Raw genomic sequence first — 57,671 nt, 5'->3', positions numbered from 1 at the left:
GGTGGCGTTCAGTGTGCGCCGACGGCATCGGGTGTGCGTGTGCGGCGGGATTTTGGCGATTTCACCGCCGTAGTCACACCCGCGGCGCCATCGATGCACACTCGACTCGGCCCTACAGCCGCCGCGTCAGCGCCTCGGCGGCCGACAACAGATCGGCGGCCCAGCGTGCGCCGGGCCGACGGCCGATCCGGTCGACCGGTCCCGACACCGAGATGGCCGCGACGACGGCACCGCGGCTGTCGCGCACGGGAACCGAGACGCTCGCGACTCCGGGCTCACGCTCGGCCACGCTTTGCGCCCAGCCGCGTCGCCGCACCTCGGCCAGCGTGCGCTCGGTGAACTTGGCCGTCGGGAGCACCGCCTTCTGGGTCGCCGCGTCGCTGTGGGCCAGCAGCACCTTGGCGCCCGAGCCCGCCGTCATCGGCAACCGCGCCCCGACCGGGACCGTATCGCGAAGGCCCGCAGCGGGTTCCAGGGCCGCCACACACACCCGGGCGGTGCCCTCCCGGCGGTAGAGCTGCACGCTCTCCCCGGTGGTCTCGCGCAACAGGGGAAGCACCCCGGCGCTGGCGGCCAGCAGCGGATCGTTGACGTGAGCGGCGAGCTCGCTGACGGCCGGCCCGAGCCGCCACCGCCCTTCGTCGTCGCGGGCCAGCAGGCGATGGACTTCGAGTGCGGCGGCCAGCCGATACGCCGTGGCCCGGGGCAGCCCGGTGCGCTCGCACAGTTCGGCCAATCCGCAGGGGGATTGGGCGATCGTGTGCAGCAGGCCCACGGCTTTGTCGAGGACGCCGATGCCGCTATGCTGTCTCACAAGAAGATACTAGCGTCTCGCATTCTGAGATCACAGCCCATGGTCGATCGGCGAGCCGCGCGTGAGGGAATCGAGGCGAATTCGCGATGGGATCCGGCAAGCCGCGCACCCTGGCCGAAAAGGTGTGGGAGGACCACGTTGTGGACAAAGGAGAGGCTGACGCGCCAGACCTCATCTACATCGATCTGCATCTGGTGCACGAGGTCACCAGCCCGCAGGCTTTCGACGGGCTGCGCCTGGCCGGCCGGGGAGTGCGGCGCCCCGACCTGACACTGGCCACCGAGGACCACAACGTGCCGACCGTCGACATCGACAGGCCGATCGCCGACCCGGTGTCGCGGACCCAGGTCGAGACGTTGCGCCGCAACTGCGCCGAATTCGGCGTTCGCCTCTATCCGATGGGCAATATCGAGCAGGGCATCGTGCATGTCGTCGGGCCGCAGCTCGGTCTGACCCAACCGGGAATGACGGTGGTGTGTGGGGACAGTCACACCTCGACGCACGGCGCCTTCGGCGCGCTGGCGATGGGCATCGGCACCTCGGAGGTCGAGCACGTGCTGGCGACCCAGACGTTGCCGCTGCGGCCGTTCAAGACGATGGCGGTCAACGTCGACGGGGAATTGCCCGCCGGTGTGACGGCCAAGGACATCATCCTCGCGTTGATCGCCAAGATCGGCACCGGCGGCGGGCAGGGGCACGTGATCGAATACCGCGGCGGCGCCATCGAATCGCTGTCGATGGAAGGCCGGATGACGATCTGCAACATGAGCATCGAGGCCGGCGCCCGCGCGGGCATGGTGGCCCCGGACGCCACCACCTTCGAATTCCTGCGCGACAAGCCGCACGCGCCGCAGGGCGCGCAGTGGGACGCGGCGATGCGCTATTGGCGGGAGCTGCACACCGACCTCGGTGCCGTCTTCGACACCGAGGTCCATCTCGACGCGACATCGTTGAGCCCGTTCGTGACGTGGGGAACGAACCCGGGGCAGGGCGTGCCGCTGGCCGCGGCCGTGCCCGACCCGGAGCTGATGACCGGCGACGCCGAGCGGCAGGCCGCCGAGAAAGCGTTGGCTTACATGGACCTTCGACCGGGTACTCCGATGCGCGACATCGCGGTCGACACCGTGTTCGTCGGCTCTTGTACCAACGGTCGTATCGAAGATTTGCGGGTCGTCGCGGATGTGCTGCGCGGCCGCAAGCTGGCCCCGGGGGTGCGGATGCTCGTGGTGCCCGGCTCCATGCGGGTGCGCGCCCAGGCCGAAGCCGAAGGGCTGGGCGAGGTTTTCACCGCAGCGGGCGCCGAATGGCGACAGGCCGGCTGCTCGATGTGCCTCGGGATGAATCCGGATCAGCTGGCGCCGGGGGAACGGTGCGCGGCGACGTCCAACCGCAACTTCGAAGGGCGCCAGGGGAAAGGCGGCCGCACGCATTTGGTGTCTCCGGCGGTTGCCGCCGCGACAGCAGTTCGCGGCACCCTGTCCGCCCCGGCCGATTTGAACTGACCCAATCGAGTAAGAAGGCATCAGCATGGAAGCATTCACCACCCACACCGGCATCGGTGTGCCGTTGCGGCGGTCCAATATCGACACCGATCAGATCATTCCGGCGGTGTATTTGAAGCGCGTCACCCGAACCGGTTTCGAGGACGGTTTGTTCGCGAGCTGGCGCTCGGATCCCTCATTCGTGCTTAACCTCAGCCCCTTTGACCGGGGGTCGGTCCTCGTTGCCGGACCCGATTTCGGGACCGGGTCGTCGCGCGAGCACGCGGTGTGGGCGCTGATGGACTACGGCTTCCGGGTGGTCATCTCGTCTCGGTTCGGTGACATCTTCCGGGGCAACGCCGGCAAGGCGGGCCTGTTGGCCGCCGAAGTTTCCCAAGACGGCGTGGAACTACTTTGGAAGCTGATCGAGCAGAGCCCGGGACTGGAAATCACTGCCAATCTTCAAGATCGAAATATCACGGCGGGAACGACGGTGCTGCCGTTCAAGATTGACGACCACACCGCCTGGCGACTGTTGGAAGGGCTCGACGATATAGCCCTTACGCTGCGAAAACTCGACAAAATCGAGTCATACGAAGCCGCGTACCCGCAGTGGAAACCGCGCACTCTGCCCGCTCCCTGAACGGTCGAGAAGGCCGGAATTTTTTCTCGCCCACCTAACTAACCGGGCCGATTTCCAACTCCGCCACCGGTCAAGGGCGGCAACCGGATTGCGAAAACTTCGCAATGCCCGACCCTGAAATTGCGCGTGGCTCTTGGAAATTTGCTGGGTGAGGGTTTACCGTGTGCACTAGTCGGTTCAAATCGAGGACCACTAGCGTCGGAGGGATTGGATGAATAAGGCAGAGCTCATTGATGTGCTCACACAGAAATTGAACACCGACCGACGGCAGGCGACCGCTGCCGTCGAGAACGTCGTCGACACGATTGTGCGCGCGGTGCACAAGGGCGACAGCGTGACCATTACCGGGTTCGGTGTTTTCGAGCAACGGCGTCGCGCGGCCCGGGTGGCCCGCAACCCGCGTACGGGCGAGACGGTGAAGGTGAAGCCGACCTCCGTCCCGGCGTTCCGTCCCGGTGCTCAATTTAAAGCGGTTGTCTCTGGCGCACAGCGTCTCCCGTCGGAAGGACCTGCAGTGAAGCGTGGTGTAGTTTCAAGCGGCGCGGCCAAGAAGACCGCTGCCAAGAAGGCCCCCGCCAAGAAGGCCGCGGCGAAGAAGGCCCCGGCCAAGAAGGCCGCGGCGAAGAAGGCTCCCGCCAAGAAGGCTCCGGCCAAGAAGACCGTCGCCAAGAAGGCTCCGGCCAAGAAGACCGTCGCCAAGAAGGCTCCGGCCCGCAAGGCTCCGGCCAAGAAGGCCGCAACCAAGGCTCCGGCCAAGAAGACCGCCGCAAAGAAGGCTCCGGCCAAGAAGGCCGCCGCGCGTCGCGGTCGCCGCTAGGCGGCAGTAGATCAAACGCGAATACCCTTCGGGTCGCAGCGATGCACCCGAAGGGTATTCGCGTGTTATGCCCGCACGTTGGCGGCCAGCGCGCCGCCGATGTGGTCGGCCGCCACCATCTTGCCGCCCGACAGCGACAGCACCCAGGTGCTGCCCTTGTGGTTGCGTGACTTGTCCGGGCGGACACCGTCCCGTTCACACCACCACGCGATCAAGTCGGGAATCACCTTGCCCTGTGTGCAAATGACCGGTGTGCCTTGCTGCCCGGCGATGTCGAGGACCCGACGCCGGGCACGTTTGGGGCTTTTGGCGTAGGACTCCTCGGTGAGGGTCGGCTCGTTGTGCACGGTCACGCCCAACTCCTCGGCCAGCGGTTCCACCGTCTGGTGGCAGCGCAGCCGGTCGGCGGCGTACACGTCGGTGGCGCCGAAGGCCAGCAGCTGCGGAACCAGCGCCTCCGCCTGGGCGCGTCCCCGTTTGTCCAGCGGTCGCTGGGTGTCGTCGCCCTTGAAGCGGGACTTCCGGCCGGCCGTGCCGTGCCGCACCACCACCACGGAGTGCGTGTCGGCGGGATGTTTTGTGAAGTGACGCAACATCTTTCGATCGTGAGAATAGCTGAGCATTTTCAACGCGTCGGTTATCGGGACCCACACCAATTCGTCGACCTCGTTGCCGGGGGTGAACTCACCGCCGGTGCTGCGCGCAGCCCAGTAGTACACCTTTTTGACGCCCGCCTCGATCGGGTAGCTCACCATGTCGAGCCGCCTGCCCAGGATGGCGTGCTGCCCCGTCTCCTCGCACACTTCCCGCACCGCGGCGACGGGCGCTGTCTCGCCGGGGTCCACCTTTCCCTTCGGCAGCGACCAGTCGTCATAGCGGGGGCGGTGGATCACCGCGATCTCGAGGCCGGGGTTGGCCGAATCGGTCGGTCGCCACAGCACCGCTCCGGCGGCGTGCACGATCCGGCTTCCCGAACGCGAGCTCTTGGTCGGCAAATCAACTCCTGCAGGTCAATTCGGTCGGGGCCGCGCGGTGCGGCCGGAGAACAACCGTAAATCACCGCACAGGGGGTTACGGACTGCGGTGCCGCTCCATCAACGACACTTGGTGATCGCGCACGGTGTGGCCCTCCTGCGGCGACGCGATCCACTGCCCGTCGGACCCCAGCTCCCAGCAGCGGGTGGACGGATCCAGCGCGGACTCGAACAGGTCGTCCAGGTATGAGGTCAGCCGCGGATCCTTGACCTGAACCAACGCCTCGACGCGCCGGTCGAGGTTGCGGTGCATCATGTCGGCGCTGCCGATCCAGAACTCGTTGATGCGATTGAAATGCATGATGCGCGAATGCTCCAGGAAGCGACCGAGGATCGAACGGACCGCGATGTTCTCGGAGAATTCTTCGGCGCCGGGGCGCAGCGCGCAGATGCCGCGCACCACCACCTCCACCCGCACGTCCGCCATCGACGCGCGATACAGCGCGTCGATGACCTGCTCGTCGACGAGGGCGTTCATCTTCAGCCGGATCCGCCCGTTGCCGTGTTCGCGGTGGGCGGCGATCTCGCGCTCGACGCGTTCGATGATGCCGGTGCGAATTCCGTGCGGGGCCACCAGAAGATTGCGGTAGGAGACCTTGCGCGAGTAGCCCGTCAGCGAATTGAACAGGTCGGTCAGGTCCGCGCCGATCTCGGGCGACGCCGTCAAGAGCCCGACGTCCTCGTACAGTCGCGCCGTCTTGCCGTTGTAATTGCCGGTTCCGATATGGCAATAACGGCGAATCGCCGAACCCTCGCGGCGCACCACCAGGCAGGTCTTGCAGTGCGTCTTGAGCCCGACGTAGCCGTAGACGACGTGCACGCCCGCCTGCTCCAGCGTTCGCGCCCAGCGAATGTTGGCCTGCTCGTCGAAGCGCGCCTTGATCTCCACGAGCGCCACCACCTGCTTGCCCGCCTCGGCGGCGGCGATGAGCGCCCGAACGATCGGCGAATCGCCGGATGTGCGGTACAGCGTCTGCTTGATCGCCAGCACATTCGGATCGGCCGCGGCCTGCTCGATGAATCGCTGCACGCTGGTGGAGAACGATTCGTACGGATGATGAAGCAGCACATCGCCTTCGCGCAGCGTCGCGAAGATGCTCCTGGGCGTCTCGCGATCGACGAATGCGGGGCTGGTGGCGGGTACGAAAGCCGGGTCTTTGAGCGCCGGTCGGTCTACGCTGTAGACCTGCCACAACGACGACAGGTCCAGCAGGCCGGGCACCTCGATGACGTCGCCCGGATTCACGTCGAGTTCGCGCAGCAGCAATTCCAGCATGCTCTCGGTCATGTCGTCGGCGACCTCGAGTCGCACCGGGGACCCGAATCGCCTGCGCGCCAATTCCCGTTCCAGGGCTTGCAGCAGGTCTTCGTCGCGGTCCTCTTCGACCTCGTAGTCCGCGTTGCGGGTGATGCGGAAAGCGTGATGCTGAACGATCTCCATGCCCGGGAACAGCACCGGCAGGAAGGCCGCGATCAGCTCTTCCATTGGTAGGTAGCGGATTATCCCGGACCCCTCGGCCTCGTCCGTATGGCCGCGGGCGCCCAATTCGACGAAGCGATCGACGTTGTTGGGCACCTTCACCCGCGCGAAGTGCTGGCCGCCGTCCTCGGGTTGGCGCACCATCACCGCCAGGTTCAGGCTCAGGCCGCTGACGAAGGGGAAGGGGTGGGCGGGGTCGACGGCGAGGGGAGTCAGCACGGGGAAGACCTGATCGTGGAAATAGGTCGACAGTTCGTCGCGCTCACCCTGGTCCAAATCGGCCCACGTGACTATATGTATGCCTTCCTCGGCGAGCGCCGGGCGCACCGAATCGAGGAACACCCGCGCGTGCCGGGTCGCGATGCGTTGGGTCTGCTCGCCGATGAGGGCCAGTTGCTCGCGCGGCGTCAGGCCGTCGGCCGAGCGAACCGACAGCCCCATCTCGTCGCGGCGCTTGAGACCGGCGACGCGGACCATGTAGAACTCGTCGAGGTTGGAGGCGAAGATGGCCAGGAACTTGGCTCGTTCCAGCAGGGCCAACGAATTGTCGGCGGCCAGCGCCAGCACGCGGGCGTTGAAGTCCAGCCAGCTCAGTTCCCGGTTGAGGTAGCGGTCTTCCGGCAGGTCGGTGATGGCGGACGGCGTCGCGGCGGGCGGTGCCGCCACGGCCGAGTCTGGATGCCACAAATTCTCGTCGGGGCGCGCCTCGGCTTCGGTTTCAGTCACCCTGCGATCATTGCTCATCACGCGCCGATGCTGCTAGCGCTCGACTGACATCCATTCCCCGTTGGGACGACGTTCACCCCGACGACAGGTGCCGCCAGGTTCACTGCTGCACGAGCGCCCGGGCGGTCTTGGCCCCGACCCCAAGCCGGCGCGCGGCGGCGAGGTCGTCGGGGGTGTCGACGTCGCAGCGCAGGCCCGGCCACGCGCCGGTCAGTTCGATCGCACCCGAACGCCGATGCCGCGCCGCCGAATCGGCGCCGAACTGCGGATCGAGCTGGGCGCCGAAGGCGAAGAGGGCGGCGGTTCCGGTCGCCAGCCGGTCGGCGACGAAGCTGCGCCGGTGCTGCCGCGCCGCGGTGATCGCCTCGGCCAGCTCCTGCGTCTGCAGCGCGGGCAAATCGCCTTGCAGCACAACGATATTCGGGAAGAACCCGCCCACCGCCCGCTCCGCGGTGGCGATGGCGTTGTTCAGCGGGTCGCCGTGCCCCTCGGGCGTCGGGTCGGCCAGCACCTCGGCCCCCAGCTCGGTGGCCGCCGCGGCCGCGGCCTCGTCGGGTGTGACGACCGTGATGGAACCCAACGCATCAACGCGGGTGGCGGCCGTGAGGGTGTCGATCAACATGGCGAGCACCACGCTCTCCCGGGTGCGCGCCGAGAAAGCCGGGGCCAGCCTCGTCTTGGCCGCGGCCAACCGCTTGACGGCGACAATCAGGGCAACGTCTTTACCGGCGTCGTCGGCTCGTATGCCGCTCATGACATCTCATCCTGCCAGCGACGGACGCGCTGGCTCGCCTGACGTCCGCTGATCTAGGGTGTAGCGGCTGCAACACGCTGGAGAAGAAGACGGGGGTGGTCGATGACCGGCTCAAAGGGCGCCGTCGCGGTCATGGGCGCCGGCGCGTGGGGCACGGCGCTGGCCAAGGTGCTCGTCGAGGCCGCGGAACCGGACGCGGAGGTCACGCTGTGGGCCCGTCGCTCTGATGTGGCGGACCGCATCAACGCCACCCGATCCAATCCCGACTATCTGCCCGGCACGGCGCTGCCGGCCGGCATCCGCGCCACCACCGACGCGGCCGATGCGCTCGACGGCGCCTCGACCGTGCTGCTGGCGGTGCCCGCTCAGACGATGCGCGCCAACCTGGAGGGGTGGGCGCCGCTGCTGCCCGACGGCGCCACCCTGGTCAGCCTGGCCAAGGGCATCGAGCTGGGCACCCTGATGCGGATGAGTCAGGTCATCGTGTCGGTGACGGGGGTGGACCCGGCGCAGGTCGCGGTGATCTCCGGACCGAACCTGGCCAGCGAGATCGCCGAATGCCAGCCCGCCGCCACGGTCGTCGCGTGCAGCGATTCCGGCCGCGCCGTCGCGCTGCAGCGCATGCTGAACACCGGCTACTTCCGCCCCTATACCAATAGTGATGTCGTCGGCACCGAGATCGGCGGCGCCTGCAAGAACGTCATCGCGCTCGCGTGCGGCATGGCGGCAGGCGTCGGGCTCGGCGAAAACACCGCGGCCGCGATCATCACCCGGGGTCTGGCCGAGATCATCCGGTTGGGGATCGCGCTCGGCGCCAAGGGCGCCACGCTGGCCGGCCTGGCCGGGGTGGGCGACCTGGTGGCGACGTGCACGTCGCCGCAGTCGCGCAACCGGTCCTTCGGCGAACGCCTGGGCCGCGGCGGGACGATGGAGTCGGCGATGCAAGCGGGCGGTGGCCACGTCGTCGAGGGCGTGACGTCGTGTGAATCGGTGCTGGCGCTCGCGTCGAGTTACGACGTGGAGATGCCGCTCACCGACGCCGTGCACCGGGTCTGCCACAAGGGGCTGTCGGTGGACGAGGCGATGGCCCTGCTGCTGGGCCGCAGGACCAAGCCCGAGTGATCGTCGACCGAAACCCCAGCTAGCGACCCGCCACCCGGCCCGAGCGCCGCGCAACCGGTAGCCTCTTTAGGTTGTGAGTGCCAGCGGGAACCGCGTGCGCGTCGCCGTCGTCTTCGGCGGGCGCAGCAACGAGCACGCCATCTCGTGCGTGTCCGCGGGCAGCATCCTGCGCAACCTCGACCCGCAGCGGTTCGAGGTGGTCGCGGTCGGCATCACCCCGGAAGGGTCGTGGGTGCTCACCGACGGTGACCCGGACGCGCTGGCCATCACCAACCGGCAACTGCCCGAGGTCACGGCTCAGTCAGGCACGGAGCTGGCCCTGCCGGCGGACCCGGGCCGCGGCGGCCAATTGGTCTCCCTGTCGCCCGGGGCCGGTGAGGTGCTGACGTCCGTCGACGTGGTGTTCCCGGTGCTGCACGGTCCCTACGGCGAGGACGGCACGATCCAGGGTCTGCTGGAACTGGCCGGGGTGCCGTACGTCGGCGCGGGCGTGCTGGCCAGCGCTGCGGGCATGGACAAGGAGTTCACCAAGAAGCTGTTCGTCGCCGAGGGGCTGCCGGTGGGCCCGTACGCGGTGCTGCGCCCGTCGCGCTCGACCCTGCGGCCCGAGGAGTGCGAGCGGCTGGGCCTGCCGGTGTTCGTCAAGCCCGCCCGGGGCGGCTCCTCGATCGGGGTCACCCGGGTGTCGAGCTGGGACGAGCTGGCCGCCGCCGTCGCCCTGGCGCGCCGCCATGACCCGAAGGTGATCGTGGAGGCGGCGATCACCGGCCGCGAGCTGGAGTGCGGAGTGCTCGAAATGCCCGACGGCACAATCGAAGCCAGCACGTTGGGTGAGATCCGGGTGGCCGGGGTGCGGGGACGTGAGGACTCGTTCTACGACTTCGCCACCAAATATCTCGACGACGCAGCCGAATTGGACGTGCCGGCCAAAGTCGACGACGACATCGCCGACGCCATCCGGCATTTGGCGATCCGCGCTTTCAAGGCCATCGACTGTCAGGGTCTGGCCCGCGTCGACTTCTTCCTCACCGACGACGGGCCGGTGCTCAACGAGATCAACACGATGCCGGGGTTCACCACGATCTCGATGTACCCGAGGATGTGGGCGGCCAGCGGCGTGGACTATCCCACCCTGCTGGCAACCATGGTGGAAACGGCGTTGGCGCGGGGCGTGGGTTTGCGCTAGTGGCGATCGCGAGCGCGGCGTGGCCGGGCGAAGCGGGTCGCCACCATCGGCTAGTGGCGATCGCGAGCGCGGCGTGGCCGGGCGAAGCGGGTCGCCACCATCGGGCTAGTGGGCTGGCCCCGGGTTGATCGGCACCGCCGCGATGGTGTGGTCGATCAATTCGGAGAGTTGCTGGATGGGCGTCGGGCCCGACCCCGCCGGCAGCGTGAGCGCCACATACACCGGCCGGTCTACGGCATACCAGGTGGATCGGCCCGCGTCACCGGCGGATTGCTGCTCGGGACGCACCTCGAACCACTGCACCCGGTCGACGACCTGAATCGGGGACCCGACCACGAACTCGGCGGGGCGGTCGAGCCCGCAGCGCAGCACCACGGGCTGACTGTCCGGCCCGGCGCGCCACGCGGTGGCGCCCTGGGGCGCCGGCTGCGCGATGGGCGCGCGTTGATAGTCGCCGAGCCGCTGCGGCAGGGCCCCGGCCAGTGCCCGGCACGCGGGGCTGTCGGCCTGCGGCGCCGGGGCGGCCGCCAGGGCGACCGGTTGCGGCGGCGCCTGGCGGTTGGCCGCGATCACCAGGATCGCGCCGATCGCCACGACGGCCACGGCGACCGCGGCGATGATCAGCGCGGTCGGCGGTCCCTCATCGCCGGCGGGGCCGGTATCGGCGTCGGTCGTCACCGCCCGCGCACCTCCTATCTCTGGCACGACGGCGCGGGGCTCTACACTGGCGCGGGCCGCTCGCGCGGGCAGTTACTGAACTTACCGCAGGTCGGAGAGCGGATAGCGGCCCGCACGGGCCCGGACGCGCGGAGGAGGTGGCGTGCCCGACGACGCATCGAATCCCACCCTGCAGCAACTCGGTGAGTTCACGGTCATCGATCGGCTGGTGCGCGGCCGCCGACAGCCGGCCGCGGTCGCGGTCGGGCCCGGCGACGATGCGGCCGTGGTGCAGGCCAGGGACGGGCGGCTCGCGGTGTCGACCGACATGCTGGTGCAGGACCGGCACTTTCGGCTGGACTGGTCGACGCCCCACGACGTCGGCCGCAAGGCCATCGCCCAGAACGCAGCGGACATCGAGGCGATGGGCGCGCGCCCCACGGCGTTCGTGGTCGCGTTCGGCGGGCCCGGTGACACCCCGGTGGCGGAGGTGGACGCGCTGGTCGGCGGGATGTGGGACGAGGCCCAGCGCATCGGCGCGGGCATCGCCGGCGGCGATCTCGTCAGCTGCCCGCAGTGGGTGATCTCCGTGACAGTGCTGGGCGACCTGGACGGCCGCGCGCCGGTGCTGCGGTCCGGCGCCAAGGCGGGCTCGGTGATCGCGGTCGCCGGTGAATTGGGTCGCTCGGCGGCCGGGCTCTCGTTGTTCGGCAAGGGGATTGAGGGTTTCGACGCGCTGCGCCGCCGGCACCTGGTTCCCCAGCCGCCCTACGGGCAGGGGCTGGCGGCGGCGGCCGGGGGAGCCCAGGCGATGATCGACGTCTCCGACGGCCTGGTCGCCGACCTGCGCCACGTCGCCGAGGCGTCCGGGGTGGCGATGGACCTGTCGACGGCGGCGCTGGCCGCGGACCGCGACGCACTGAGCGCGGCGGCCGCCGCCGTCGGCGCCGACCCGTGGCCGTGGGTGCTGGGCGGCGGCGAAGACCACGCCCTGGTGGCCTGCTTCGCCGGGCCCGCGCCGGCCGGATGGCGGATCATCGGGCGGGTGCTCGAGGGCAAGCCCGAGGTGATTGTCGACGGGCGCGCGTGGACGGGCTACGCCGGCTGGCAGTCGTATGACCGTTAGGGTGGCGCGGTGAGTGAAAAGGGACCGCGATGACGGCGCGCCCGTTGGCTGAACTCGTCGAGCAGGGTTGGGCGGCGGCGTTGCAGCCGGTGGCCGATCAGGTCGCCGCGATGGGCCAGTTCCTGCGGGACGAGATCGCCGCCGGGCGCAGGTACCTGCCGGCGGGTCCGAACGTCTTGCGGGCGTTCACCTTTCCATTCGACGATGTCCGGGTGTTGATCGTCGGGCAAGACCCGTACCCGACGCCGGGACACGCCGTGGGACTGAGCTTTTCGGTGGCCCCCGACGTGCGCCCGCTGCCGCGCAGCCTGTCCAACATCTTCGACGAATACGTTGCCGACCTCGGTCACCCGCCGCCGTCGTGTGGCGATCTGACGCCGTGGGCCGAGCGCGGCGTGATGCTGTTGAACAGGGTGCTCACCGTGCGGCCCAGCAATCCGGCCTCGCATCGGGGCAAGGGCTGGGAGGCGGTGACCGAGTGCGCGATCCGAGCGCTGGCCGCGCGCTCGCAGCCGCTGGTGGCCATCCTGTGGGGCCGCGACGCCTCGACGCTGAAACCGATTCTCGCCGAAGGCAATTGCGTGGCGATCGAGTCGCCCCACCCCTCACCGCTGTCGGCGTCCCGGGGATTCTTCGGGTCGCGTCCGTTCAGTCGCGCCAACGAGCTCTTGACGGGCATGGGCGCCGACCCGATCGATTGGAGGCTGCCGTGACCGAGATGACCGCATTGCGGGCCCACCACCGGGGCGGCCCGGAACGACTCGTCGTGGAGCGCGCGCCCGTACCGACCCCGGCGCCGGGCGAAGTCCTGGTGGCCGTCCACGCCGCGGCCATCACGTTCGACGAGTTGACGTGGGACGAGACCTGGACCCGTGTGAGCCAGACACCGGTCATCCCGTCCCACGAGGTATCGGGCGTTGTCGGCGAGGTGGCGCCGGACGTGGCGGATTTCGCGCCCGGCGACGAGGTGTACGGGCTCATCGACTTCGACCGCGACGGCGCCGCCGCCGAATTCGTCTGTGTCCCGGCGGCGGACCTGGCCCCCAAGCCGTCGACGGCGTCGCACGCCGTCGCCGCCGCGCTGCCGATGCCCGGGCTGACCGCCTTGCAGGCACTGGTCGACCACGCCGGCGTGCAGCCCGGCGAGGCAGTGCTGGTGGTCGGCGGCGCGGGCGGGGTGGGCGCGCTGACGGTCCAGCTGGCTGCGATGCTGGGCGCGCGTGTCACCGCGACCGTGCGCAGCGACGCCGGCGACCTGGTCCGTGGATACGGGGCCACCCGGGTGATCGACGTGCGGACCGAGGCGCTCGACGACGCGACCTACGACGTCGTGATCGACACCGTCGGGGGTGACATGCTGGAGCGGTCGTTTCCCGCGCTGCGGCGCGGCGGCCGGTTGATCACCCTGTCGGCGCCGCCGCCCGCGGGCCGAGCCGACGAATACGGCGTCACGGCAACGTTTTTCATCGTCACACCCAATCGCGATCAGCTTGCCGAGCTCGCCGCGCTGGTCGACAGCGGACGGTTGCGCGTGGAAATCGCGCAGACGTTCCCCCTCGAAAGGGGGCGGGAGGCGTTCGAAAGCCGCAACCACCCGGGCCATCGCCCCGGCAAGACGGTCATTGTCGTCCGCGATTAGGGCGGTTCCGCGCAATTGCTTTGTAATCCCTTGTGCCACTTTGGTTTCACTGGTCACAGTGCGGGCTTTTTTGTCGGTGGGTGTTCCTAGAGTTGAGGCATGGGTGTCAGTAGTCGTGAGGAGATCGTCGAGGTCATCGACGCGCTCGACGACGACGCTGACCGCTTGTGTGAGTTGTCCTTTGACGTCCTCACCACCCCGGAGCGGCTGCGCGCCTTGGAGCGGGTGGAAAGCGTGGCCCGCCGGCTTCGGGCGCCTCAGCATGCGTTGATCAATCAACTTTCCGCGCAGGCCAGTGCCGAAGAGTTGGGTGGCTCGCTGCGGGTGGGGCTGGCCGACCGGTTGCGGATCACTAAGGCCGAGGCGGGCCGGCGCATCGAGGAAGCCGCCGACCTGGGCGAGCGCCGGGCGTTGACCGGTGAGCCGTTGCCGCCGAAGTTGAGCGCGACCGCGGCCGGTCAACGCGCAGGGCTGATCGGCGAGGGGCACGTCAAGGTGATCCGCGGCTTCCTGGCCCATCTGCCGGTCGAGGTCGACGCGTTGACTCGGCAGGCCGCCGAAGCCGACCTGGCCGTCAAGGCCGCCGGCTATCGCCCCGACGAATTGGCCACCTACGCAAAGCGGTTGATGGATTGGCTGCACCCCGATGGGGAATTCAGCGACGCCGAGCGGGCCCGCAAGCGCGGGATCAACCTGGGCGCGCAGGAGTGCGACGGCATGTCGCGCCTCAGCGGCCTGGTCACCCCGGAGCTGCGCGCGGCGATCGAGGCCGTGTTGGCCAAGCTGGCCGCCCCGGGCGCGTGCAACCCCGAGGACGAGATCCCGCTCGTCGACGCGGCCCCCGACCAGGATGCGGTGCGTCGCGATGTTCGCAGCCCGGCGCAGCGCAACCACGATGCCTTCCTGGGGGCGCTGCGCGGCCTGCTGGCCTCCGGTGATCTGGGTCAGCACAACGGCTTGCCGGTGTCGATCGTGGTCACCACCACGTTGCAGGATCTTGAGGCGGCCGCCGGTAAGGCGCTGACCGCGGGCGGCACCTTGGTGCCGATGGCGGATGTGATCCGCTGGGCCGGCCACGCTCACCACTACTTGGCGATCTTCGACGAAGGCAGGTCGTTGGCACTGCACCACACCAAGCGGTTGGCCTCCCCGGCGCAGCGAATCATGTTGTACGCCAGAGACCGTGGGTGTACCAGGCCGGGGTGTGATGCGCCGGCCTACCACAGCCAGGTCCACCACGTCACGGGCTGGCAAGCCACCCGCCGCACCGACATCGACGACCTGACCCTGGCCTGCGGGCCCGACAACCGACTCGCCGAAACGGGCTGGACCACCCGCACCAACGCCCGTGGCGAAACGGAATGGCTCCCGCCCGCGCACCTGGACCGTGGGCAACCCAGAACCAACAACTTCCACCACCCCGAAAGATTCCTCCGTGACACCGACGACGACGAACCCGTTTGACGTTACGACCCGTTTCGCCCGGCTTCGCCGCGCTCACGATCGGCGCGGGCTGTTGGCGGCGACCCGTTTCGCCCGGCTTCGCCGCGCTCACGATCGGCGTGGCTTGGTGGCGGCGACCCGTTTCGCCCGGCTTCGCCGCGCTCACGATCGCCGCGGGCGCCTGACACCATGAAGCTATGTACGACTTGGAAGACACCATTCAGCAGCGGCATTCGACGCGGCTGTTCCTGCCCGACCCGGTGCCGCGCCACCTGGTGCGGGAATCGCTGGAGCTGGCCATGCGTGCGCCGTCGAACTCCAACGTGCAGCCCTGGCACCTGGTTTTCGTCTCCGGCGCCGCCCGCGACCGGTTGGTGACCGCGATGCTGGAGAAGGCCCGCGCCGAACCGCCCCGGGTGCCGCAGCTGCCGGCCGAGTTCGCCCATTTCCGCAGTGACACCGGCGCACACGTGTACGGCTCGATGGGCATCGCCCGCCACGACAGCGAGGCCCGACGCATCGCCGTGCTGCGCAACTGGGAGTTCTTCCGCGCCCCGCTGGGTGCCATCGTGTGCATGCACCGCGACCTTGGCTACGCCGACAGCATGGGCGTGGGCATGTTCCTGCAGACGTTGCTGCTGGCGCTGACCGCGCGCGGATTGGGCACCTGCGTGCAGGTGGCGATCGCCGGTTATCCCGACGTGGTGCGCGAGCAGCTCAACATCCCGCCGGAGCTGAACATCCTGTGCGGCCTGTCCATCGGCTACTCCGACCCCGATTTCCCCGCCAACAAGTTGCGCATTGGGCGCGACGCGGTGGACGAGCATGCCGTGTTCCTCGACGAGTGAGGACTCCTGATGCCACCCACAGTCGTCGCTAATCCGCGAAGTTCACGTCCTTGGTGACGGACTTCCACTCTTCGATCGATGACGAGAGCGCGGCGATCTTGTCGCGCATGGCTTTGAGCACGTCGCGACCCAACAGCAGCCGCAGCGGCGGCTCGTCGAGGGTGGTCACCATCAGCACCGCTTCGGCGACCTTGCGCGGGTCGCCGGGCAGGTGATCGGCGAACTGCTTGATCAGGTCCTTGCGCGCCGCCACGTCGACGTAATCGGCTATCGGCGTGGTCGACTCCTTCATCGATCGGGTCGCCCAGTCGGTGCGGAAGGCCCCCGGCTCGATCGCGGTCACCTTGATGCCCAGCGGCCGCACCTCGGTGGCGAGGGCCTCGGTGATCGCCTCGAGCGCGAACTTGGTCGACGAGTAGTAGGCGTTGGGCGGGTTGGCCACCAGGCCGGTCATCGACGACATGTTGATGATGTGCCCCCCGCCGCGCGCACGCATGGCCGGCAGCACCGCCTTGATCATGTTGACCGCACCGAAGTAGTTGACGTCGAACAGCTTTCGGACCTCGGCGTCCTCGCCTTCCTCCACGGCGGACAGGTATCCGTGACCGGCGTTGTTGACCTGCACATCGATGCCGCCGAACGCGTCGTCGGCGGCCGACACCGCGGCCGCGATCTGCTTCGGGTCGGTGACGTCGAGCGCGACGGCCAGGGCGCGGTCCCCGAACTCGTCGGCGAAGTCCCGCACCGCGTCGGCGCGCCGGGCGGTCACCACCGTGCTGTGTCCCGCTTCCAGTGCCGCGCGGGCAATTTCACGGCCGAAGCCGGTGGAGCATCCGGTGATAAGCCAACGCGCCATCTCAGGCCGCCCCTTCGGGCAGGCGCCGCAGATACGCCGTCCGCCGGTCGGCGAGTTGAGCGGCCCGCTCCTGCGGGCTCACCCGTGGCAGCTCGGGCAGCTCGGTGTCGAGCCGGTCCAGCTTGACGACCCGCCCGCGCGCGCCGAGGTCCTCGCGGGGGCCCGACTCGCCGAATTCGGCCATCCGCAGGGTCAGGATCCCTTCCCTCAGGCCGTCGGAGTCGATCCAGTTGGCCACGCCGGGGTCGGTCGGCGCGATCACGTAGGTGTACGTGCTGCCGTCCTCGTTGGGAACCGACTGCGCCTTGTTGAGGCTGCCGGTGCGGTCGAGGATGTTGAGCGTGGTGCCCCAGATGTTGCTCAGCGGAACCGTGAAGTATTCGGCGCCACCGTCGTTGAGGTCCACCACGAACGCCTCGTCGGGGGCGAGATCGAAGCGGCCCATGACGTACACCTGGTTGCGCATCGCGCCGGCCTTGTCGGCCGACCACGCCAGGTCGAAGTGGTTGGGCGGCATCTTGTAGACGCCGTGGCTGAGCTTGCCGGTGAAGTTGGCGAAGTACTCCATCATCGCCGCGGTGGCCTCGGCCTGCTCGTCGCGCGTGCGCGCGGGCGTTAGCGGGGGGCCGCCAAGTCGTTGCACCTCAATGTGATTGGGGTCGTCGCGCCCCCAGTCCAACAACACGTCCCGGATGTAGAACTCGTGCGCCGCGGAGGTGGTCCGCACATGGTTGGGCCGCCCACCGGCGGGGTCGGCGTCCACCGTGATCGTGTAGCTGCCGTCGGAGTCGACGTGCATGGTGCGGCCGTTGAGCACGTCGACGGTGCCCATGTTGGCGTCCCAGAGCGTGAAGTAGTTCTCGGTCATGCGGTGCTCGCCCACCCGGCCGTGAATTTCGTAGCGTTCGTCGCCGGAGATCGGGATCACCCGGTAGACGCTGTCGGGATTGTCGATGCCCCAACGAGATCCGGGGATGCGGCGGCCGTCGACCGGGTGCGCCAGCCGGGTGATGCAGCTGACCTTCGGCCGCAGCTTGTCCTGGTTGGACGACCACACCGCGGCCGAGAACATCACCTCGGCGAACGCGTCGTCGAACCGCTCCCGCATCGCCTCGGACGCCTTCGCGCGGCCCAGCCACGCCTGCGCCACCGCCTGGTAGGCGGCCCTGACGGTGGGGTGTTCGATCAGCTCGAGGGCGGCCAGTTCCTGTTCGTGCTGGGAGGCCGTGGCAACGGGGTCATCGGGCATTCGCTCTTCTTTCGATGCGCTTTCCAAAAATGTTGTCCTACAACGTAATTAGCCGACCGGTTCAGAACTTCAGATGCTGACTGACGTCGCCGACCTGGTCGACGAACATCGTGCGGCTGTCGAACCGCCAGGTGCCGTCCACCCGCTGGAACGTGTCCTTGTAGTGCCCGGTCACGATCACCTGCAGCGGCAGGTCGGGGGTGGCCTGGGTGACGCAGTAGTAGGACGTGCTGCGGGCGGTCCCCGCGGCCTCGTCGATATACAGCTGCACGTTGGTCGTGTTGTGCTTGGTCTTCGGCGTGCCGTCGGAGTAGATGCGGGTGGCCATCTCATACATCTCGCGCACCCGGGTGGCGCCGGCGAACACCGTCTCCGGCGGTCCGTCCTCCACGCCGCAGATCCGGCCGTGCTCGAAGAGCCTGGCCACCCCGTCCAGGTCGCCGCCATCGAGAAGCTCGGCGTAGGTGTAGATCAGGTTGGTGATTTCCGTTGCGCTGTCACTCATGTGAAACCACCTGTCGGGCCCGTCTCCGCCGCTTCCGCGAACAATGGTGGCAGAACCGGTCCAATTTACATAGAACCGACCATTACTCTTGATCGCCGTGACCCTATCTTGGACGCCGTCCCGGCTCGGCAACCTGACCGGCAAACGAGTCGTCGTGACGGGAGCGACCAACGGCGTCGGGCTCGGGACCGCCCGCGCCCTGGCCAATGCCGGCGCGCACGTGATCATGGCGGTTCGCAACACCGAGCTGGGTGAGCAGCGCGCCGCCGACATCGGCGGATCCACCGCGGTCGCCAGGGTCGACCTCGCCGATCTGTCGTCGGTGCGCGCGTTCGCGCAGTCGGTCGGCGACGACGTCGACATCCTGATCAACAACGCCGGCGCGCTGACCGAGCGCCGCACCGAAACGGTCGACGGCTTCGAGAAGACGCTGGGCACTAACCTGCTCGGGCCGTTCGCGCTGACCAACCTGCTGCTGCCCCGGATCCGGTCGCAGATCATCAACGTGGGCTCCGACGCGCACCGATCGGCGACGCTGCGCCTGGACGACCTCCACCTGCGCCGGCACAAGTGGACCAGGCTCGGCGCCTACGGGCAGTCGAAGCTGGCGGTGATGCTGTGGGGCCTGGAGCTCGACCGCCGGCTGCGCGCCGCGCGATCGCCCATCGTCAGCCAGCTCACCCATCCGGGCTGGGTGGCCTCGAATCTGTCGCAGGTCGGCGACTCGCCGCTGATGGCGGTAAGCCACAAAGCGGTCAAGGCGGTGGCCGACCGGCTGGCCAACGACATCGACCAGGGCGCGGCGCCCACGCTGTACTGCATCAGCGAACCGATACCGCCGGGCAGCTACGTCGGCGTCAGCGGCAGGTTCGGCCTGCGCGGCGGCCCGGTGCTCGCCGGCCGCTCGCCGGTCGCCTGCGACTACGACGCGGCCGCGCGCCTGGTGGCCTTCGCCGAACAAGAGACCGGCACGACACTGGAGGTGTAGTCATGGGTGAACTCGACAACAAGGTCGCCGTGATCACCGGCGCGGCGCGCGGCCAGGGTCGCAGCCACGCGGTGGCCTTCGCCGAACAGGGCGCCGACATCATCGCGGTGGACATCTGCGCCGACATCGACGCGATTCCCTACCCCCTGGGTAGCAAATCGGATCTCGACGAAACCGCGCGGCTGGTCGAAGCGGCGGGCCGCAAGGTGGTGCCGGTCGTCGCCGACGTGCGGGACCTGCCGCAATTGCAGGCCGGGGTGCAAAGCGCAATCGACGTTCTCGGTGAGGTCGATATCGTCGTCGCCAACGCCGGGGTGGTGGCGATCGGGCTCACCGACATCGAGTCCGAGCCGGTGTTCACCACGATCGTGGACACCAACCTCAAGGGCGTGTGGCACACGATGCTGGCGACGGTGCCGTCGATCATCCACAAGGGCAGGGGCGGGTCGGTGGTGCTCATCAGCTCGTCGCAGGGGCTGACCGGCAAGGGCGGAGACGGGAGTGCGGCGATGTTCGCCTATGCCGCGTCCAAGCATGGGGTGGTGGGGTTGATGCGGTCGGCAGCGAATGCCTATGCGCCGCACAAGATTCGGGTCAATTCCGTTCACCCGGCCGGTGTCACGACGCCGATGATCCTCAACGACTTCGTCGTCAACCGGATGCTGGAGAACCCGAACCCGGCCGTCGCCCAGATGCTGCTGCCCGACGTGCCGCTGGTCGAGGCGCAAGACGTGACGGAAGCGGTGCTATGGCTGGTGGGCCCGCGCGCGCGTTACGTGACGGGCGTGTCGATACCCGTCGACGCCGGGCACGTCGTGATGTAGCTCCGGTTCAGCCCCGGACGACCTTGCCGGCCTTGATGCAGGACGTGCAGGCGTTGAGGCGCTGCTTGTTGCCGCCCGGGCGGGTGACAACGTGCACCGTCTGGACGTTGGGGTCCCACCGGCGGCTGGTGCGGCGGTGGGAGTGCGACACCGACTTGCCGAAGCCGGGGCCTTTCCCGCAGATGTCGCACACAGCGGCCATGGTTCAAGCTCCTCAAATCTCGGGGGTCCGGCTCGGCGGTCTGACACGTGGCCGGGACAGCCCGGTTGACCGGGCCCAACCAGGATAGGTGATCGGCGTGGCAACCGCCAAAACGATCGGGACCGCTGTCGCCCCGTCTGGCTAGGCTCAATGGGCCGGATCACCCCGCCGGCGGGTGGTGGTCACGGGCGGCCGCGGCCGGTGCCACCGGGCTACGCTGGCGCCCACGCTGGTTGTGGAGGAGGTGGGTAACACTGGGACCGTCGGAACGCCTGCTGGACGCGACCACCTTGCGGGATTGGGCGCACACCGCCGTCAGCGACCTCATCACCCACATCGACGAGATCAACCGGCTCAATGTCTTCCCGGTGGCCGACTCCGATACCGGCGCCAACATGCTGTTCACCATGCGATCGGCGCTGGCCGAGGCCAACGCCGGGCTGAATTCGGAGGGCGGGTCGGCGTGCGTCGCGCGGGCCGCCGCGGCGATGTCGGCCGGCGCCCTGAACGGTGCCCGCGGCAACTCCGGCGTGATTTTGTCGCAGATCCTGCGCGGCGTCGCCGACGTGACCGCGGCCGCGGCGGCCGACTCCGGCGGTGAACTGCCCCACATCGACGCCCCCACGCTCGGCGCGTCGCTGCGCCGCGGTGTCGAGCTGGTCATCGCCTCGATGGGCGGCCAGGAAATCCCCGGGACCATCGTGTCGGTGCTGCGGGCCGCCGCCGACGCCGTCGGGGAGTGCGCCCAAGCCGGGGACGGGCTCACCCCGGCGCTCATGGCCGCCGGGGATGCGGCGGTGGTCGCCCTGGAAAAGACGCCCGAGCAGCTCGACGTGCTTGCCGACGCGGGTGCCGTGGACGCGGGTGGCCGCGGCCTGCTGGTCCTGCTGGACGCCCTGCGCGCCACCGTCACCGGGCAGGCGCCCGCCCGGACCGTCTACGAGTTGTCGCCGCGCGCACCGCAACCGCAGGGCACCGCCGAACGCCCCGCGCCGCAGTTCGAGGTGATGTACCGCCTCGACGGATGCGAACCGGCCGCGGCGGACGCCCTGCGGGACCGGCTCGGGGAGCTCGGCGATTCGGTGGGCATCGCCGCCGCGCCGTCGCCGGCCCACCGCACCTACTCGGTGCATGTGCACACCGACGACGCCGGCGCCGCGGTCGAGGCGGGGCTGGCCGCCGGGCGGCTGAGCCGCATCGTGATTTCGGCGTTGAGCTCCGGCGCCACCGGGCTGCCGGCCGGCGGCTGGACGCGGGAACGCGCGGTGCTGGCCGTCGACCTCGGCGACGGCGCCGCCGAACTGTTCGGCGGCGAGGGCGCCTGTGTGCTGCAGCGGGACGCGGGCGGCGGCGACCCGGTCACCACCATCAGCGCGCACCAGTTGATGCGGGCGGTCGTCGACACCGGCGCCGCGCAGGTGATGGTGCTGCCCAACGGCTACGTGCCCGCCGAGGAGCTGGTGGCCGGGTGCACCGCTGCCATCGGCTGGGGCATCGACGTGGTGCCGATCCCGACGGGATCGATGGTGCAGGGGCTGGCCGCGCTCGCCGTGCACGAAACCGGCCGGCAGGCGGTGGACGACGGCTACACCATGGCCCGCGCCGCGGGTGCGGCCCGGCACGGCTCGGTGCGCATCGCGACCGAGAGCGCGCTGACCTGGGCGGGGCGCTGCCAGCCCGGCGACGGCCTGGGCATCGCGGGGGACGAGGTGCTGATCGTGGCCGCCGACGCCGTCGCGGCGGCCATCGGCCTGCTCGACCTGTTGCTGGCCTCGGGCGGTGACCTGGTGACCGTGCTGGTGGGCGCCGGCATCGAAACGGACGACGACGTCACGGCCGTGGCCGACGTCCTGGAAGAGCACATGCACGACCATCACCCGGGGACCGAGCTGGTCACCTACCGCACCGGGCATCGCGGGGACGCGCTGTTGATCGGGGTCGAGTAGCCGTGGCCACGCTGCGCGACCGGCTGGACTTCGTGGTGGGCGCCAAGGCCGCCGATCAGCTCGACGAGGAGCTGGGCATCCGCACCGTCGACGACCTGCTGCGCCACTATCCGCGCAGCTACACCGAGGGCGCGACCCGCTGGGACTCCGACGATCAGAAGCCCCCGGCCGGCGAGCACATCACGATCGTCGACACGATCGCCGAAACCAAGACGTTCCCCATGAAGAAGACCCCGAACCGGGTGTGCCACCGCATCACCCTCGGCGCCGGCCGCAACAAGGTGACCGCGACGTTCTTCAACGCGAACTACCTGAAGAAGGACCTGACCAAGGGCACCAAGGTGATGCTCTCCGGAGAGGTCGGCTTCTTCAACAACGTCATGCAGCTGACCCATCCGGCGTTCCTCATCCTCGACTCCCCGGACGGCAAGAACCGCGGCACGAGCTCGCTGAAGAACATCGCCATCGCCTCGCAGGCCACCACCGGGGAGGTGCAGATGGCGGCGTTCGAGCGGGCCTTCTTCCCGATCTATCCGGCGACCACCAAGCTGCAGAGCTGGGACATCTTCCGGTGCGTGCGCCAGGTGCTCGACGTCCTGGATCCGGTGGACGACCCGCTGCCCGCGGAGCTGCGCGACCATCACGGCCTGGTCTCCGAGGATCGCGCGCTGCGCGACATCCACCTGGCCGAAGAGCAGGCGGCGCGCAGGCGGGCGCGGGAGCGGCTGACCTTCGACGAGGCCGTCGGGTTGCAGTGGGCGCTGGTGGCCCGGCGGCACAGCGAACTGTCGGAGTCCGGGCCCGCGGCGCCGGCGCGGCCCGACGGCTTGGCCGCGGAACTGTTGGGGCGCTTACCGTTCGAGCTGACCGGCGGCCAGCGCGAGGTGCTCGACGTGTTCGCGACGGAGCTGGCGGCCACCCGGCCGATGAACCGCCTGCTGCAGGGCGAGGTCGGTTCGGGCAAGACCATCATCGCGGTGCTCGCGATGCTGCAACTTGTGGACGCCGGCTACCAGTGTGCGTTGCTGGCGCCCACGGAAGTCCTTGCCGCCCAACATCTCCGGTCGATCAACGACGTGCTGGGCCCGTTGGCGATGGCGGGTCAGCTCGGTGGCGCCGACAACGCGACCCGCGTCGCGCTGCTCACGGGTTCGATGACGGCGGCGCAGAAGAAGCACGTCCGCGACGAGGTGGCCAGCGGTCAGGTCGGGATCGTCGTCGGCACCCACGCGCTGCTGCAGGACGCGGTGGAATTCCACAACCTGGGCATGGTGGTGGTCGACGAGCAACACCGCTTCGGGGTCGAACAGCGAGACCAGTTGCGGGCCAAGGCCCGTCCCGGTGTCACCCCGCACCTGCTGGTGATGACGGCTACACCCATACCGCGCACGGTCGCGCTCACCGTCTACGGCGACCTGGAAACGTCGACGCTGCGCGAACTTCCGCGCGGTCGGCAGCCGATCACCAGCAACGTCATCTTCGTCAAGGACAAGCCGGCGTGGCTGGAGCGGGCCTGGCGGCGCATCAGCGAGGAGGTCACCGCCGGCCGCCAGGCCTATGTGGTCGCGCCGCGGATCGACGAAACCGACGATGCGGACAATCAGGAACAGAACACCAGGCCGTCGGAAACCGCCGAGGGTCTCTACGCCCGGCTGCGTTCGGGTGAGTTGGCGAATGTGCGCCTGGGCCTGATGCACGGCCGGTTGTCCGCCGACGAAAAGGACGCGGCGATGGCGGCGTTCCGCGCTGGTGACATCGACGTGCTGGTGTGCACCACCGTCATCGAGGTCGGTGTGGATGTGCCCAACGCCACCGTGATGCTGGTGATGGATGCCGACCGCTTCGGCATCAGCCAGCTGCATCAGCTGCGGGGCCGCATCGGCCGCGGCAGCCATCCCAGCCTCTGCCTGCTCGCCAGCTGGGTTTCGCCGGAGTCGCCCGCGGGCCGGCGGCTGTCCGCGGTGGCCGCGACCCTGGACGGGTTCGCGCTGGCCGACCTGGACCTCAAGGAACGCCGGGAGGGGGACGTGTTGGGCCGCAACCAGTCCGGCCGCGCGATCAACCTGCGCCTGCTTTCGCTGGCCGACCATCGCGACGTCATCGAGGCCGCGCGCGAGTCCTGCGTCCGCAGCTACGCCGACAACCCGGGCAACCCCGAGTTGTCTTTGCTGGCAGCGCCTTTCGTCACCGGTGACCGGATCGAATACCTGGACAAGTCGTGACCGCCGGCGACGATGCAGAGCGCAGCGATGAGGAGGAGCGGCGCTTGTGAACCGCAGGGTGCTGCTGTGGCTGTCCGCGGCCGCGGCGCTCGCGCTGCTGGTGGCCTACCAGACGGTGGGATCCACGGCGGCCAGGCACGCCGCCGAATACGCGGCGCGCGCCGACGTCCCCACGGTGCAACCCGGCTCCGACGTGCTGGCGGGCATCCCGGTACTGCCGCTGCGGGCGCACCGGTACGACTACCGCAGGCCGGCGTTCGGCGACGCGTGGGACGACGACAACGACGCCCCGCTGGGTCACAACGGCTGCGACACCCGCGACGACATCCTCAACCGCGACCTCGTCGACAAGACGTACGTCTTCACCAAACGGTGCCCGGACGCGGTGGCCACCGGAACCCTGCACGATCCCTACACCAACAAGACCATCGCGTTTCAGCGCGGCCCCAAGGTCGGGGAGGCGGTCCAGATCGACCACATCGTCCCGCTCGCCTACGCCTGGGACATGGGCGCCTACGGGTGGTCCGACGCCGAGCGGCTGCGCTTCGCCAACGACCCCGCCAACCTGCTGGCCGTCGACGGACAGGCCAACCAGGACAAGGGGGACGCGGCGCCCGCGCAATGGATGCCGCCCAACGCCGCGTTCGCCTGCCAGTACGCCATGCAGTTCATCGCCGTGCTGCGCGGCTATGCGTTACCGGTGGACCAGCCGTCGACGGGGGTATTGCGTCAGGCGGCGGCCACCTGCCCGGCGGGCTAGCCCTCGAAGGTGTTGGGATCCGGCCGCAACCGGGTGCCGTCGTTGAGCGCGTTGATCGCGTCCATGTGCTCGGCGGCCAGCTCGAAGTCGAACACGTCGAGGTTCCCGGCGATGTGCTCCGGGTTGGCCGAGCGGAAGACGACCGCGTTGCCCAGCTGCAGGTTCCACCGCAGCAGCACCTGGGCCGGCGTCTTGCCGTATTCGCCGGCGACCGAGGTCACGGTCGGGTTGTCGTGCAGCTTGCCGAGCGCCAGCGGGGTGTAGGCCTGGGTGACGACGTTGTGCTCGGCGTCGGTCTTGCGCACGTCGGCCTGGTTGAGCAGCGGGTGCAGCTCGACTTGATTGACCGCCGGCGTGACGAACGTCAGGTCGATGACGTCGGTGAGGTGCAGCTCGGTGAAGTTGGAGACGCCGATCGACCGCGCGAGCCCGTTGCCGCGGCACTGGATCAGCCCGCCGAAGGAATTCACGTATTCGCCCCGGGACGGCACCGGCCAGTGGATCAGGTAGAGGTCGATGTAGTCGAGGCCGAGCCGTTCCAGGCTCTCCTTGCAGGCCTCCTCGGAGCGCAGGAACCCGTGGTCGGCCGGCGCCAGCTTGGTCGTGACGAACAGCTCGGCGCGCGGAATCCCGGAGGCCGCGATCGCGCGGCCGACGGCGGCTTCGTTGCCGTAAGCCGAGGCGGTGTCGATCAGCCGGCAGCCAACCTGAAGCGCCGCGGACACCGCGCGTTCGGTCTCGTCCTCCGACAACTCCGCGACGCCAAGTCCAAGCACCGGCATCGTGTTTTCGTCATTAAGAGCTATCGAGGGCACGGCAGCGCCCGAATCGCCAGCCAATGTCATTCACCTGCCTGTGAGGTTGAAGGTGCGTGGACCCGACCGGGTGCCGCCATCGAGCGAGGAGATCGACGCCATTGAATCGGCGCTGAGTTCGCGGCGCTGAGTTCGAAATCGAACACGTCGAAGCTGCTCGCAATCCATGAGGCGGTTACCGGCTTGGGGATCACGATATTACCGAGCTTGGAAAATACCACCTCACCAACACCGGGGCGGGGCGCGGTGATATCGGGACGTGGCCTGTATTTCGCAAATTCGTCACCACGTAGAGTTGGTCGCACGGGTTATGAACCGGCCGGTAATCGGTGTGCGGCCAGGCGCTGACCGTAGTTGTGCGGTGGCCGCGGGAGGCCGGAAGACGCCGAGGCGAGGGCGCGGACCGCACATCCGTCCGTCGTCGAGCTTTACCACGTTGTATTCGAGGGAGTGGCCATGACCAAGAGCGTGCCCGCGCCGGACCTTCACCTCGGGCCGAAACACGTGCCGATGCGCCTGGCCAGCCGCATGCAGGGCGCGGTCTCGACGATCGGCGTCAAGGTCATTCCCTGGATCCCCACGCCCGCCAAGCGTGCGCTCTTCGGTGGGCGCGCGGTGACCATCGACGGCAACACCCTGGACCCCACCCTTCAGCTGATGCTGGCCGGTCTGCGCGCCGTCGGCATCGACGGCCTGGTCGCCGACGACGACGCGGCCACGTCCCGCGCTCAGCTGCGCCAGCTGTTGCTCGAGCTTCCCGGCCCACAGATTCACGTCGACGTCGAGGAACTGGCGCTGCCCGGGCCGGCCGGCGAGATCCCGGCGCGGCACTACCGTCCCGCCAACGGCGTGTCCGCGCCCCTGCTGGTCTTCTACCACGGCGGCGGATGGACGATCGGCGACCTGGACGGCTACGACGCGCTGTGCCGGTTGACGTGCCGCGACGCCGGCATCCACGTGCTGTCGATCGACTACCGGCTGGCCCCCGAGCACCCGGCGCCCGCCGCGGTCGAGGACGCCTACGCCGCCTTCAGGTGGGCGCACGACCATGCGGAGGAACTCGGCGCCGCACCCGGCCGGGTCGCGGTCGGCGGGGACAGCGCGGGCGGCAACCTGGCCGCCGTCGTCAGCCAGCTGGCGCGCGACGAGGGCGGGCCCGCCCCCGTGCTGCAGTGGCTCATCTACCCGCGAACCGACTTCAGCACGCACACCCGCTCGCTGAGCCTGTTCGCCCGCGGCTTCCTGCTGACCAAACGCGACATCGATTGGTTCGAGTCGCAATACCTGCGCGGTTCGGGCATCGACCGGGCGGATCCGCGGGTGTCGCCGCTGCTGGCCGAGTCGTTGGCCGGGCTCGCGCCGGCGTTGATCGCGGTCGCCGGGTTCGACCCGCTGCGCGACGAGGGGGAGAGCTACGCGGCGGCGCTGGAGGCGGCCGGGACCGCGGTCGACCTGCGGTGCATGGGGTCGTTGACGCACGGCTTCGTCAATCTGTTCCAGCTCGGCGGGGGCTGCGCCGCCGCCACCACCGAGTTGATTTCGGCCCTGCGCGCCCACCTGAGCCGGGTCTGACCTGTCGCGCCGGCGGCGCCGGTAATCTAGAGGCGCCTGACGTCCACCCGAATACCGAAGGATCGCGCAAACTGTGGCCGACAAACCCAAACGCCCCCCGCGCTTTGACATGAAGTCGGCCGACGGTAAATCGGGCCGACTCGTGCAGATCGGCGGGACCGCCATCGTCGTCATCTTCCTGGTCGCCCTGGTCTCCTACATCGTCGTGACGCACCACAAGAAGACCGCGGCCATCGGTGCCGGCGACACCGTGCGGGTGACGTCGAGCAAGCTGGTCACCCAGCCCGGCACCAACAACCCCAAGGCCGTCGTCACGTTCTACGAGGACTTCCTGTGCCCGGCCTGCGGCAACTTCGAGCGCACCTTCGGCCCGACGGTCTCCAGGCTCATCGACGTCGGCGCGATCGCGGCCGACTACAGCATGGTGTCGATCCTCGACAACGCCAGGAACCAGAACTATTCGTCGCGGGCCGGCGCCGCGGCCCTGTGCGTGGCCGACGAGTCCATGGACGCGTTCCGCCGGTTCCACACGGCGCTGTACACCACGGACCTGCAGCCCAGCGAGCGCGGCAGCAGCTTCCCGGACAACGCCCGGTTGATCGAGATCGCCCGGGAGGCCGGCGCCGCCGGCAAGGTGCCCGACTGCATCAACAGCGGCAAGTACATTGCCAAGGTCACCGGCGAGGCGGCGGCCGCCAAGATCAACGCCACGCCGACCATCAAGATCAACGGGGACGATTACGACCCGTCCACACCGGATGCGCTGGTCGCCAAGATCAAGAGCATCGTCGGTGACGTGCCCGGCATCGACGGCGCCGCCGCCCCCCCGGCCGCGTGACCACGCCGGCGCCCGCCGAAACCGCCGACCCGACACCGGAATCGCGCCCCGAGGCCCTGCCGGCGCTCAGCGCGTGGTGGGTGCTGATCGCCGGAGTGATCGGCCTGGGCGCCTCCGCGACGCTGACGGTGGAGAAGATCGACCTGCTGCTCAACCCGGCGTACGTGCCGTCGTGCAACTTCAACCCGATCCTGTCGTGCGGCTCGGTGATGGTCACCCCGCAGGCGTCCGTGCTGGGGTTCCCCAACCCGCTGCTCGGTCTGGTGGGCTTCACCGTGGTGGTCGTCACGGGCCTGCTGGCGGTGACGAAAGTTCAGTTGCCGCAATGGTATTGGATCGGGTTGACGGTCGGGGTGCTGCTCGGCACGGCGTTCGTGCACTGGCTGATCTACGAGAGCCTGTACACCATCGGCGCGTTGTGCCCCTACTGCATGGTCGTCTGGGCCGTCACCATCACGCTGTTGGTGGTGGTCGCCTCGATCGTGTGCCGCCCGGCGCTGCAGCGCCGGGGGCGCGGCGTGGTGTGGGTGCTCTACCAATGGCGGTGGTCGATCGTCGCGCTGTGGTTCACCGCGGTGTTCCTGCTGATCCTGGCGCGGTTCTGGGACTATTGGTCGACGCTGCTGTAGGTGCCGGCAGGTGACCCGGATCATCGGCGGCGTGGCCGGCGGCCGGCGCATCGCCGTCCCGCCGCGGGGAACCCGGCCGACCACCGACCGCGTCCGCGAGTCGCTGTTCAACATCCTGGCCGCCCGAGGGGATTTGGCGGGCGCCGCGGTGCTGGACCTCTATGCCGGTTCGGGCGCACTGGGTTTGGAGGCGCTGTCCCGCGGGGCGGCCTCGGCGCTGTTCGTGGAGTCCGATCACCGCAGCGCGGCGGTCATCGCCCGCAACATCGAGACGCTGGGCCTGACCGGTGCGACGGTGCGCCGCGGCGCGGTCGCGACCGTGTTGGCGGCCGGCACCGCGAGCCCGGTCAACCTCGTTCTGGCCGACCCGCCCTACGACGTCGACGCCGCCGAGGTGGAGGCCGTGTTGGCCGCGTTGGTTGCCCACGGCTGGGCGAGCGTCGGCACCGTGGCGGTGGTGGAGCGCCCGGCGGCCGGAGCGCCGCTGGCCTGGCCGGCCGGCTGGTCGGTGTGGGCCCCGCGGGGGTACGGCGACACCCGGCTGGAGATGGCCGAGCGGGTGTGAGGCGGGCGTGTACCGTCTGTCGTCATGGGCGCCGCTCCTCTTCATCACTGCGTTCTGCATCGTCGTCGGCGCGCGCTATGAGCGGCGCGGTATGCCCGGGGTCGTTTGATCCGGTGACGTTGGGCCACATCGACGTGTTCGAACGGGCGTCGGCCCAGTTCGACGAGGTGGTGGTGGCGATCCTGACCAACCCCGCCAAGAAGGGCATGTTCGACCTCGAGGAGCGGATCGCGATGATCAACGAGTCGACCACGCACCTGCCCAACCTGCGGGTCGAGGCCGGGCAGGGCCTGGTGGTCGACTTCGTCAGGGCGCGGGGGATGACCGCGATCGTGAAGGGCCTGCGCACCGGCACCGACTTCGAATACGAGCTGCAGATGGCGCAGATGAACAAGCACATCGCCGGTGTCGACACCTTCTTCGTCGCGACGACACCTCGCTATTCGTTCGTCTCGTCGTCCCTGGCCAAAGAGGTCGCGATGTTCGGCGGCGACGTTTCCGAGCTACTACCCGAACCGGTCAACCGCCGACTGCGCGAGAAGCTCGCCGGCAAGCCCTGAAGCCTTGGGGCGCAACAAGTTCCGTTGACGACGGCTCTGGCGCCTCGGAGCGCGTGAGGAGATCGAGCGATGGGTTCGGCGGAGCGTGAGTTCGAGATCGTCCTCTACGGTGTCACCGGCTTTTCCGGCGAGTTGACGGCCCGCTACCTGTCCGGCGCGGCGGGCGCGGCGCGCATCGCGCTGGCCGGTCGCTCGCCGGACCGGCTGGCGGCCACCCGGAGCGCGCTCGGCACGGCCGCGCGGGATTGGCCGTTGATCGTGGCCGACGTGTCGGACCCGTCGACGCTGGACGCGATGGCGGCCCGCACCCGGGTGGTGGTCACCACGGTCGGTCCCTACACCCGCTACGGGTTGCCGGTCGTAGCGGCCTGCGCGAAGGCCGGCACGGACTACGCCGACCTGACCGGTGAGGTGATGTTCGTGCGCGACAGCATCGACCGCTACCACCGGCAGGCCGTCGACACCGGCGCCAGGATCGTCGTCTCGTGCGGATTCGCCTCCCTGCCTTCGGATCTGAACGTTTATCAGCTGTATCGCCGGGCGGCCCGCGACGGCGCGGGGGAGCTGTGCGACACCACCTTCGTGTTCCGCTCCTTCTTCCAGGGTGGCGGTTCCGGGGGCACCGTCGCCTCGGAATTCGAATCCATGCGCACCGCGTCCGGTGACGTCGAAGCCCGCCGGCTGATGAACGACCCGTACACCCTGACCACCGACCGCAGCGCCGAACCGGACCTCGGTCGGCAACCGGACTTCCGGTGGCGCCCGGGCGCCCGGATCGCCCCCGAGCTCGCCGGCTTCTGGCTGGGCGCCCTGGTGTGGGCGCCGCACAACACGCGAATAGTGCGACGCAGCAACGCCTTACAGCACTGGGCCTACGGCAGGCGGTTCCGCTACTCGGAAACCATGAGCCTCGGCCGCTCCGCCGCGGCGCCGGTCGCGTCCGCGGCCGTCACGGGTGCGCTCAGGGCCGGCTGGGCCTTGGGCACCAGGCATTTCCGGCGGGTGCCCCAGCGATGGCTGCAGCCCCTCGCCAAGCCCGGCACGGGGCCCAGCGAGGCGATGCGGGAGCGCGGCCACTTCACGGTCGAGACGTACACGACGACGACGTCGGGCGCCCGCTATCTGGGCACCTTCTCCCAGCAGCGGGACGCCTACGACGCGACCGGCGTGCTGCTCGGCGAGAGTGGCCTCGCGCTGGCGCTCGACCGGGATCGGCTCAGCGACCTCACGGGGGTGCTCACGCCGGCGGCGGCGATGGGCGACGCGCTGCTGGCACGGCTGCCCGCCGCCGGGGTGTCGATGAACACCATCCGGCTGGGCTGAGTCAGGTCGCCACGGCGTCGGCGGCCAGCCGATCGGCGAGCGATCGAGCGAAGATCCGCGTCTGCTCCAGCTGGTAGGGCTGCACGTTGGTTGCCGGGATGCGCAGGCCGAAATAGCGGTTCCGGTAGCGGCCCGACCGCAAATAGCTCATCAGCGACAGCCCCGAGGCGACCTGGCCGCCGAGGTATTCGAAATGGACCCCGCCCGCATATCTGCCGCCCAGCCTCTCCCCGAGCCTGCGGACCGCCGCGAAATTGCCGCGCCAGTACCGGCGGCAGACGCAGAACGCGGCGAATGGCTTGCCGGCGAGCAGGATTCGCGCCTCGTCCGACCTCAAGAAAGTACGCATCGGCATGTTCATGGTGAACCACCATGTCGAGGATCCAATGCAGATCAGGTCGTAGCTCGCGTCGCGAACCTCGTCCGGGGTTTGGATCTCGCCGGTCGCCCGGCGCAGCTGGGCGGGCAGGACGCTGAGCAGGTCAAGCGCCGCGTGGCGCAACGGGAAGAGGGAGAAGCGTTCGGCGTAGCGCCGATCGGTGAAGGTGATCGGAGCCCGGTGCACCTCCCAGCCCCGCTCGCCGAACACCTCGGCCGCCGCCTCGAGCACCGCGAGCGTCTGCCCGGTGAAGGTGTAGTAGAGGAGCAGCACCCGGCGCCGCGGGCCGTGGCCGTCGATGGATATCTCCGTCATCTTCAGCGACTCCTTCTTGGCGGTTGCCGATCACTTCGCCAGATCATCGCCCCCAAAGCCGCCGGAGACAATCCGTTGGCCGCTAGTGGCACTCGTGGTCGTGCCCGCTGTCGGGCGAGCCACCCATCATCCGCGCCATCGGGATTCCGCCCGTGCTGACGAACCGGACGACGAGCACGCCCGCGATGGCCAGGAAGACGATATTCAGCCAGGTGGAGTAGTTCCACGAGATCGTGGCTTCCATCACCGTGGCGTTGCGCTGCTTCGGGATGAGACTCGTTGCGCCGAAGATCAATTCGACCAAATAGCCGGCCGCGACCATCGCGGCGTAGAACGTGCCGAGCAGCGTGAGCATCATCCGGGTGCCGTAGTACTTCCGGTAAATGTTCAGGATCGGCAGGATCAGCAGGTCGGCGTAGATGAACGCGATGACACCGCCGAAGCTGATGCCGCCGTTCCAGAGCACCGCGGCCAGCGGCACGTTGCCGATGGAGCAGACGAACGACACGATCGCCACGACCGGTCCCACTATCGGTCCCCACAGCGCCGACAAGCCCGGGCTGTCGGCCAAAAAGAAGCCACGCCAGAATGATTCGGGCACCCACGCCGCGATCGCACCGGCGATCAGCAGGCCCAGAACCAGGTCCCGCAGGATCGCCAACCACTCCATCACGAACACGTGCGAAACCGAGGTGAAGCCCTCCCCGGACAAGAGCCGCTGCGCGAACGTGCCGTCCTTCTTGATCGACATGTCCATGGCGGCGTGGCCCTCCATCGATCCGGCGATACCCCGCTCGGCCTGCGCCCGGGCCTCGTCGATCAGCCGCGACCGCACGAACAACCGGAACAGCACGGCCAGCACCACGATCATCAGCGGGCCGCCGACGAACTCCGCGGCGGTGAACTGCCAGCCCATCAGCAGGGCCAGGATGATGCCCAACTCGACCACCAGGTTGGTCGAACCGATTTCGAAGGCCATCGCGGCGGTGAAGCTGGCGCCCTTGCGGAACAACGAGCGGGCCAGGGCCACCGCGGCGTACGAGCAGGAGGACGACGCCGCCCCGAGCCCGGCGGCCACCGCCAGGGTGCGGGGTCGATCGTCGCCCAGCAGCCCGACGATGGTCGAGCGCCGCACCACCGCCTGCACGACCGCCGACAGCGCGAAGCCCAGAATCAGCGCCCAGAGGATCTCCCACGTCATCGACCCGGCGAGGCCCAATGCGTGCCCGATCGCCGACAGCGCCCTGTGTGTCACGTGGTCCTCGCTTCGTGGCTCGGATTTTTCCGTCCACGATATACCCTATGGGGGTATATGGCAACCGGTGGCCCGCGGCCGATAACCGCAGCTCACCGGCCACGGGGTGGGGGCGGGCGGCCGAAATCGGTGCATTCACCCCACCCCGATTGCTTCGAGCGTCTAAGCTTGGCGCTTCGTTGGGTTCCGCGTCGAGACCCGCTCGGGTTGGGGGGCGCGAGCGATGCTGCGCTGCGCCCTCACATTTCACTAGCGCCGGTGATACTCGCAGCATCGCCGGTTGGCCTGAGACGAGGTACAGCGGCGATGGAACCACGCGTCACCCCCATTGCGGTCATCGGAATGGGATGCCGGCTACCGGGCGGGATCGACTCCCCCGAAGCGTTCTGGCAAGCGCTGTTGCGGGGCGACGACCTGGTGACCGAGATCCCCACCGACCGATGGGACGTCGAGGACCACTACGACCCCGAGCGCGGGGTGCACGGGCGCTCGGTCTCGCGTTGGGGCGGCTTCATCGACGACGCCGGCGGCTTCGACGCCGCTTTCTTCGGCTTCGGTGAACGCGAGGCGACCGCGATCGACCCGCAGCACCGGTTGCTGCTGGAGACGTCCTGGGAAGCGATCGAGCATGCGGGCATCGCACCGCCGGAGTTGAGCGGCTCGCGCACCGGCGTGTTCGTGGGGATGTGCCAGCAGGACTACACGCTGATGAGCGGCGATGCCGGGGTGATGGAGGACGCCTACGGCTACACCTGCACCCCGTTTTCCATGGCCTCCGGCCGGATCGCCTACGGGCTGGGGCTGGTCGGGCCCGCGGTCACGCTCGACACCTCCTGTTCGTCCGGGCTGCTGGCCGTCCACCTGGCCTGCTCGAGCCTGAACACCGGCGAAAGCGATCTCGCCCTGGCCGGGGGCGCCATGCTTGTCCTGGACCCCCGCGTGTCGGCGTCGGCGTCCGCACAGGGCATGCTTTCGCCCACCGGCCGCTGCCACACGTTCGACGCCGCCGCCGACGGGTTCGTCCGTTCCGACGGGTGCGCGGTGGTCGTGCTCAAGCGCCTGCCCGACGCGGTGCGCGACGGTGACCGGATCCTGGCGGTGGTGCGCGGCACGGCGGTCAACCAGGACGGCCGTTCCGAGACCATCACGACGCCGTCGTCGGATGCGCAGGCCGCGGTGTACCGCGCGGCGCTGGACGCGGCGGGCGTCGACCCCGCCACCGTCGGCATGGTGGAAGCGCACGGCACCGGAACCCCGAAGGGCGATCCCCTCGAATTCGCCAGTCTCACCGAGGTTTACGGGGCCGGCGGCAACCGCGTCGCCCTCGGGTCGGCCAAGAGCAACGTCGGGCACACCGAGGCCGCCGCGGGCGCGGTCGGGTTGGTCAAGGCGGTGCTCGGGGTGCGCCACGGCGCGGTGCCGCCGATGGCCCACTTCCGGCGCCTGCCCGACGAGCTGGCCCGCATCGAAACCGGATTGTTTGTGCCACAGGAGGTTACGCCGTGGCCGGACAAGGGCCAGGGACCGCGGCGCGCCGGGGTGACCTCGTTCGGCATGTCGGGCACCAACGTGCACGCCGTCATCGAACAGGCGCCCGAACCTCCGGCCGACGATGCGGCCGCGGAACGACCTGGGCCGCTGCTGTTCCCGTTGTCCTCCACCTCCGCCGACGAGCTGCGCCGCACGGCGCGGCGGCTGGCCGACTGGCTGGACACCGACACGGTGTCCGCCGCCGACCTGGCCTACACGCTGGCGCGGCGGCGCGGGCACCGGACCGTGCGCACCGCGATCGCCGCGGACGGCCTCGAGGAGCTGGGCAGCGCGCTGCGCGAAATCGCCTGCGGCGAAACACCGTACGCGCCGGCCGCCGGTCACGACGACCGCGGGCCCGTGTGGGCGTTTTCCGGACAGGGCTCGCAGTGGGCTCAGATGGGCGCGGAGCTGCTGGCCAAGGAGCCGGTGTTCGCCGCCACGGTCGCCGAGGCCGAGCCGCTGATCGCGGCGGAGTCGGGTTTCTCGGTGATCGAGGCGATGTCGGCCCTTGAGACGGTCACCGGCATCGAGCGGGTGCAGCCGACGCTGTTCGCCTTCCAGGTCGCGCTGGCCGCCGCGATGCGGGCCTACGGCGTGCGGCCCGGGGCGGTCATCGGCCACTCGATGGGCGAGATCGCGGCGGCCGTGGTCGCCGGGGCGCTGTCGCTGCACGACGGGGTGAAGGTGATCTGCCGGCGGTCCAAGCTGATGGCGCGCATCGCGGGCGCGGGGGCGATGGCATCGGTGGAGCTGCCCGCCCAGCAGGTGCGCGACGAGCTGGCCGCCCGGGGGATCAGCGACGCGGTGGTCTCGGTGATCGCCTCGCCCAACTCCACCGTGATCGGCGGAGCGACGCGCACGGTGCGCGATCTGGTGGCGCAGTGGGAGGCCCGCGAGGTGATGGCCCGGGAGGTGGCCGTCGACGTCGCCTCGCACTCGTCTCAGGTCGATCCGATCCTCGCCGACCTGGCCGACCAGCTCGCCGACCTGACGCCGGCGGCCCCGGAAGTGCCGTATTACTCTGCGACGCTTGACGATCCACGGGTGCGACCGGCGTTCGACGCCGGCTACTGGGTGAACAACCTGCGGCAGTCGGTCAAGTTCGCCGCCGCGGTGCAGGCGGCGCTCGACGTCGGCCACCGCGTCTTCGGCGAACCGGCCCCGCATCCGCTGCTGATCCGGGCGGTCGAACAGAACGCGGCCGCCTCCGACGTCACCATCGCCGCGCTCGGCGCCATGCGCCGCGACCAGCCGGTGCCGCACGGTCTGCGGGAGTTCCTGGCGGACCTGTACAGCGCCGGCGCCGCCATCGACTTCGCCGCGCTCTATCCGGCCGGCCGGCTGGTGGACGCGCCGCTGCCGACGTGGACCCACCAGCGGCTGCTCATCGACACCGACGGGGCGCGGTCGCGCGGCCGGTTCACGCTCGACGCGCACCCGCTCCTGGGCGCGCACGTGCGGTTGCCGGAGGAACCCGAACGGCACGCGTGGCAGGGCGAGGTCGGCACCGCGGCCTTGCCGTGGCTGGCCGACCACCGGGTGAACGGGGTTGCGGCCTTCCCCGGCGCCGGATTCTGCGAGATGGCGCTGGCGGCCGCCGCCGCGGTGCTGGGGCCGGAATCCGAGGTCCGTGACGTCCGCTTCGAGCAGATGCTGCTGCTGGGGGACCGGACACCGGTGAGCGCGGTGGCCTCGGTCACCGACGCCGGCGTCGCCGACTTCGTCGTGGAGACCGAGCGCGACGGGGAGCGGATCCGCAGCGCGGCCGCGGTCCTGCGCGCGGGCGACCCGGCCGATCAACCGCAGCGACGCGACGTCGCCGCCCTGCTGGCCACCCACCCCCTACCCAGTGATGGTGCCGCGCTGCGCAAGTCGTTCGCCGAGCGCGGCGTCGACTACGGTCCCGCCTTCGCCGGCCTGGTCTCGACGCGCACCGCCGAGGGCAAGAGCCGCAGCGTGGTGGCCGAGGTCGCGTTACCGGGCGCGGTCCGCGCCGAGCAGGGCGGCTACGGCGTGCACCCCGCCCTGCTGGACGCCTGCTTCCAGACCGTGCTGGCGCACCCCGCCGTCAACGAGGCCGCGCGGGAAAGCCTGCTGCCGTTGGGCGTTGCCCGCCTGCGCCGGTACGGCCCGACGCGCGGCGCGCGCTACTGCCACCTGCGGCTGGCCGCGGCGACGGGGTCGTCGGTCGACGTCGATTTCGAGTTGCTCGACCCCGACGGCGCGGTGCTGCTGGCGGTGCAGGGCCTGCGCATGGGGATCAGCGGCGGCGGGGCCGACCGGCTGATGGCCGAGCGGCTGCTGACCGTCGACTGGCAGCGGCAGGCGCCGCCGTCGGCGCCCGACCGGGTCCTCGGCGCGTGGCTGTTGATCAACACCGCCGAGGCCGACCTGCTCGAGTCCAGGCTGACCGATGCGCTGAAATCAGCAGGCGCGCAATGCGACACGCTGAACTGGCCCGAGCTGTCCGACCACCGGGCCAACGCCGAACGGCTGGGCGCGGCGGTGCGCGGCGGACTGGAAGGCGTGGTGATCGTGTGCCCGCCGCCGGCCGGGGCGCCCGACGAGCAGGGCCTGCTGCAGGGCCGGGAACAGGTGCGCCACGTGGTGCGGATGATCCGCGACCTGCCGGAGATGTCGGCGACGCCGCCGCGGCTGTATGTCGTCACCCGGCGGGCGCAGATCGTGCTGGCCGAGGACGAACCGAACCTGGTGCAGGCCGGGCTGCGCGGCCTGCTGCGCGTGGTCGGCGCCGAGAACCCCCAACTGCGCACCACCCAGATCGACCTGGAGAGCGACGACGATGTCGAGCGGGCGGCGCACGAACTGCTTTCCGGTTCGGCCGAAGACGAGACCGCCTGGCGCGGCGGTCACTTGTACACGGCGCGGCTGCGCTGCACGCCGTTGAGTCCCGACGAACGCCGGCTCACCACCGTCGACCATGAAACCGACCGGATGCGTGTCGTGGTGCGCCACCCCGGTGACCTGCAGACGCTCGAGTTCGTCGCCCTCGACCGCACGCCGCCGGGCCCGGGCGAGGTCGAGGTGGCGATCGACGCGTCCAGCGTCAACTTCGCCGAAGTGCTTGCCGCCCTTGGCCGTTACCCTGACCTGGAGGGCGAGCCGCACCAGCTGGGATTCGACCTGGGCGGTGTGGTCACCCGGGTCGGCGAGGGGGTCACCGAGCACCGGGTCGGCGACCGGGTGGGCGGTTTCTCCGGCTTCGGCAACGGTAGCTGGGGCACGTTCGTCACCTGTGACGCCCGGCTCGTCGCCCCCGTGCCGGCCGACATGACCGCCGGCCAGGCCGCCGCCGCGGCGACCGCGTACGGCACCGCGTGGTACGGCCTGTGCGAATTGGCCAGGATTTCGGCGGAGGACAAGGTGCTGATCCATTCCGGCACCGGCGGTGTCGGTCAGGCCGCGATCGCGATCGCGCGCATGGTGGGGGCCGAGATCTTCGCCACCGCGGGCAGCCCCGAGCGGCGAGCGCTGTTGCGGGACATGGGCATCGAGCACGTCTACGACTCACGCAGCACGGCGTTCGCCGACGAGATCCGGCGCGACACCGACGGGTACGGGGTCGACCTGGTGCTCAACTCGCTGACCGGGTCCGCCCAGCGCGCCGGGCTGAACCTGCTTGCCTACGGCGGACGGTTCGTGGAGATCGGCAAGCGGGACATCTATGACGACGCCCGCCTGGGGCTGTTTCCGTTCCGCCACAACCTCACCTTTTACGCCGTCGACCTGGCGCTGCTCACCAAGACGCACCCGCGGCGGGTGCAGGAGTTGCTGCGGGCGGTCTACCAGCGGATCGCCGACGGTGATCTGCCACAACCGAATTGCACCGAATACCCGATATCGGAGGCGGCGACGGCGATCCGGGTGATGAGCGGCGCCGAGCACACCGGCAAGCTGGTGCTCACCGTGCCGCGCGACGGACAGACCCGCGCGGTGCTGCCGCCGGAGCGGGCGCCCGTCTTCCGCGCGGACGGCGCCTACATCGTCACCGGCGGCCTGGGCGGGCTGGGATTGTTCCTGGCCGCCGAGATGGCCAAGGCGGGCTGCGGGCGGATCGTGCTGACCGCCCGGTCCACCCCCACCGCCAAGGCGCGCCAGACCATCGAACGCCTCCGCGCCGCCGGGACCGATGTGGTGGTGGAAAGCGGCAACATCGCCGAGGCCGACACCGCGGCCCGGGTGGTGGCCGCGGCCACCGCGACCGGACTTCCGCTGCGCGGGGTGCTGCACGCCGCCGCGGTGGTCGAGGACGCCGTGCTCGCCAACATCACCGACGAGCTGATCGACAAGGACTGGGCGCCAAAGGTCAACGGGGTGTGGAACTTACACCATGCCACGGCCGGCCAGCCGCTGGACTGGTTCTGCGCCTTCTCGTCGGTGGCCGCGCTGTTCGGCTCGGCGGGTCAGGGCGCGTACGCCGCGGCCTCCAGCTGGCTGGACGCGTTCACCCACTGGCGCCGCAGCCAGGGCCTGCCCGCGACCACGATCGCGTGGGGCGCGTGGGGCGAGATCGGCCGCGCCACGTTCCTGGCGGCCGGCGGCCGCACCACGATGATCGCCCCGGACGAGGGTGCGCGGGCGTTCGAGACGCTGCTGCGCTACGACCGGGGGTACACCGGTTACGTGCCGACGACCGGCGCGCCGTGGCTCGCCGCGCTGGTGGACCGCAGCCCGTTCGCCGAAGCGTTCCGGTCCGCCGGAGTACAGCACGGAAGCGAGGGCGCCACGCTGCGCGCCGAACTGCGCTCGCTGTCACCCGACGAGTGGCCGGCCCGGCTCCGGCGCCTGATCACCGAGCAGACCGGGTTGATCCTGCGCCGCACAATAGATCCCGATCGCCCGTTCGCCGATCACGGACTGGACTCGCTGGGCAACCTCGAACTGCGGACGCGCATCGAGGCCGAAACCGGGATCCGGATCACCCCCAAGGTCGTCGCGACCTACAACTCCGCGCGCTCGTTGAGCCTGCATCTGACCGAGACGCTGGTGGCCGAGGGGGCCGGTGCGCCCACGCCGTCTTGAAATGCCGGCTCACTCCATGGCCCAGCTGTCCTCCTCGACCAGCGAGCAGAGCCGCGAATGGATTGCCGCCAAGGTCTTTTCGCGCCCCGGCAGGTGCGCGTGGTGCTCGATGAACAACCGGTTCGCGAAAGTTCCGACGCTGTAGAGGTCCACCGGGGCGCGGGTGGGGAAGTAGAGCTCGCTTTGGAAGTCCTCCAGCTCGATCTCGTCGGGTACGCGCAGCGGCGGGATGGTGCCGGTGTCCGTGCACAGCACGACCGGGGGGAGCCCCGCGGGAGTGCCCTGATACTGCAGGTTGAAATGCAGCGCGGATTGCTGGATTACCCCGTCCGACAGGTCGGTGCGGAAGGAGTCCACGATTCCGCGGGCCAGATCCACCAGATCGGTGTCGGCCCTGATCTCGGCGAGGTAGGTGGCCACGCCCAGCGGCAGCGTGCCGCCGGTGAGACTCACCGGCGGTGAGAGCAGGTAGCGCAGATCGACCGGATAGATGTAGGGAATCGGGATGTGGGGCGTGTCGCGCAATTCCCACTCGGCCAGCAGGATGGCCGCCGCTACCACGGAGTTGAGGCTGAGCTGATTGGTCGAACCGAACTCGACCAGCTCCGCCGTCTCCTCCTCGGTGAACCGTATCCGCGCGATCGGAATGGGTTGTATCGCATCCGGATTCGGCATCACGGGTGGCTTATCCTGGGTCGGCAGGTCGTAGGCGAACATCGCCTTGAAGAGCTTCTCCAGCCCGGACCGCTGCTGTTTTGTCACACCGCGCTGTTCGAGCAGGAGCTCCAGCGCCTCGGGCGCGGGTTGCGGCGTGATCGGGGGCGGCGCGCCGGTGGTGACGACTTCGGTGTAGAGGGAGAAGAGCTCCTCGAGCAGACCGAACGCGTGGTGGGCGTCGGCCAGGCTGTGGTGAGTGTAGAGCGTGAGTTCGGTGCGCGCGCCGCCGCGCTTCAGCCGAAGGTTGAGCAAGGTCTGGTTCTGGTCGAGGCGCATGCCGGCCGTCGCCGGTGCGGCGCCCGGTTCGGCGTCGTCCTCGACCACCCAGATGCCGGTGTGCATCAGGTCTTCGGCGACGATCTGGTAGCGGCCGTCGTCGCCCTTTTCCAGGCGGCCGGTGAACACGGGGTGGGACTCCAGCAGCGCGTCGAAGGCGTCGGCCATCGCGTCGAGGTCGACGGGGCCGGTGATGAAAGCGGTGAAGGCGAAATAGGTTTCGTTGACCGCGAACACCTCTTCGCTGCGCGTCAGCTTGCGGATGACGGATCCCGGAAACATGCCCACCACTTCCTCGTCAGCTCGTGCTGGCGCGTCGATAGCCGGCCAGCGCCGGCACGATGCACACGGCGGTGATGCCGCCGGCCCACAACAGCGTGGCGATCATCGGCCAGCGCACCGGCCCGCCCAGCGACAGGCCGCGCATCGCCTCGATCGCGTAGCTCATCGGCTGGTGCGCGACCACCGGCTGCACCCACTTCGGAAATTGATCCACCGGCAGGAAGCCGGTCGAGAACACCACGGCGAGAACGTGTCCGAGCGTGACCGTTTCGAGCAGGAAGTTGTTGGCGGTGTACAGCGCCACCATCGTGATCAGGGTGGCGAACGCGAGCCCGAAGATCATCGGGACGACGAACCAGGTGAGGCTCGCGAGCACGCCCTGCCGGAAGCGGAAGCCCAGCATCATTCCCACGGCCAGCACGACCAGGGTGGTGATCACGATCCGGATCATCTCGGCCGCGATTCGCGAACAGACGCCCGACGCGCGGTGCACGGGCACCACCCACAGCCGGCGCAGCAGGCCGTTGGAGCGCTCGCCGATGAGGCCGATCGCTCCGATCGCGGCCCCATTTATCGTGGCCGCCAGCGCATTCAGCGGAACCGTGCCGTACAGCGCGCTGTGGCCGGTGACCTGTGAAATGACGTTGCCGAGAATGATGTTCAACGTCAACAGGAACAGGACCGGTAGGACGAGTGCCTCGATCACGGTCGTCAGATCGCGCGCCCAGCCCAGCAGGATCCGCCGCGTCTGGACCCAGGTTTGCGACGCCAGTGCGCGTGCCGAGTCTTCGTGGTAGCGGGGCGAATCCAGCACCGTCATCGCGACCTCCTGGCCAACACGATCGCCGACGCCGGAATCAGCAGCGCGGTCAATCCGAACAACCACGCCAGCGTCGGCGCCAGCACCGGCCAGGTCACCGATCCGCCGAACGGGGCGGCGTCCCCGGCCAGCGCGCGTAAGGCGATCACGAACTGCGACACCGGCTGGTTGCGGACGATCGGCTGGATCCAGTGCGGAAACTGCTGCGCCGGTTGGACTCCGGTGGACAGCAGGCCGAAGATCAAGGGCGGCAGGATGAGCAACGGGGTCATGGCCTCGGGGTTGCGGGTTCCGGTGCCGACCAGGTCCGCCGCGAAGGACAGGATCGATCCGACCGCCACCACCAACAGGCAGAAGGCCGCGACGTAGATCGCCGAGCGGTGAAACCGGAACCCGATGACATAGCCGCAGACCACCGCGACCGCCACCGAGACGGTGCAGCGGTACACCGCGGCCGAGATGCGGGCGCCCACCGGGGCGAACGGGGCCATCGGCATGGATCTGAACCGCCGGTTGATGCCCTGCACCGAGTCGGTCGCGGCCCGAAACGCCGTCGACATCGCGGCGAAGGTGATGGCCTGCAACGCGATCAACGGCATGACGTATTGCGCGTAACTGCTGGAAAGTCCCTTGGTCGCGGTGCCCATGATCTGGTGCAGCGGGATGTAGAAGCCGGCCGTGAACACCACCGAGGATGCGACGGTCACGAGCAGTTCGCCGTTGCGCAGGGTGGGCGCGATGAAGCGAACGGTGAGGACCCACCACTGCGTCAGCGTGGACGGGTGGCGTTCGGGGCTGGCGGTCGCGGTCACCCGACGGCCTGGGTCGCGACGGGGGCGCGCGCGGCGGGCGAGTCGTCCGTCAGCGCAAGGAACACGTCGTCGAGCGACGGGCGCCGCAGGGCGACGTCGGCCACCTCGATGCCGGCGGCGGCCAGTCGCCCCACGGCCTCGATGAGGGTGCGTGCGCCGTCCGGGGCGGGGATGGTGATCCGATCCGAATCGGGCGTGAGCGCGGCCCGGATCTTGTCCGGCACCAGCGGGCCCAGGACATCGGCGATCGCCCGCAGGTCGGTCAACCGGCGCGGCACGATCTCGCAATAACTGCCGCCGGTGCGCTCCTTGAGCTCGTCGGCCGTTCCCTCGGCGATGACCCGCCCGTGGTCGATCACCACGATCCGGTCGGCCAGCGCGTCGGCCTCCTCGAGGTACTGCGTCGTCAGCAGCGTGGCGATGCCGTCGTCCTTGAACTTGCCGACCAGGTCCCAAATGCTTTGCCTGCTACGCGGATCCAGCCCGGTGGTGGGTTCGTCCAGGAAGACGACCTCGGGGCGGACCACCAGGCCGCAGGCGATGTCGATGCGGCGGCGCATGCCGCCGGAATAGGTCTTGACGCGCCGGTCGGCGGCGTAGGCGAGGTCGAATTCATCGATGAGCTGCCGGGCGCGGGCGCGCGCCGCCGACTTGTGCAAGCCGAACAGCCGGCCGAACATCACCAGGTTTTCGCTCCCGGTGAGCATGTCGTCGATCGCGACTTGCTGGCCGGTGAGCATGATCGATCGGCGCACACCGGCCGGTTCGGACACCACGTCGTAGCCGGCGACCACCGCGCGGCCGCTGTCCGGCCGGCTCAGCGTCGACAGGATGTCCACCAGGGTGGTCTTGCCCGCACCGTTCGGCCCGAGCAGCCCGAGCACCTCGCCGCGGCCGACGTCGAAGCTGACCTCGTGCAGGGCCACGAAGTCGCCGAAGGTCTTGCGAACCCGGTCGACGACGACCGCCTTGTCGGTCGCTGTCCGTGCGTCAATCACTCGGCCCCCCTCAACCCGCGTCCAGGGCCGACAGGTCCACCAACGCCAATTCCACCGGCTGCCCGTCCATGTCGGCGTCGCCGGCGGCGATGGCGTCGCCGATCAGCGCCCGCAGCGCCAGCGGGAAACACCGCGCCAGCGCCTCGGCGCGCGCCCCCTGCACCCGGCGGGTGTCGTACCACCAATCGAGGTGCAGCACACCGGAGTGCCGGTAGACGCGCAACTCGATGGCATGACCCAGGCCCGGGATCGTGTCGCGCACGGGCATGGCGGCGTCGGAGTCGAATTGCACCGGCGCATCGATGGGCGGCAGCTCGGGAACCACGCCGACGTAGCGGAAGTGAACATCCGCGGGGTGCGCGCCCGACAGCGCCCGCGCGGTGGGCGCGTAGAGATACCGCAGCAGCCCGTAGCCAATCCCGTAGTGCGGAACGGATTTGAGGGTGTCACGAACGGCCGTCAGCAGCTCGCTGGCGCCCGTGTCGTCGGGCGTGGCGCACCGCAGCGGCACCGGATAGATCGTGGTGAACCGCCCGATGGTTCTGCGCAGGTCGACATCCGGGCGCAGCACCGAACGTCCGGCCCCCTCCAGGTCGACGGCGACCACGCCGGCGCCGACGGTCTCGGCGATGGACCGGCTCAGCGCCGCCAGCAGGATCTCGTCTACCGACCACCCGAGCGCGCGCCGGGCGTCGTCGAGCTCGGACGTCTGCTCGACCGTCAGCGCCGTCGACACCTTGGCCAGGTCGTCACCGCGCGGCGGTTCGGTCGCCTCGGTGTCGGCCGGCCGCAGGGTCGGCCGCATCGAGCCGTCCAACCAGAAGTCGCGCGTCTCGAGGACCGCCGGGTGCGTCGCGAGGGCGGCGACGCGCAAGGACCAATCCCGCCACGAGGTGGTGGCCGGGGCCAGCGAGATCTCCTCGCCCGCAACGCGTTGCGTGAAGGCGGTGAAGAGGTCGGTGACCAGGATTTCGCGGGAGGTGGTGTCGGCGACGATCTCGTGCAGGGACAGCGCCAGATAGCACGCGCCGTGCGGGCCGCGGATGTAGCTGGCCGTCAGCGGTGCGGTCAGATCGTCGTGGGCCGCCAGCTCGGCCACGATGTCGAGCAGCGCCGCGCGCTGCGCCTCGGGCTCGGTGTCGGGCAGCGTCCGGGAGGAGAGCCGGTCGAATTCCCGTGGCGCCGCGATGCGCTGCTCCCAGGTGCCGGCCCGCTCGACGAGCTCGAGGCGCAACGCGTCGTGGTGATTGACCAAGGCGGTGAGCACCGCGCGGACGTCGTCGACGCCGACACCCGTGTCGAGGCGCAGGATCAGCGGGATCCGCCAGCTGCCCGGCTGCCGCACTCCGGTCTCGAGGAACCGCGCGACGCCCGGCGGGATGGCCGGGAACGAGGCGGCCTCAGGCGGTTTCGCCAACGAGCCCGCGGCATACTTGGCGTCGACGTGGGCCGCCAGGGTGGCCAAGGTCGGGTTGCCGTACAGATCCTGCGGCGTGACGTCCAGCCCGGCGTTGCTGGCGTTGGTCGCGATGCCGATCGAGATCAGCGAATCGCCGCCGAGGTCGAAGAAGTTGTCGTTGCGACCGATCGAGTTCAGACCCAGGCATTGCATCCAGATCTGCCGCAGCGTGGCCTCGGTGTGCGACTGCCCGTTCGCCGACGCGGCGCCGTTGGTGGCGGCGACCGGCGCCCCGGGCGCCTCGGCGGGGTGCTCGAGCCAGGCGAGCGGTTTGGGGTCGACCCAATGCCGTTCGCGGGCAAAGGCGTAACCGGGTAGCCAGACAGGGTTCGGCGTCGGCCCGGTCAGCGGTTCCCAGTCGACCGGCACCCCGGCCGACCACAGCTGGCCGAGCCCGAGCAGGAAGGTGTCCCGGTCGTCGGTGTTCTGGATCGGGTGCCGCATCAGTCGAACCGCGCGGTGGCCGTCCGACCACTTCGGGTGTCGCATCGCCGAGCCCGTCAGGCTGCCCCCGGGGCCGACTTCGACGAGCACCCGGTCGGGATCGGTCAGCAGCGCGTCGAGTTCGTCTGCGAACCTGATCGTGGAACTGATTTGACGCGCCCAGCTGGCCGGGTCGGTGACCTGCTCGTCGGTCATCCAGGTCCCGGTGAGGTTGCTGAGCAGGGGCGTGTCCGGGCGGCGAAGCTCGACGCCGGACAGGAATTCGCCGAACTCGGCCGCCATGGAATCCATTGCGCTGGAATGGAATGCGTGGGTGGCCCGCACCCGCCGGGCGGTGATGCCCGCCTCGCGTAGCCGCTGGGTGAAGGCGCGAATCTCGTCGTTGGGGCCGGCGACCACGCAGTTGCCGGGGTCGTTGACCGCGGACAAGTCGACCCCGGGGGTGAGGTAGGGGGCGAGGTCGTCGGGGCCTAGCGCGACGGCGACCATCGCACCGGGCGGGGACTCGTGCATCAGCCGGGCGCGCAAGGCCACCAGCTTGATCGCCGTCTCGAGGTCGAACACCCCGGCCAGCGTGGCCGCGATGTACTCACCCGTGCTGTAGCCGATGTACGCCCCGGCGCGCAGCCCGTAGTGTTCGGCCAACCGCGCCAGGGCGTATTCGACCGTGAACAAGGCGGGCTGGGAGCGGTCGATGCGCTCCAGATCGGTTGCGGCGTCACCGAATATCAGCGCCTTCAGGTCAATCCCCATCTCGTCGCCGAATCCCGCCGCGCACGCGTCGAAATGCTCGGCGAACACCGGCTCGGTGTCGTAGAGACCCCTGGCCATGCCGACGTGCTGGGCGCCCTGACCGGGGAACATGAACACGACCCGATGCGCGGGGTCCTCGCCGCCGTCGAGCGATTCGCCGACGAAGACGTTGTCGTGCTCGCCCGCCCGCAGCACCGTGGCCGCGTGCTCGCGGTCGTGCACCACGGCCGCCACGGTGAGCCGGTGCCTGCGGCGCCCGGTGAGGGTGTGGGCGACGTCGGCCAGTTCGGGGCCGTCCGGGGCGGCCAACGCGTCGGCGAGAGCGGCGCGCGACCCGTCAAGCGCGGCCGCGCTTTGCGCCGAGACCAGCAAGACCTGGGGGCCCGCGGGCGCCGCCCGCTCGGGGGCGGGGGGCGCCTCTTCCACCACGACGTGCGCGTTGGTGCCGCCCACCCCGAACGAGCTGACCCCGGCCCTGCGCACGCCGTCCCACTCCCACGCGTCGTATGCGCTTCGGACGGTGAACGGGGTCTCGTCGAGACGCAGCTCGGGGTTCGGACTGGTGAAGTGCAGCGTGCCGGGAATCGCCTTGTGCTGCAGGCACAGAATGGTCTTGATCAGACCCACCACACCGGCCGCCACCTCCAGGTGCCCGATGTTGGACTTGACCGAGCCGAGGACGCAGGGGCCCGGGCGGGGGGTCTGCGACACGGCGAAGGCGGATCGCAATCCCTGGACCTCGATGGGATCACCCAGCGGCGTGCCGGTTCCGTGTGTTTCGACATAGCTCACGGTCGCGGAGTCGATGCCGGCGACCGCGTGGGCTTCGGCGATGACGTCGGCCTGGGCGGCCGGATTCGGCGCCGCGTAGCCCATTTTCATCGATCCGTCGTTGTTGATCGCCGATCCGCGGATGACGGCGTGCACCCGGTCGCCGGCGTCGAGGGCGGCCTGCAGGGGCTTGAGCGCGACGATGGCCACGCCACTGCCGAAGACGGTGCCGTCGGCCCGCACGTCGAACGGGCGGCAGTGGCCCACTGCGGACACCATGGCGCCCGGCGAGTTCCAGTACCCGACGTGGTGGGGGACCGACAGCGACACCCCGCCGGCCAGGGCCATGTCGCACTCGCCGCTGAGCAGGCTCTGGCACGCCAGGTGGACCGCCACCAGCGACGACGAGCATGCGGTCTGGACCGTGAGACTGGGCCCGCGCAGATCGAATTGGTGCGAAACCCGGGTCGCCAGGAAGTCCTTGTCGTTCTGCAGGAACAGGTTGAACTGCTCAAAATTGAGGCCCGTCCCAATGAAGGCGTCCTGGGCGCGGTGCGAGGAGAGGTTGTGCAGCAGGTAGCCGCTGGGGGAGCTGGTCCCGAAAACGCCGATCGAGCCGTCGAACTCGGCGGGGTCGCAGCCGGCGTCCTCGAACGCGTGCCACGCGCACTGCAAGAACAGCCGGTGCTGGGGATCCAGCATCCGGGCGAATTGCGGGGGGAACCCGAAGAACTCGGCGTCGAACTCGTCGACCCCGTCGACAAGGGGGGCGCGCCGCACGTAGGCCGGGTTCGCCAGCACCTCGTCGGGGATGCCGGCGGCCTTGAGTTCCTGCTCGGACAGCGTGGCGATCGACTCCTTGCCCCGCCGCAGGTTGTCCCAGAATGTTGAGACGTCGTTGGCGCCGGGGAACCTTCCGGCCATGCCGACCACCGCGATCGCGTTGGGCGGTGAGTCCGTCGACCCGTTCGTGCTCATGCTTGATGTCCTCGCTTCCGCCGCAGTGCGGCTTGTTGGCGCGCGGCCGCGCGCTGCGCCGCCCGGTCGCGAACCGCGTCTTTCTGCTCGTCCGGCCCCCCGTCGCCGGCCAGGCCGAGCTGGCGAACCAGGTCGGCCGTGAGGTCGTGCAACGAGGCGCCCTGCAGCAGGAGGGCCACCGGTGGCTCGACTCCGAAGTCGGCGCGGGCGGAGTTGCGAATCCGCACGGCCATCAAGGAATCCATCCCCAACTCGATGAGGGGCACGCCGGGGTCGACGGCCGACCGGTCGGCGTACCCCATGACCGCGGCGATGCGCGCGCGCAGCCGCTCGGTCATCAGGGCTTGCGCCGCACCGGGTTCCAGCCCGGTCAGCGCTTCGGGACCGGCCCAGTCGCCGCCGTCACCCGCGGTTTCCAGCTCGGCGACCACGTTGGTGAAGTAGCCGAGGTTGCGGATCTCCGGGAACGCGATCAGCGCCCGGTCGGGCCGCAGCCGGCCCACGCCGGTGTGGCACCTGCCGCTGGCCAGCAGCGGCTCCATGGCCGCCGTGCCCTCGGCGGGCGTGATGGGATCGAGCGCGCCGCCGGTCAACGCGCGGGCGAGACCCACCTCCGCCCACGGGCCCCAGTTGATCACCGCCGCAGGCAATCCCGCCGCCCGCCGCCAATCGACCAGCGCGTCGAGCCACGCGCTGGCGCACGCGTACGAGGCCTGCCCCGGCCCGCCCAGCATGGAGGCGGTCGAGGAAAACCCGAGCCACCAATCCAATTCGCAGTTCGCGCTGGCCTGATGCAGGCGCAGCGCCCCGATGACCTTGGGCGCCCACACCCGTTCGACGCTGTCCTTGGTCATGGAGAACACCAGGCTGTCGTCGAGCACGGCGGCCGCGTGCAACACGCCGCGCAGGTTCGTCTCGCCCGCGGCCGCCACCAGCTTTTCGGCGACGCCCTCGGCCGCGATGTCGCCGGTGACCACCACGATCTCGGCGCCCCGCTCCAGCTCGGCCAGGACCGCGCGCTGCTGTTCCGACGGTTCGCTGCGGCCGTTGAGGACGAGCCGCCCCGCGCCGCCGTCCACCAGCCACCGCGCCATGACCAGGCCCAGGCCGCCCAGTCCGCCGGTGACGATGTAAGACGCTCCGCGGCGGACGACGTCTCGGGTGGTGGGTTCGCCGATGACCGCCCGGGTGAGGCGCTCCACGTGGCGCTGCCCGCCCCGCCACGCGACGATGTCGTCCATCGGGTCCGAGATCGCCGCGGCCAGTTCGGTATTGAGCGCCTCCGGGTCCCCGTGGGCGTCCAGGTCGACCAGCGTGGTGCGCAGCTCGGGATGCTCGTAGGCCAGGACCCGCACCAGGCCCTTCAGCGCGCCGACCCCGGGGCGGCCGGCCTCGTCGCGCACGGCGAGGCCGCCCTCGGTGACCAGCCAGAGCCGCGGTGATTGACCGTGCCAGCCGCCGACGATCGCGCGGACGACGGTCGAGACCGCCCACACCGTTTCGCGGGCCTGGTCGATGCCGCCGTCCGTGACGTCGGGGCTGGGCGCCGCGAACACGACCACGCCGACGGGCGGGTGCTCGGGGTCGCCCGCGGTGTCGGCGAACGCGGCGAGCACGGCGGCGACGTCGTGCAGGTCGGCGGTGACCAGCCGGCGTGCCGGTGAGCGCCAGCCCGCGGCGAAGGCGTCCGCGCGGTCGGCGGCACCGCGGTCGGTGAGCACCAGCCAGCTGCCGGGGGTCTCGGCCTGAACGGCCGTGATCGGCTGGGGCACCCAGGTGGTGTCGAAGACCTTCTGCGACAACGGAAGCGGCACGCTGCGGCGTTCGACGCGGCGCAGATAGACGTCGTTGATCTCCGCCGTGACCGTCCCGGCGTCGTCGGTCAAGACGATCCGGCCGAGCTTGCCCGCGCCGCCCTCGTCGAGATTGCTCAGCTGGGCCCGGCAGCGGGCCCGCCGGCCCGGGTCGCCGTAGACCCGGATGGCATCGAAGGACACCGGAAGATAACTGGCCTCGGCGGAGCCGGCGAGTTCGTCGTCCGGCATCGCCGCGGCCAGGCTCTGTAGCGCCGCGTCGAGCAGGACGGGGTGCAGCCGGAAACCCGGATGCCGGGGCGCCTCGTCGGGGAGGACGATCTCGGATTCCACGAAACCGCCGGGCAGCCGGTGGATCTCGGTGAGCGCCGCGAAGGCGGGGCCGTGGTATTGGCCGGCGTGGCGCAGCACGCCGTACAGGTCGGCGGGGTTGATCGCGGGTCCGGCGTCTCCGATGGGTGCGGGCGCGTCGGGAGGGGCGTCCGACGCCCGGGTCTCGGCGTGCGCGGTGGCGTGCCTGGTCCAGCCGCCGGCCGACCGTGAGTAGATCTCGATCCGGGTCTTGTCGTCGGCGCCCCGGGTCAGCTGGGTGGTCAGCCGCGTGTGGTCGCCGAGGTTGAGCATCTGCTCGACTTCGAGCTGGTTGATCGACACGCTGCCAACGGGGACGGCCAGCGCTTCGCTCGCGGCGGCCAAGGCGATCTCGGCGAACGCCGCGCCCGGCATCACGGCTTGTCCGAACACCTTGTGGTCGGCGAGCCAGGGGGACACCGCGGTGCCGGCGTCGGCCTGCCACACGTGATCGTGGCTGGACGGCACTTCGACGTGGGTCCCCAGCAGCGGGTGGCCGGCGACCGACTCCGACATCCCGGCCCGGTCGGCGACCCAGAATTGGGTGTGCTGCCACGGCGTCACCGGGAGGTCGGCGAGGCGACCGCGGCCGGCGACGGGCGGGTGAGGCGAGACGGCGGCCAGCTGGCCGTGGAAGGTGATCGTGTCGTCGGTGTCGCGGTGCAGGGTGCCGACGGCTTGCGCGACGGTGCCGAGGGTGTCGGCGATGGCGTGGGTGAGCAGCGGGTGGGGGCTGATCTCGATGAAGGTGTGCCGGTCGGCCCCGGCCTGGCTGACGGCTTGATGGAAGCGCACCGGGTTGCGCAGGTTGTCCGCCCAATAGTCGGCGTCGAGCAGCGGGCCGGGAGCCGGACTCGTGGTGCTGATCATCGGGATGGTCGGCGTCTTTGGCGCCAAATCGGCTAGCGCGGCACGCAATTCGGGGAGGATGGGATCGATGATCGGGTGGTGCGAGGCCACGTCGACCTCGATGCGTCGCGCCAGCAGGTTGCGGGCGGCCACGTCCGCGATGACCGCGTCCACCTGATCGGGCGGGCCGGCAATCACCGATTGGCGCGGCGAGGCGTGCACGGCCAGCGTCACCTGCGGGTGGTCGGTGATCAGTTCTCCGGCCGCCTCGGCGTCGAGTTCGAGTAACGCCATCGCGCCCTGCCCGGACAACCGGGCCATCAGCGCCGACCGGGTGGCGATCACCCGCAGCCCCTCCGCCGGGGTGAGCGCCCCCGACACCACCGCGGCGGAAACCTCACCCATGGAGTGCCCGATCACCGCGTCGGGCTCGATCCCGTAGTGGCGCCACAGCGCGGTCAGCGCGAGCTGGACGGCCACCAGCACCGGCTGGATGTTCTGGATGCCGGCCACCGTGCGCCCCTCGGCCAGCGTCTGGTGCAGCGAAAAGCCGGTCTGGGCAACGAAATCCGGTTCCAGCTCGGCGATCGCCGCCGCGAAGGCGGGCTCGTCGGCCAGCAGCCGGCGGCCCATGCCGGCCCATTGCGCGCCCTGCCCGGAATAGACGAACACGGTGCCGGGGCGGCGGGTCGACTCGACCGGGCCCCGCACCCCGGGCGCCGGGGCGCCGGCGGCCAGGGCCCGCAACCCCGCCACCGCGGCCGCGCCATCGCGGGCCACCACGGTCGCGCGCCAAGGGTGTTGGGCCCGGCGGGAACTCAGCGTGTGCGCGACGTCGGCCAGCGGCGTCGCCGCGCCGGGGGCGCCCAGCCAGTCGGCGAGCGTGGCGGCCATCGCCGCCACCCGCTGCGGGGTCTTGCCGGACACCACCAGCGTCGACACCGTCGGCGCGGGGCGCGGCTGCGGATCCGCCGGGGCGGGCGGCTGCTCGATCACCACGTGCGCGTTGGTGCCGCTGAGGCCGAACGACGAAACCGCGGCCCGGCGGGTGCCGGCCGCCGGCCATGCGGTGCCCTCGGTCGGCACGAATAGGCGGGTCGACGACGCGTCGATCGCCGGGTTCCACCGGGTGAAGTGCAGGTTCGGTGGGATGAATCCGCGGTTCACCGCCAGGATGGCTTTGATGAATCCGGTGACCCCGGCGGCGGCCTCGAGATGCCCGAGGTTGGTCTTGACCGCCCCGAGGGCGCAGCCGCCCTCGCTCTGACCTTTCGCAAGCCCGTACGTCGCGGACAGCGCCTCGAACTCGATCGGATCGCCCAGTATGGTTCCGGTGCCGTGGGTTTCGACGTAGTTGACGCTGTCCGCCGTGACGTCGGCCTGGCGCAGGGCGGTGGTGATCACGTCGCGCTGCGCCGCCGCGTTCGGCGCGGTCATGCCGTTGGACCGGCCGTCTTGGTTGATGGCCGAACCGCGGACCACGGCGAGCACGCGATCGCCGTCGCGGGTGGCGTCGGACAACCGCTTGAGCACCACCACGCCGCAGCCCTCGCTGCGCACGAACCCGTCGGCCAGGGCGTCGAAGGTCTTGCACCGGCCCGTCGGTGACAGGGCCGACCACTTGGAGAGGGCGATGCTGGTGAACGGCGACAGCGACAGGTGCACACCGCCGGCGAGTGCGGTGTCGCTTTCCCGCAGCCGCAGGCTCTGGCAGGCCAAATGGATCGCCACCAACGACGACGAGCAGGCGGTGTCGACGGCCACCGCCGGGCCGCGCAGCCCCAACAGGTAGGAGATCCGGCCCACCGCGGCGCTGTGCGGGTTGCCGGTGCTCATGTACGCGTCGATCTCGGCGCGCCGCTCGAGGTTGAGGATGGTGTAGTCCCACGCCGACACGCCCATCATTGCGGCGGTTCGGCTGCCGCTCAACGAATCCGGAGGCACGCCGGCGTGTTCGAGCGCTTCCCACGCGACCTCGAGCAGGATGCGCTGCTGCGGGTCCATCGCGATCGCTTCGCGGGGGGTGATGCCGAAGAAGTCCGCGTCGAAACCGCCGACGTCGTCGACGAAACCACCCCACTTCGTCGTCATCCGGCCCGGCGCCTGCGGGTCGGGGTCGTAGAACGCGTCGGCGTCCCACCGGTCGGGGGGCACCTCGCCGACGGCGTCGCGGCCGTCGAGCAGCAGCTGCCAAAAGCTCTCCGGCCCAGACACTTTGCCGGGCAGCCGGCAGCCGATGCCGACCACGGCCACCGGTTCGGCGATCTCGGTCGGGAAAGCCGTGCCCGCGCGCACGAGCTCACGGGCGAGGACCTCGCGGGCTTTGGGCGACATCTGCGCCGCGCGTTCGGCGATGCTCGTCATTGCTCGCCGCCCCCGGTCGCGGTCTCCAGCTCGCTCGCCGCCACCAGATCGGACAGCAACTCCATCTCCTCGTCCGATAGCTCGGCCTCCCCGTCGGGGGGACGCTCCTCGTCGGTCGGTGTCGCGTAACCCAACCGCTCGCACAGCGCGCCCGCGAGGTCGGTGATCGTCGGGTACGCCCAGACCAGGGCGGCCGGCAGCGTTGTGCCCAGGCTGGATTCGAGCCGGTTGCGCAATTCGAGCGCCATCAGCGAGTCGAGGCCGAGCGACTCCATCGGGCGGCCGGGATCGATCGGCTCGGCCGAGCGCAACACCGCCCGGATCTCGTCGGCGATCACGGCCGCGAGGCGGGCCGGGCGCTCACCGGCGTCGGTGGCGTCCAGCTCGGCGCGGATGGCGCCCCCACCGGCGCGCCGTTCGCCTGTCGAGTCGTGCAGGTGGGTGAACAGCGACGAACCGGCCGCGGCGGGGAAGGACTGGAACCACTGCCGCGCGTCGAGGCTGAACACTCCGGTGCGCGCGCGGTCGGCCGCCAGGGCCAGCTGCATCGCTTCCAGGCCCTGTTCGACCGTGATCATCGCGACGCCGAGGTCGGCGAAGAATTGGGCGCGGCCGACCTCCGCCCATGGGCCCCAGTTGATTCCGACGGCGGGGAGCCCCGCCGAGCGGCGGTGGGCGACCAGGCCGTCGACCCAGGAGTTGGCGGCCGCGTACGCGCCCTGGCCGGGAGCGCCCAGCAGGGAGGCCACCGACGAGAACGTCAACCACCAGTCGAGATCCAGGTGGGCGGTGGCCCGGTGCAGCAGCCAGCTGCCCGCGACCTTCGGGGTGAACACGCGCCGTGCGGCCGATTCGGACATGTTCAGCACGATCTCGTCGTCGAGGATCATGGCGCTGTGCAGGACTCCGGCGGGCCGCACGCCGGCGTCTTCGATCGCCCGCACCAGTCGATCGGCCGTGCCGGGCTCGGCGATGTCGCCGGTCACCACCTCGATGCGGCCGCCCGCGGCGGTGAGCCCCGCGATCGCGTCGGCGACGTCCCCGACGGGGGCCGAACGTCCGTTCAGCACAACCAATCCCGCGCCCTGCTCGACCAGCCACCGCGCAACGACGAAGCCGAGGCCGCCCATGCCGCCGACGATCAGGTAGCCGCCGTCCGGGCTGACCAGCGGGTGCGGTGGCGGTGCGGCGACCGCGTCGATGCTGCCGCCGGCCGGTATCGAGACGACGATCTTGCCGGTGTGCCGACCGGAGGCCATCAGCGCGAACGCATCGGCCGCGTCGCGCAGACCGAACTCGGTGACCGGCAGCACCTGCAGGGCGCCCTGCGACACGTGCCGCAGGATGTCGGCGAGCATGCGGCGGTAGCGCGCCGGTTGCAGTTTGAGGTTCAGGTCGAGGTCCACCACGGCGAAGGAGGCGCTCTTCGCCAGGGCGGCCAACCCCAGGCCGGCGTCGGCGTGGACGTCCTTCTTGCCCAGTTCGATGAACCGGCCGCCGGGGGCGAGGAGTTTGACGCCGCGATGAATGGCTTCGCCCGGAAGGGAATTGAGGATCACGTCCACGCCGTAACCGTCGGTGATGTCGCGTATCTCGTCGGCGAAATCCACGCTCCTCGAGTCACCGACGTACTCGACGCCAAGCCCGCGCAGCATGTCGCGTTTGGCGTCCGAGCCGGCCGTCGCGTAGATCCGCGCCCCGACCATCTGGGCGATCGAAACGGCGGCCAGTCCGACACCGCCGGTGGCGGAGTGGATAAGCACGCGTTCGCCGGGGGCGAGCCGCCCGACCTCGCACAGGGAATGCCAGGCGGTCAGATAGGCGATGCCGAACGCGGCCGCCTCGCCGTCCGGCAGCGCGTCGGGCACGGGCGCGACGAGGTCGGCAAGCGTGGTCACGTGCGTCGCGAAAGTGCCCGGGCCGAAGGCGATCACGCGCTGCCCGATCCGCACGGAGTCGACGTCCGGGCCGACGGCGGTCACGAGGCCCACGCACTCGCCACCGATCACGGGCGGCGCACCGTCGAGCCCGGGGTACACGCCCATCGCCTTGAGCACGTCGCTGAAGTTCAGGCCCGCCGCGACGACCCGAACCTCCACCTGACCGGGTCCCGGCGGAATCCGCTTGACCGCGTGGACGTTCAAAGCGTCCAGGCGCCCGGGCTGGTCGGTCTGCAGCCGCACCGCGCCCCCGGCGTCCAGGTTCACCACGGTGCGGCGGGGTTCGGGCGCGAGGGCACCGGTCGGGGTGGTGGGCGCGGGCACCACCCGGTTGACATAGCGCTGCCCGGCCCGCAGGGCGATCTCGTCGTGGTCCGACCCGGCGAGCAGCTCGGCGGCCAGACCGGCGAGCGAATCCACGCCGTCGGGGTCGGCATCGATCAGCGTCGGCTTGAATTCCGGATGCTCGAAGGTGAGCACCCGGGCGATGCCGCGAATCCCCGCCTGCGCCAATGTGACCCGATCGGCGGGATCGAGCTGCTGGGCGCCGCGGGTGACGACGAACAGCCGGGGGGTGTTGCGGGCGCCCATCCGCGTCACCGTCTTCGCGATGTCGGCGATCAGCAGCGTGCGCGCCTGCGCCAAAGCCAGCTGGTCCTGGTCGGGCAGCGATTCGTCGGCGTGCCGCGGCGGGCAGACCACTGCGACGGCGTCCCACGGGGTGCGGGTGATGGTCGCGCGCAGCCGCGCCACGTCGGCCGGGGAGACCAGCTCGACCTCGTCGGCGCCGTCGCGCAGTGCCGACCGCAGCGCGGGCAGCAGCGGGTCGCCGTTGTCCGTGTCCCCGATCAGCAGCAGGCCACCGAGCCGCCCGGCCGGCTTGTCCAGGGCGGCGGGCTCCCACTGCAGCGCGAACAGGCGGGCGCTGAGTTCCGTTGCGCCGCCGCCCGACCTGAGCACCGCCATCTCGACCTCGTCGATGACGAGCAGTACGCGACCGTCCTGATCCGTCAGCACGACGTGGCCGACGAGCCGGTCCGGACTGTCGGTGGGGGCGAGCGAGCCGAACGAGCGGACGCCGTCGGCCACGTTCCCGTACACGTGGATGCCGGCGAAACGCACGGGGAGAACCAGCGTTTCGCGGGCGCTCTGCCCGTCGGCCAGGTCGGTCGCGGCGCGCGTGGCCCCGAGCGCCTGCACCGCGATGTCCATCATGACCGGGTGCAGCACCAGGTTGCGGGACCCCGTCCTGGCCGGTGCGGGCAGCCGCACGTCCGCGCGGGCCGCACCGGACTGGGTGACGGCCAGGCCCTCGATCCCCCGGAAGGCCGGGCCGTGTTGCTGCCCGGCGCCGCGCAACCGCGCATAGAGCTCGTCGGGGTCGAGAGCGGTCGCGGCGGGTTCGTCGGCCGGCGGCAGGGGCAGCGCGCGTTCGCTATCGCGGGTGAGGGTGGCGGTGGCGTGTCTGACCCACCCGGAAGCGGCTTCGCGCGTGCGCATTTCGACGCGGCACGTCCGCTCGTCCCCGGTGAGTGTCGTCACCAGAACGGTGCCGTCACCGACGTGCAGCATGCGGTCCAGGCTGAGATCGCGGATCATCCAGGGCTCGGCGTCGGGGTTCGCGAACGCGTCGATCGCCGCCGCGAGGGCGATGTCGGCGTAGGCCGCACCCGGCAGCACGCAGAGATCGTCGATGACGTGATCACCGAGCCACAGCAGGTTCGGGCCGAGTTCGCATTCCCAGATCCGGGTCCCGGTGGTCGGATCGGTGACCCCGGTGCCGAGCAGGGGGTGGGTGTGCGGCGTGCGGTGCCCGCCGGCGGTGGGGGAGATCCAGTGCCGGGTGTGCTGCCACGGGGTGGTGGGCAGCGCCGGCTGCGGTGCGGGCGGGTGG

At 70.1% G+C, this 57,671-nt stretch carries 41 protein-coding genes and 1 pseudogene; 22 read left to right on the top strand and 20 right to left on the bottom strand.

All coding sequences use genetic code 11. The features are described 5' to 3' along the window. Window positions 1–112: 112 nt before the first annotated feature. Window positions 113–814, bottom strand: a complete 702-nt coding sequence (locus tag A5730_RS18205; protein WP_055403314.1) for an IclR family transcriptional regulator — start codon at window positions 812–814, stop codon at window positions 113–115. An 86-nt stretch (window positions 815–900) separates the two neighbouring features. Here A5730_RS18205 and leuC point away from each other — a divergent pair, with 86 nt between their 5' ends. The 3 genes from leuC (at window position 901) to A5730_RS18190 (ending at window position 3,755) form a co-directional block, all read left to right on the top strand. After that, the gene (gene leuC / locus A5730_RS18200) at window positions 901–2,316 is read left to right on the top strand and encodes a 3-isopropylmalate dehydratase large subunit (protein ID WP_067903295.1); all 1,416 of its coding nucleotides are present in this window, start codon (window positions 901–903) and stop codon (window positions 2,314–2,316) included. 25 nt (window positions 2,317–2,341) lie between these two features. Then, window positions 2,342–2,938, top strand: coding sequence for a 3-isopropylmalate dehydratase small subunit (leuD, locus tag A5730_RS18195; protein WP_067903292.1), 597 nt, complete (start codon window positions 2,342–2,344; stop codon window positions 2,936–2,938). A gap of 211 nt (window positions 2,939–3,149) precedes the next feature. Beyond that, complete coding sequence (locus A5730_RS18190; RefSeq protein WP_067903289.1) at window positions 3,150–3,755, top strand: HU family DNA-binding protein; 606 nt, start codon at window positions 3,150–3,152, stop codon at window positions 3,753–3,755. A 65-nt stretch (window positions 3,756–3,820) separates the two neighbouring features. Here the strand turns inward: A5730_RS18190 and A5730_RS18185 are convergent, their stop codons facing one another. From A5730_RS18185 to cofC, 3 genes are all read right to left on the bottom strand, one after another. Beyond that, window positions 3,821–4,750: an NUDIX hydrolase gene (locus A5730_RS18185; RefSeq protein WP_067903286.1), complete on the bottom strand. Its 930-nt coding sequence runs from the start codon at window positions 4,748–4,750 to the stop codon at window positions 3,821–3,823. 76 nt (window positions 4,751–4,826) lie between these two features. After that, window positions 4,827–7,016, bottom strand: a complete 2,190-nt coding sequence (locus A5730_RS18180; RefSeq protein WP_067903284.1) for an RNA degradosome polyphosphate kinase — start codon at window positions 7,014–7,016, stop codon at window positions 4,827–4,829. 79 nt (window positions 7,017–7,095) lie between these two features. Then, on the bottom strand, window positions 7,096–7,749 hold the full coding sequence (cofC, locus tag A5730_RS18175) for a 2-phospho-L-lactate guanylyltransferase (RefSeq protein WP_067903281.1): 654 nt from the start codon (window positions 7,747–7,749) through the stop codon (window positions 7,096–7,098). A 102-nt stretch (window positions 7,750–7,851) separates the two neighbouring features. Between cofC and A5730_RS18170 the strand changes: the two genes are divergently transcribed. Together A5730_RS18170 and A5730_RS18165 are read left to right on the top strand one after the other, a co-directional pair. After that, window positions 7,852–8,871 carry an NAD(P)H-dependent glycerol-3-phosphate dehydrogenase gene (locus tag A5730_RS18170; protein WP_067903278.1) on the top strand — a complete coding sequence of 340 codons (1,020 nt, stop codon included), beginning with the start codon at window positions 7,852–7,854 and terminating at the stop codon, window positions 8,869–8,871. Between the two features lie 73 nt (window positions 8,872–8,944). Beyond that, window positions 8,945–10,057 carry a D-alanine--D-alanine ligase family protein gene (locus tag A5730_RS18165; protein ID WP_055403306.1) on the top strand — a complete coding sequence of 371 codons (1,113 nt, stop codon included), beginning with the start codon at window positions 8,945–8,947 and terminating at the stop codon, window positions 10,055–10,057. A gap of 105 nt (window positions 10,058–10,162) precedes the next feature. Here the strand turns inward: A5730_RS18165 and A5730_RS18160 are convergent, their stop codons facing one another. Further along, window positions 10,163–10,735, bottom strand: a complete 573-nt coding sequence (locus A5730_RS18160; RefSeq protein WP_067903275.1) for a DUF3515 domain-containing protein — start codon at window positions 10,733–10,735, stop codon at window positions 10,163–10,165. A gap of 142 nt (window positions 10,736–10,877) precedes the next feature. Between A5730_RS18160 and A5730_RS18155 the strand changes: the two genes are divergently transcribed. The 5 genes from A5730_RS18155 (at window position 10,878) to A5730_RS18135 (ending at window position 15,770) form a co-directional block, all read left to right on the top strand. Then, on the top strand, window positions 10,878–11,840 hold the full coding sequence (locus tag A5730_RS18155) for a thiamine-phosphate kinase (RefSeq protein WP_067903272.1): 963 nt from the start codon (window positions 10,878–10,880) through the stop codon (window positions 11,838–11,840). A 29-nt stretch (window positions 11,841–11,869) separates the two neighbouring features. After that, window positions 11,870–12,553, top strand: a complete 684-nt coding sequence (locus A5730_RS18150; protein WP_067903269.1) for a uracil-DNA glycosylase — start codon at window positions 11,870–11,872, stop codon at window positions 12,551–12,553. Between the two features lie 5 nt (window positions 12,554–12,558). Beyond that, window positions 12,559–13,479: an NADP-dependent oxidoreductase gene (locus tag A5730_RS18145; RefSeq protein WP_067903457.1), complete on the top strand. Its 921-nt coding sequence runs from the start codon at window positions 12,559–12,561 to the stop codon at window positions 13,477–13,479. Between the two features lie 99 nt (window positions 13,480–13,578). Then, window positions 13,579–14,943: an HNH endonuclease signature motif containing protein gene (locus tag A5730_RS18140; protein ID WP_067903266.1), complete on the top strand. Its 1,365-nt coding sequence runs from the start codon at window positions 13,579–13,581 to the stop codon at window positions 14,941–14,943. A gap of 176 nt (window positions 14,944–15,119) precedes the next feature. Further along, a complete protein-coding gene (locus A5730_RS18135) occupies window positions 15,120–15,770 on the top strand; it encodes a nitroreductase (RefSeq protein ID WP_067903263.1) in 651 nt (216 codons plus the stop codon). Between the two features lie 28 nt (window positions 15,771–15,798). On the opposite strand, the gene A5730_RS18130 is transcribed toward A5730_RS18135, so the two are convergent. The 3 genes from A5730_RS18130 to A5730_RS18120 form a co-directional block, all read right to left on the bottom strand. Then, complete coding sequence (locus A5730_RS18130; RefSeq protein WP_067903260.1) at window positions 15,799–16,626, bottom strand: oxidoreductase; 828 nt, start codon at window positions 16,624–16,626, stop codon at window positions 15,799–15,801. Between the two features lies 1 nt (window position 16,627). Further along, a complete protein-coding gene (locus A5730_RS18125) occupies window positions 16,628–17,875 on the bottom strand; it encodes a hypothetical protein (RefSeq protein WP_067903258.1) in 1,248 nt (415 codons plus the stop codon). Between the two features lie 61 nt (window positions 17,876–17,936). Continuing rightward, the gene (locus A5730_RS18120; RefSeq protein ID WP_067903255.1) at window positions 17,937–18,380 is read right to left on the bottom strand and encodes a nuclear transport factor 2 family protein; all 444 of its coding nucleotides are present in this window, start codon (window positions 18,378–18,380) and stop codon (window positions 17,937–17,939) included. A gap of 97 nt (window positions 18,381–18,477) precedes the next feature. Here A5730_RS18120 and A5730_RS18115 point away from each other — a divergent pair, with 97 nt between their 5' ends. Both A5730_RS18115 and A5730_RS18110 read left to right on the top strand, forming a co-directional pair. Beyond that, window positions 18,478–19,368 (top strand): SDR family NAD(P)-dependent oxidoreductase, encoded by an 891-nt coding sequence (locus A5730_RS18115; protein WP_067903454.1) that lies wholly within the window; start codon window positions 18,478–18,480, stop codon window positions 19,366–19,368. Window positions 19,369–19,370: 2 nt separating this feature from the next. Beyond that, entirely contained in the window at window positions 19,371–20,192 is an 822-nt protein-coding gene (locus tag A5730_RS18110; protein WP_067903253.1) for a mycofactocin-coupled SDR family oxidoreductase, read from the top strand. 7 nt (window positions 20,193–20,199) lie between these two features. Here A5730_RS18110 and rpmB read toward each other — a convergent pair whose 3' ends face one another. Further along, window positions 20,200–20,394, bottom strand: coding sequence for a 50S ribosomal protein L28 (rpmB, locus tag A5730_RS18105; RefSeq protein ID WP_067749870.1), 195 nt, complete (start codon window positions 20,392–20,394; stop codon window positions 20,200–20,202). 254 nt (window positions 20,395–20,648) lie between these two features. Here rpmB and A5730_RS18100 point away from each other — a divergent pair, with 254 nt between their 5' ends. From A5730_RS18100 to A5730_RS18090, 3 genes are read left to right on the top strand one after another with little or no spacing between them, the layout of a single operon-like run. Then, a complete protein-coding gene (locus A5730_RS18100) occupies window positions 20,649–22,340 on the top strand; it encodes a DAK2 domain-containing protein (protein ID WP_067903451.1) in 1,692 nt (563 codons plus the stop codon). Window positions 22,341–22,342: 2 nt separating this feature from the next. Next, window positions 22,343–24,562: an ATP-dependent DNA helicase RecG gene (gene recG / locus A5730_RS18095; protein WP_067903251.1), complete on the top strand. Its 2,220-nt coding sequence runs from the start codon at window positions 22,343–22,345 to the stop codon at window positions 24,560–24,562. A gap of 46 nt (window positions 24,563–24,608) precedes the next feature. Further along, window positions 24,609–25,322: an HNH endonuclease family protein gene (locus A5730_RS18090; protein ID WP_067903248.1), complete on the top strand. Its 714-nt coding sequence runs from the start codon at window positions 24,609–24,611 to the stop codon at window positions 25,320–25,322. On the opposite strand, the gene A5730_RS18085 is transcribed toward A5730_RS18090, so the two are convergent. Both A5730_RS18085 and A5730_RS25230 read right to left on the bottom strand, forming a co-directional pair. Next, window positions 25,319–26,161, bottom strand: a complete 843-nt coding sequence (locus A5730_RS18085) for an aldo/keto reductase (protein ID WP_197506291.1) — start codon at window positions 26,159–26,161, stop codon at window positions 25,319–25,321. The genes A5730_RS18090 and A5730_RS18085 overlap by 4 nt on opposite strands. A 6-nt stretch (window positions 26,162–26,167) precedes the next feature. Continuing rightward, a pseudogene (locus A5730_RS25230) lies at window positions 26,168–26,375 on the bottom strand (oxidoreductase); the annotation flags it as partial. Between the two features lie 218 nt (window positions 26,376–26,593). Here A5730_RS25230 and A5730_RS18080 point away from each other — a divergent pair. From A5730_RS18080 to A5730_RS18055, 6 genes are all read left to right on the top strand, one after another. Then, entirely contained in the window at window positions 26,594–27,709 is a 1,116-nt protein-coding gene (locus A5730_RS18080) for an alpha/beta hydrolase (protein WP_067903448.1), read from the top strand. A 73-nt stretch (window positions 27,710–27,782) separates the two neighbouring features. Next, entirely contained in the window at window positions 27,783–28,547 is a 765-nt protein-coding gene (locus A5730_RS18075; RefSeq protein WP_067903242.1) for a DsbA family protein, read from the top strand. 56 nt (window positions 28,548–28,603) lie between these two features. After that, on the top strand, window positions 28,604–29,176 hold the full coding sequence (locus A5730_RS18070; RefSeq protein WP_369829896.1) for a vitamin K epoxide reductase family protein: 573 nt from the start codon (window positions 28,604–28,606) through the stop codon (window positions 29,174–29,176). A gap of 10 nt (window positions 29,177–29,186) precedes the next feature. Next, a complete protein-coding gene (gene rsmD, locus A5730_RS18065; protein ID WP_067903237.1) occupies window positions 29,187–29,741 on the top strand; it encodes a 16S rRNA (guanine(966)-N(2))-methyltransferase RsmD in 555 nt (184 codons plus the stop codon). Window positions 29,742–29,818: 77 nt separating this feature from the next. Beyond that, window positions 29,819–30,301 (top strand): pantetheine-phosphate adenylyltransferase, encoded by a 483-nt coding sequence (coaD, locus tag A5730_RS18060; RefSeq protein WP_067903234.1) that lies wholly within the window; start codon window positions 29,819–29,821, stop codon window positions 30,299–30,301. A 69-nt stretch (window positions 30,302–30,370) separates the two neighbouring features. Beyond that, window positions 30,371–31,624 (top strand): trans-acting enoyl reductase family protein, encoded by a 1,254-nt coding sequence (locus A5730_RS18055; RefSeq protein ID WP_067903231.1) that lies wholly within the window; start codon window positions 30,371–30,373, stop codon window positions 31,622–31,624. 1 nt (window position 31,625) lies between these two features. Here A5730_RS18055 and A5730_RS18050 read toward each other — a convergent pair whose 3' ends face one another. Continuing rightward, window positions 31,626–32,318, bottom strand: coding sequence for a flavodoxin (locus A5730_RS18050; protein WP_067903228.1), 693 nt, complete (start codon window positions 32,316–32,318; stop codon window positions 31,626–31,628). A gap of 82 nt (window positions 32,319–32,400) precedes the next feature. Further along, the gene (locus tag A5730_RS18045; RefSeq protein ID WP_369829895.1) at window positions 32,401–33,615 is read right to left on the bottom strand and encodes a permease; all 1,215 of its coding nucleotides are present in this window, start codon (window positions 33,613–33,615) and stop codon (window positions 32,401–32,403) included. A 264-nt stretch (window positions 33,616–33,879) separates the two neighbouring features. Between A5730_RS18045 and pks2 the strand changes: the two genes are divergently transcribed. After that, the gene (gene pks2 / locus A5730_RS18040; RefSeq protein ID WP_067903225.1) at window positions 33,880–40,149 is read left to right on the top strand and encodes a type I polyketide synthase; all 6,270 of its coding nucleotides are present in this window, start codon (window positions 33,880–33,882) and stop codon (window positions 40,147–40,149) included. 9 nt (window positions 40,150–40,158) lie between these two features. On the opposite strand, the gene A5730_RS18035 is transcribed toward pks2, so the two are convergent. From A5730_RS18035 to A5730_RS18005, 7 genes are all read right to left on the bottom strand, one after another. Continuing rightward, window positions 40,159–41,424, bottom strand: coding sequence for an acyltransferase (locus A5730_RS18035; RefSeq protein WP_067903443.1), 1,266 nt, complete (start codon window positions 41,422–41,424; stop codon window positions 40,159–40,161). Between the two features lie 16 nt (window positions 41,425–41,440). Continuing rightward, entirely contained in the window at window positions 41,441–42,244 is an 804-nt protein-coding gene (locus A5730_RS18030) for an ABC transporter permease (RefSeq protein WP_067903222.1), read from the bottom strand. Beyond that, entirely contained in the window at window positions 42,241–43,056 is an 816-nt protein-coding gene (locus tag A5730_RS18025) for an ABC transporter permease (RefSeq protein WP_067903219.1), read from the bottom strand. Before A5730_RS18025 ends, A5730_RS18030 begins: the two co-directional genes overlap by 4 nt. Continuing rightward, window positions 43,053–44,054 (bottom strand): daunorubicin/doxorubicin resistance ABC transporter ATP-binding protein DrrA, encoded by a 1,002-nt coding sequence (locus A5730_RS18020; RefSeq protein ID WP_067903216.1) that lies wholly within the window; start codon window positions 44,052–44,054, stop codon window positions 43,053–43,055. Before A5730_RS18020 ends, A5730_RS18025 begins: the two co-directional genes overlap by 4 nt. Window positions 44,055–44,064: 10 nt before the next feature. Beyond that, on the bottom strand, window positions 44,065–48,459 hold the full coding sequence (locus tag A5730_RS18015; protein WP_067903215.1) for a type I polyketide synthase: 4,395 nt from the start codon (window positions 48,457–48,459) through the stop codon (window positions 44,065–44,067). Further along, on the bottom strand, window positions 48,456–53,837 hold the full coding sequence (locus A5730_RS18010; protein WP_067903212.1) for a type I polyketide synthase: 5,382 nt from the start codon (window positions 53,835–53,837) through the stop codon (window positions 48,456–48,458). The genes A5730_RS18015 and A5730_RS18010 overlap by 4 nt, the downstream gene beginning before the upstream one ends. After that, window positions 53,834–57,671: SDR family NAD(P)-dependent oxidoreductase (locus tag A5730_RS18005; RefSeq protein WP_156745859.1), on the bottom strand; the 3,838-nt coding region annotated here is incomplete at its 5' end. The genes A5730_RS18005 and A5730_RS18010, both read right to left, overlap by 4 nt.

This window comes from Mycobacterium sp. ACS4054 (assembly GCF_001667275.1).
GTDB lineage: Bacteria > Actinomycetota > Actinomycetes > Mycobacteriales > Mycobacteriaceae > Mycobacterium.
The sequence above is the reverse complement of the archived record's forward strand: the minus strand, read 5'-3'. Positions and strand labels throughout refer to the sequence as shown.

What these genes read in the sequence shown, in the direction of transcription:
- leuC (WP_067903295.1), top strand. Translation starts at nt 901, where the DNA reads ATGGGATCCGGCAAGCCGCGCACCCTGGCCGAAAAGGTGTGGGAGGAC.
- leuD (WP_067903292.1), top strand. Translation starts at nt 2,342, where the DNA reads ATGGAAGCATTCACCACCCACACCGGCATCGGTGTGCCGTTGCGGCGG.
- A5730_RS18190 (WP_067903289.1), top strand. Translation starts at nt 3,150, where the DNA reads ATGAATAAGGCAGAGCTCATTGATGTGCTCACACAGAAATTGAACACC.
- cofC (WP_067903281.1), bottom strand. Translation starts at nt 7,749, where the DNA reads ATGAGCGGCATACGAGCCGACGACGCCGGTAAAGACGTTGCCCTGATT.
- A5730_RS18170 (WP_067903278.1), top strand. Translation starts at nt 7,852, where the DNA reads ATGACCGGCTCAAAGGGCGCCGTCGCGGTCATGGGCGCCGGCGCGTGG.
- A5730_RS18150 (WP_067903269.1), top strand. Translation starts at nt 11,870, where the DNA reads ATGACGGCGCGCCCGTTGGCTGAACTCGTCGAGCAGGGTTGGGCGGCG.
- A5730_RS18145 (WP_067903457.1), top strand. Translation starts at nt 12,559, where the DNA reads ATGACCGCATTGCGGGCCCACCACCGGGGCGGCCCGGAACGACTCGTC.
- A5730_RS18140 (WP_067903266.1), top strand. Translation starts at nt 13,579, where the DNA reads ATGGGTGTCAGTAGTCGTGAGGAGATCGTCGAGGTCATCGACGCGCTC.
- A5730_RS18135 (WP_067903263.1), top strand. Translation starts at nt 15,120, where the DNA reads ATGTACGACTTGGAAGACACCATTCAGCAGCGGCATTCGACGCGGCTG.
- A5730_RS18130 (WP_067903260.1), bottom strand. Translation starts at nt 16,626, where the DNA reads ATGGCGCGTTGGCTTATCACCGGATGCTCCACCGGCTTCGGCCGTGAA.
- A5730_RS18125 (WP_067903258.1), bottom strand. Translation starts at nt 17,875, where the DNA reads ATGCCCGATGACCCCGTTGCCACGGCCTCCCAGCACGAACAGGAACTG.
- A5730_RS18120 (WP_067903255.1), bottom strand. Translation starts at nt 18,380, where the DNA reads ATGAGTGACAGCGCAACGGAAATCACCAACCTGATCTACACCTACGCC.
- A5730_RS18110 (WP_067903253.1), top strand. Translation starts at nt 19,371, where the DNA reads ATGGGTGAACTCGACAACAAGGTCGCCGTGATCACCGGCGCGGCGCGC.
- rpmB (WP_067749870.1), bottom strand. Translation starts at nt 20,394, where the DNA reads ATGGCCGCTGTGTGCGACATCTGCGGGAAAGGCCCCGGCTTCGGCAAG.
- A5730_RS18080 (WP_067903448.1), top strand. Translation starts at nt 26,594, where the DNA reads ATGACCAAGAGCGTGCCCGCGCCGGACCTTCACCTCGGGCCGAAACAC.
- coaD (WP_067903234.1), top strand. Translation starts at nt 29,819, where the DNA reads ATGAGCGGCGCGGTATGCCCGGGGTCGTTTGATCCGGTGACGTTGGGC.
- A5730_RS18055 (WP_067903231.1), top strand. Translation starts at nt 30,371, where the DNA reads ATGGGTTCGGCGGAGCGTGAGTTCGAGATCGTCCTCTACGGTGTCACC.
- A5730_RS18050 (WP_067903228.1), bottom strand. Translation starts at nt 32,318, where the DNA reads ATGACGGAGATATCCATCGACGGCCACGGCCCGCGGCGCCGGGTGCTG.
- pks2 (WP_067903225.1), top strand. Translation starts at nt 33,880, where the DNA reads ATGGAACCACGCGTCACCCCCATTGCGGTCATCGGAATGGGATGCCGG.
- A5730_RS18035 (WP_067903443.1), bottom strand. Translation starts at nt 41,424, where the DNA reads ATGTTTCCGGGATCCGTCATCCGCAAGCTGACGCGCAGCGAAGAGGTG.
- A5730_RS18030 (WP_067903222.1), bottom strand. Translation starts at nt 42,244, where the DNA reads ATGACGGTGCTGGATTCGCCCCGCTACCACGAAGACTCGGCACGCGCA.
- A5730_RS18015 (WP_067903215.1), bottom strand. Translation starts at nt 48,459, where the DNA reads ATGAGCACGAACGGGTCGACGGACTCACCGCCCAACGCGATCGCGGTG.
- A5730_RS18010 (WP_067903212.1), bottom strand. Translation starts at nt 53,837, where the DNA reads ATGACGAGCATCGCCGAACGCGCGGCGCAGATGTCGCCCAAAGCCCGC.